This is a genomic window from Acidovorax sp. FG42, assembly GCF_057809195.1.
The window spans coordinates 1-55,345 of sequence record NZ_JBMDJM010000016.1 but is presented as its reverse complement, the minus strand read 5'-3'; the positions used below and the strand labels follow the sequence as shown (position 1 = coordinate 55,345).

At 65.8% G+C, this 55,345-nt stretch carries 50 protein-coding genes (1 of these 50 cut by a window edge); 15 read left to right on the top strand and 35 right to left on the bottom strand.

Features of this window, described 5'->3' with window-relative positions; translation table 11 throughout:
• The 3 genes in view from ACODSM_RS16575 to ACODSM_RS16565 are tightly spaced (each overlapping or abutting the next) and all read right to left on the bottom strand, a layout consistent with a single transcriptional unit that may run on beyond the window.
• Positions 1 to 64, bottom strand: partial view of a YkgJ family cysteine cluster protein gene (locus ACODSM_RS16575; RefSeq protein ID WP_309823676.1) — the 5' portion only. The gene continues 710 nt to the left of window position 1, outside the view; only the first 64 of its 774 coding nucleotides appear in the window; its start codon is at positions 62 to 64; the stop codon falls past the left edge of the window.
• Positions 61 to 1,551: a sensor histidine kinase gene (locus ACODSM_RS16570; RefSeq protein ID WP_488806172.1), complete on the bottom strand. Its 1,491-nt coding sequence runs from the start codon at positions 1,549 to 1,551 to the stop codon at positions 61 to 63. Before ACODSM_RS16570 ends, ACODSM_RS16575 begins: the two co-directional genes overlap by 4 nt.
• Positions 1,532 to 2,230, bottom strand: a complete 699-nt coding sequence (locus ACODSM_RS16565) for a response regulator transcription factor (RefSeq protein ID WP_110958940.1) — start codon at positions 2,228 to 2,230, stop codon at positions 1,532 to 1,534. Before ACODSM_RS16565 ends, ACODSM_RS16570 begins: the two co-directional genes overlap by 20 nt.
• Before the next feature lie 152 nt (positions 2,231 to 2,382).
• On the opposite strand from ACODSM_RS16565, the gene ACODSM_RS16560 reads away from it, so the two are divergent.
• Entirely contained in the window at positions 2,383 to 2,805 is a 423-nt protein-coding gene (locus ACODSM_RS16560; RefSeq protein ID WP_015013799.1) for a tripartite tricarboxylate transporter TctB family protein, read from the top strand.
• 10 nt (positions 2,806 to 2,815) lie between these two features.
• Entirely contained in the window at positions 2,816 to 4,336 is a 1,521-nt protein-coding gene (locus ACODSM_RS16555; RefSeq protein ID WP_488806169.1) for a tripartite tricarboxylate transporter permease, read from the top strand.
• 245 nt (positions 4,337 to 4,581) lie between these two features.
• Here the strand turns inward: ACODSM_RS16555 and ACODSM_RS16550 are convergent, their stop codons facing one another.
• From ACODSM_RS16550 to ACODSM_RS16540, 3 genes are all read right to left on the bottom strand, one after another.
• Positions 4,582 to 6,885 carry an ATP-dependent DNA helicase gene (locus ACODSM_RS16550; protein ID WP_488806167.1) on the bottom strand — a complete coding sequence of 768 codons (2,304 nt, stop codon included), beginning with the start codon at positions 6,883 to 6,885 and terminating at the stop codon, positions 4,582 to 4,584.
• On the bottom strand, positions 6,882 to 7,775 hold the full coding sequence (locus ACODSM_RS16545) for a hypothetical protein (RefSeq protein WP_488806165.1): 894 nt from the start codon (positions 7,773 to 7,775) through the stop codon (positions 6,882 to 6,884). Before ACODSM_RS16545 ends, ACODSM_RS16550 begins: the two co-directional genes overlap by 4 nt.
• Before the next feature lie 400 nt (positions 7,776 to 8,175).
• Entirely contained in the window at positions 8,176 to 9,108 is a 933-nt protein-coding gene (locus ACODSM_RS16540) for a LysR family transcriptional regulator (protein ID WP_488806163.1), read from the bottom strand.
• Between the two features lie 83 nt (positions 9,109 to 9,191).
• Between ACODSM_RS16540 and ACODSM_RS16535 the strand changes: the two genes are divergently transcribed.
• Both ACODSM_RS16535 and ACODSM_RS16530 read left to right on the top strand, forming a co-directional pair.
• Positions 9,192 to 9,935 (top strand): sulfite exporter TauE/SafE family protein, encoded by a 744-nt coding sequence (locus tag ACODSM_RS16535; RefSeq protein ID WP_488806161.1) that lies wholly within the window; start codon positions 9,192 to 9,194, stop codon positions 9,933 to 9,935.
• A gap of 6 nt (positions 9,936 to 9,941) precedes the next feature.
• Positions 9,942 to 10,115: a hypothetical protein gene (locus ACODSM_RS16530; RefSeq protein WP_488806159.1), complete on the top strand. Its 174-nt coding sequence runs from the start codon at positions 9,942 to 9,944 to the stop codon at positions 10,113 to 10,115.
• A gap of 228 nt (positions 10,116 to 10,343) precedes the next feature.
• On the opposite strand, the gene dgoD is transcribed toward ACODSM_RS16530, so the two are convergent.
• The 13 genes from dgoD to ACODSM_RS16465 all read right to left on the bottom strand — a co-directional run bounded on the left by dgoD (position 10,344) and on the right by ACODSM_RS16465 (position 26,459).
• Complete coding sequence (gene dgoD, locus ACODSM_RS16525) at positions 10,344 to 11,492, bottom strand: galactonate dehydratase (RefSeq protein ID WP_488806157.1); 1,149 nt, start codon at positions 11,490 to 11,492, stop codon at positions 10,344 to 10,346.
• Between the two features lie 57 nt (positions 11,493 to 11,549).
• Positions 11,550 to 12,209 (bottom strand): 2-dehydro-3-deoxy-6-phosphogalactonate aldolase, encoded by a 660-nt coding sequence (locus ACODSM_RS16520; protein WP_295944551.1) that lies wholly within the window; start codon positions 12,207 to 12,209, stop codon positions 11,550 to 11,552.
• Positions 12,210 to 12,238: 29 nt separating this feature from the next.
• The gene (locus ACODSM_RS16515) at positions 12,239 to 13,255 is read right to left on the bottom strand and encodes a 2-dehydro-3-deoxygalactonokinase (RefSeq protein WP_488806155.1); all 1,017 of its coding nucleotides are present in this window, start codon (positions 13,253 to 13,255) and stop codon (positions 12,239 to 12,241) included.
• Positions 13,256 to 13,266: 11 nt separating this feature from the next.
• On the bottom strand, positions 13,267 to 14,205 hold the full coding sequence (locus tag ACODSM_RS16510; RefSeq protein WP_488806153.1) for a dihydrodipicolinate synthase family protein: 939 nt from the start codon (positions 14,203 to 14,205) through the stop codon (positions 13,267 to 13,269).
• A gap of 114 nt (positions 14,206 to 14,319) precedes the next feature.
• Positions 14,320 to 16,053 (bottom strand): IlvD/Edd family dehydratase, encoded by a 1,734-nt coding sequence (locus ACODSM_RS16505; RefSeq protein WP_487262695.1) that lies wholly within the window; start codon positions 16,051 to 16,053, stop codon positions 14,320 to 14,322.
• A gap of 34 nt (positions 16,054 to 16,087) precedes the next feature.
• Complete coding sequence (gene yjfF, locus ACODSM_RS16500; RefSeq protein WP_488806150.1) at positions 16,088 to 17,125, bottom strand: galactofuranose ABC transporter, permease protein YjfF; 1,038 nt, start codon at positions 17,123 to 17,125, stop codon at positions 16,088 to 16,090.
• Complete coding sequence (locus ACODSM_RS16495; protein ID WP_488806148.1) at positions 17,122 to 18,168, bottom strand: ABC transporter permease; 1,047 nt, start codon at positions 18,166 to 18,168, stop codon at positions 17,122 to 17,124. Before ACODSM_RS16495 ends, yjfF begins: the two co-directional genes overlap by 4 nt.
• Positions 18,161 to 19,711, bottom strand: coding sequence for a sugar ABC transporter ATP-binding protein (locus tag ACODSM_RS16490; RefSeq protein WP_488806146.1), 1,551 nt, complete (start codon positions 19,709 to 19,711; stop codon positions 18,161 to 18,163). Before ACODSM_RS16490 ends, ACODSM_RS16495 begins: the two co-directional genes overlap by 8 nt.
• Positions 19,711 to 20,940 (bottom strand): multiple monosaccharide ABC transporter permease, encoded by a 1,230-nt coding sequence (gene mmsB, locus ACODSM_RS16485; protein ID WP_488806145.1) that lies wholly within the window; start codon positions 20,938 to 20,940, stop codon positions 19,711 to 19,713. Before mmsB ends, ACODSM_RS16490 begins: the two co-directional genes overlap by 1 nt.
• Positions 20,941 to 20,999: 59 nt before the next feature.
• Positions 21,000 to 22,595: a multiple monosaccharide ABC transporter ATP-binding protein gene (gene mmsA, locus ACODSM_RS16480; RefSeq protein WP_488806143.1), complete on the bottom strand. Its 1,596-nt coding sequence runs from the start codon at positions 22,593 to 22,595 to the stop codon at positions 21,000 to 21,002.
• 110 nt (positions 22,596 to 22,705) lie between these two features.
• Positions 22,706 to 23,776, bottom strand: a complete 1,071-nt coding sequence (gene chvE, locus ACODSM_RS16475) for a multiple monosaccharide ABC transporter substrate-binding protein (RefSeq protein ID WP_015013817.1) — start codon at positions 23,774 to 23,776, stop codon at positions 22,706 to 22,708.
• A gap of 187 nt (positions 23,777 to 23,963) precedes the next feature.
• Positions 23,964 to 24,929, bottom strand: a complete 966-nt coding sequence (locus ACODSM_RS16470) for an ABC transporter substrate-binding protein (RefSeq protein WP_488806141.1) — start codon at positions 24,927 to 24,929, stop codon at positions 23,964 to 23,966.
• A 78-nt stretch (positions 24,930 to 25,007) separates the two neighbouring features.
• Entirely contained in the window at positions 25,008 to 26,459 is a 1,452-nt protein-coding gene (locus ACODSM_RS16465; RefSeq protein WP_488806139.1) for an aldehyde dehydrogenase family protein, read from the bottom strand.
• Positions 26,460 to 26,594: 135 nt separating this feature from the next.
• Here ACODSM_RS16465 and ACODSM_RS16460 point away from each other — a divergent pair, with 135 nt between their 5' ends.
• Positions 26,595 to 27,557 carry a LysR substrate-binding domain-containing protein gene (locus ACODSM_RS16460; protein WP_488806137.1) on the top strand — a complete coding sequence of 321 codons (963 nt, stop codon included), beginning with the start codon at positions 26,595 to 26,597 and terminating at the stop codon, positions 27,555 to 27,557.
• Between the two features lie 913 nt (positions 27,558 to 28,470).
• Here ACODSM_RS16460 and ACODSM_RS16455 read toward each other — a convergent pair.
• Positions 28,471 to 29,292 carry an SDR family NAD(P)-dependent oxidoreductase gene (locus ACODSM_RS16455; RefSeq protein ID WP_309823715.1) on the bottom strand — a complete coding sequence of 274 codons (822 nt, stop codon included), beginning with the start codon at positions 29,290 to 29,292 and terminating at the stop codon, positions 28,471 to 28,473.
• 124 nt (positions 29,293 to 29,416) lie between these two features.
• Here ACODSM_RS16455 and ACODSM_RS16450 point away from each other — a divergent pair, with 124 nt between their 5' ends.
• Positions 29,417 to 30,370, top strand: a complete 954-nt coding sequence (locus ACODSM_RS16450; protein ID WP_488806135.1) for an SMP-30/gluconolactonase/LRE family protein — start codon at positions 29,417 to 29,419, stop codon at positions 30,368 to 30,370.
• A gap of 78 nt (positions 30,371 to 30,448) precedes the next feature.
• Positions 30,449 to 31,384, top strand: a complete 936-nt coding sequence (locus tag ACODSM_RS16445; protein WP_488806133.1) for an aldose 1-epimerase — start codon at positions 30,449 to 30,451, stop codon at positions 31,382 to 31,384.
• A 22-nt stretch (positions 31,385 to 31,406) separates the two neighbouring features.
• On the opposite strand, the gene ACODSM_RS16440 is transcribed toward ACODSM_RS16445, so the two are convergent.
• The 4 genes from ACODSM_RS16440 to ACODSM_RS16425 form a co-directional block, all read right to left on the bottom strand.
• Positions 31,407 to 31,802, bottom strand: a complete 396-nt coding sequence (locus tag ACODSM_RS16440) for a VOC family protein (RefSeq protein WP_488806131.1) — start codon at positions 31,800 to 31,802, stop codon at positions 31,407 to 31,409.
• 37 nt (positions 31,803 to 31,839) lie between these two features.
• The gene (locus ACODSM_RS16435) at positions 31,840 to 32,571 is read right to left on the bottom strand and encodes a DUF1801 domain-containing protein (RefSeq protein ID WP_488806263.1); all 732 of its coding nucleotides are present in this window, start codon (positions 32,569 to 32,571) and stop codon (positions 31,840 to 31,842) included.
• A gap of 271 nt (positions 32,572 to 32,842) precedes the next feature.
• Positions 32,843 to 34,477 carry an FAD-dependent monooxygenase gene (locus ACODSM_RS16430; RefSeq protein WP_488806129.1) on the bottom strand — a complete coding sequence of 545 codons (1,635 nt, stop codon included), beginning with the start codon at positions 34,475 to 34,477 and terminating at the stop codon, positions 32,843 to 32,845.
• A 102-nt stretch (positions 34,478 to 34,579) separates the two neighbouring features.
• Positions 34,580 to 35,596 carry a tripartite tricarboxylate transporter substrate binding protein gene (locus ACODSM_RS16425; RefSeq protein WP_488806127.1) on the bottom strand — a complete coding sequence of 339 codons (1,017 nt, stop codon included), beginning with the start codon at positions 35,594 to 35,596 and terminating at the stop codon, positions 34,580 to 34,582.
• An 83-nt stretch (positions 35,597 to 35,679) separates the two neighbouring features.
• Here ACODSM_RS16425 and ACODSM_RS16420 point away from each other — a divergent pair, with 83 nt between their 5' ends.
• Positions 35,680 to 36,609, top strand: coding sequence for a LysR family transcriptional regulator (locus tag ACODSM_RS16420; RefSeq protein WP_168162364.1), 930 nt, complete (start codon positions 35,680 to 35,682; stop codon positions 36,607 to 36,609).
• A gap of 173 nt (positions 36,610 to 36,782) precedes the next feature.
• Here ACODSM_RS16420 and ACODSM_RS16415 read toward each other — a convergent pair whose 3' ends face one another.
• Both ACODSM_RS16415 and ACODSM_RS16410 read right to left on the bottom strand, forming a co-directional pair.
• On the bottom strand, positions 36,783 to 37,631 hold the full coding sequence (locus ACODSM_RS16415; protein ID WP_488806124.1) for a nucleotidyl transferase AbiEii/AbiGii toxin family protein: 849 nt from the start codon (positions 37,629 to 37,631) through the stop codon (positions 36,783 to 36,785).
• Positions 37,628 to 38,209, bottom strand: a complete 582-nt coding sequence (locus tag ACODSM_RS16410; protein WP_488806122.1) for a type IV toxin-antitoxin system AbiEi family antitoxin domain-containing protein — start codon at positions 38,207 to 38,209, stop codon at positions 37,628 to 37,630. The genes ACODSM_RS16415 and ACODSM_RS16410 overlap by 4 nt, the downstream gene beginning before the upstream one ends.
• 172 nt (positions 38,210 to 38,381) lie before the next feature.
• On the opposite strand from ACODSM_RS16410, the gene yjjJ reads away from it, so the two are divergent.
• The gene (gene yjjJ, locus ACODSM_RS16405; RefSeq protein ID WP_488806120.1) at positions 38,382 to 39,740 is read left to right on the top strand and encodes a type II toxin-antitoxin system HipA family toxin YjjJ; all 1,359 of its coding nucleotides are present in this window, start codon (positions 38,382 to 38,384) and stop codon (positions 39,738 to 39,740) included.
• Positions 39,741 to 40,196: 456 nt separating this feature from the next.
• On the opposite strand, the gene ACODSM_RS16400 is transcribed toward yjjJ, so the two are convergent.
• Entirely contained in the window at positions 40,197 to 41,021 is an 825-nt protein-coding gene (locus ACODSM_RS16400) for an HNH endonuclease (RefSeq protein ID WP_488806118.1), read from the bottom strand.
• Positions 41,022 to 41,132: 111 nt separating this feature from the next.
• Positions 41,133 to 42,077 (bottom strand): LysR family transcriptional regulator, encoded by a 945-nt coding sequence (locus ACODSM_RS16395; RefSeq protein WP_488806117.1) that lies wholly within the window; start codon positions 42,075 to 42,077, stop codon positions 41,133 to 41,135.
• A gap of 97 nt (positions 42,078 to 42,174) precedes the next feature.
• On the opposite strand from ACODSM_RS16395, the gene ACODSM_RS16390 reads away from it, so the two are divergent.
• Positions 42,175 to 43,425 carry an MFS transporter gene (locus tag ACODSM_RS16390; protein ID WP_488806115.1) on the top strand — a complete coding sequence of 417 codons (1,251 nt, stop codon included), beginning with the start codon at positions 42,175 to 42,177 and terminating at the stop codon, positions 43,423 to 43,425.
• 497 nt (positions 43,426 to 43,922) lie between these two features.
• On the opposite strand, the gene ACODSM_RS16385 is transcribed toward ACODSM_RS16390, so the two are convergent.
• A complete protein-coding gene (locus tag ACODSM_RS16385) occupies positions 43,923 to 44,519 on the bottom strand; it encodes a putative pterin-binding protein (RefSeq protein ID WP_488806262.1) in 597 nt (198 codons plus the stop codon).
• 186 nt (positions 44,520 to 44,705) lie between these two features.
• On the opposite strand from ACODSM_RS16385, the gene ACODSM_RS16380 reads away from it, so the two are divergent.
• The 3 genes from ACODSM_RS16380 to ACODSM_RS16370 all read left to right on the top strand — a co-directional run bounded on the left by ACODSM_RS16380 (position 44,706) and on the right by ACODSM_RS16370 (position 47,797).
• Positions 44,706 to 45,914, top strand: a complete 1,209-nt coding sequence (locus ACODSM_RS16380) for an MFS transporter (RefSeq protein ID WP_488806113.1) — start codon at positions 44,706 to 44,708, stop codon at positions 45,912 to 45,914.
• A gap of 155 nt (positions 45,915 to 46,069) precedes the next feature.
• Positions 46,070 to 47,116: a methionine ABC transporter ATP-binding protein gene (locus ACODSM_RS16375; protein WP_488806111.1), complete on the top strand. Its 1,047-nt coding sequence runs from the start codon at positions 46,070 to 46,072 to the stop codon at positions 47,114 to 47,116.
• Between the two features lie 15 nt (positions 47,117 to 47,131).
• Positions 47,132 to 47,797 carry a methionine ABC transporter permease gene (locus tag ACODSM_RS16370; RefSeq protein WP_056067588.1) on the top strand — a complete coding sequence of 222 codons (666 nt, stop codon included), beginning with the start codon at positions 47,132 to 47,134 and terminating at the stop codon, positions 47,795 to 47,797.
• Positions 47,798 to 47,955: 158 nt separating this feature from the next.
• Here the strand turns inward: ACODSM_RS16370 and ACODSM_RS16365 are convergent, their stop codons facing one another.
• From ACODSM_RS16365 to ACODSM_RS16350, 4 genes are all read right to left on the bottom strand, one after another.
• Positions 47,956 to 48,732: a GNAT family N-acetyltransferase gene (locus ACODSM_RS16365; RefSeq protein ID WP_488806108.1), complete on the bottom strand. Its 777-nt coding sequence runs from the start codon at positions 48,730 to 48,732 to the stop codon at positions 47,956 to 47,958.
• 86 nt (positions 48,733 to 48,818) lie between these two features.
• On the bottom strand, positions 48,819 to 49,853 hold the full coding sequence (locus tag ACODSM_RS16360; RefSeq protein ID WP_488806107.1) for a Bug family tripartite tricarboxylate transporter substrate binding protein: 1,035 nt from the start codon (positions 49,851 to 49,853) through the stop codon (positions 48,819 to 48,821).
• 61 nt (positions 49,854 to 49,914) lie between these two features.
• Positions 49,915 to 51,219 (bottom strand): glycerate kinase type-2 family protein, encoded by a 1,305-nt coding sequence (locus ACODSM_RS16355; RefSeq protein ID WP_488806105.1) that lies wholly within the window; start codon positions 51,217 to 51,219, stop codon positions 49,915 to 49,917.
• 41 nt (positions 51,220 to 51,260) lie between these two features.
• Entirely contained in the window at positions 51,261 to 52,349 is a 1,089-nt protein-coding gene (locus ACODSM_RS16350; protein WP_488806103.1) for a tartrate dehydrogenase, read from the bottom strand.
• Between the two features lie 167 nt (positions 52,350 to 52,516).
• Between ACODSM_RS16350 and ACODSM_RS16345 the strand changes: the two genes are divergently transcribed.
• The gene (locus ACODSM_RS16345) at positions 52,517 to 53,491 is read left to right on the top strand and encodes a LysR family transcriptional regulator (protein ID WP_488806101.1); all 975 of its coding nucleotides are present in this window, start codon (positions 52,517 to 52,519) and stop codon (positions 53,489 to 53,491) included.
• Between the two features lie 128 nt (positions 53,492 to 53,619).
• Entirely contained in the window at positions 53,620 to 54,207 is a 588-nt protein-coding gene (locus ACODSM_RS16340; RefSeq protein WP_488806099.1) for an Lcl C-terminal domain-containing protein, read from the top strand.
• A 325-nt stretch (positions 54,208 to 54,532) separates the two neighbouring features.
• On the opposite strand, the gene ACODSM_RS16335 is transcribed toward ACODSM_RS16340, so the two are convergent.
• Positions 54,533 to 54,934: a carboxymuconolactone decarboxylase family protein gene (locus ACODSM_RS16335; RefSeq protein ID WP_488806097.1), complete on the bottom strand. Its 402-nt coding sequence runs from the start codon at positions 54,932 to 54,934 to the stop codon at positions 54,533 to 54,535.
• Entirely contained in the window at positions 54,861 to 55,334 is a 474-nt protein-coding gene (locus tag ACODSM_RS16330) for a MerR family transcriptional regulator (protein WP_488806261.1), read from the bottom strand. Before ACODSM_RS16330 ends, ACODSM_RS16335 begins: the two co-directional genes overlap by 74 nt.
• Positions 55,335 to 55,345: the final 11 nt, after the last annotated feature.

Sequence of the window (55,345 nt, the reverse complement as noted above, 5' to 3'; positions counted from 1 at the left end):
CGATGGACTGCAGGAAGGCCGCTTGCTCTGCCTCGGTCAGTGCTGGGTCGGGCGGGCTCGTCATGGGAATGTGGGGGGCGTGCTGGATGGGGCCGACGCGCTGGGCGCCAGCGGCAGCCACACACTGGCCGCCAGGCCTGACCCGTCCGCCGTGTCGCTGGCGGACGCCAGCTCCAGCCGTCCTTCCATCAACTGCACATACCGCGCCACGATGGCCAGGCCCAGCCCCGCGCCCTGGCCCAGGCGCTGGCCTTGGTCGCCCTGCGCCCAGCGCTGTTGCAGCTGCTGCGCCAGCGCTGCGTCCACGCCGGGGCCGTTGTCGGTCACGCGCAGCACGCCAAAGCCTGGCTCGGTGTGAAGCGCCACGGTGATGCGGGGCGGCGTGCCGCGCCCGTAGCGCAGTGCGTTGTCCAGCAGGTTGTTCAGGATGCCTTCCACCAGCGCGATGTTGCCCCGCACCACCACGGCCTGGTCCAGGCCCTCGGCGCCCAGGTCTACCCCTAGTGCATCGGCGCGGGGCAGGTAGCGCAGCAGCACGTCGCGCACCAGGGTGTGCAAGGCCAAGGGCTGCAAGGTCAGTGCAATGCCGCCCTCGGCCGCACGGGCCAGGGCGAGCAACTGGTCCACGGTGCGGCTGGCGCGCTGTTCGGCTTGTGCGATGCCTTCGATTTCGCTGCGCCAGACGGCAGGGTCGTTGTGGGCCAGCGCGTGGGCGGCCTGGGCGCGGATGCCAGCGAGCGGGGTGCGCAGCTCATGCGCCACATTGCCCGCAAACTCGCGCTGCGCATGCAAGCTTTGCTGCACGCGTGCCAGCAAGCCGTCCAGGGCCACGCCCAGGCGTTGCACGTCGCTGTTGCTGGCCTGCTGCGTCAGAGTGGGCGGCAGGGGTTGCAGGTCGGCGGCGTCGCGCTGGTCCATGGCGTCTTGCAGCGCCCCCAGCGGGTGCAGGTCGCGCTCTATGCCGCGCAGCAGCCATGACCCCAACACCACCAGCAGCCACAGCTGGGCGAGGCCCGAGTACACCAGCAACCGGCGCAGCAGCTGCGTGCGCTCGGCCGTGGTCTGCGCGATGACGACGGTGAACGACGGCGGCCCCGCAATCTGCAAGGTGGCGCGCCGCATCTCGCGCCCGTCTTGCGAGAGGTGCGAAAACGCGTGGCTGCTGCCCGCCGCCACCACGCCCGGCGCCAGGTGCGAGTCGCCAGCGATGAAACCGCCGTCGGCGGCATACACCGCAAACCACACGGTTTCGCTCTGGTCAAAACGCAGCAGGCCCACCTCGCGCGGGGTGAGGTCGAGTTGCAGCGGGGTGCCTGGTGGGTCAGCCGCCTGGCCGCCGCGCACATGGGCCGCCAGCGCGTGGGCGTCGTCCAGCAAGGCGCGGTCAAACGCCTCGGCCACAAAGTGGTTGCCCACGCCCAGCACCACGGTGCTGCCCAGCCCCCAGATCAGCACCAGCGACAGCAGCACGCGCCGGCCTATGCGCTGGCGCAGGTCGGGCGGCTGCGGGTGCAGCGGTGCGGTGCCGGGTTCAGGGCTGGCCAACGTCATCCTCTAGCACGTAGCCCAGTCCGCGCAGCGTGCGGATGGCCGCGCCGCTGCCGGCAATCTTGCGCCGCAGGCGGGAGAATGACGCCTCCAGTGCGTTCTCTCCCACCACCTCGCTGCCGTCCGACAGGCGCGAGGACAGGTCGCCCTTGCTCAGCACGCGGCCGGGTGGGGTCATCAGTTCCCACAGCAGGTCGAATTCGCGCGCGGGCAGCTCCAGCGGCTGCCCGGCCACGCTGACGCGGCGCGCCTGGCGGTCCAGCACCAGTTGGCCCACGGTGACGATGTCGGCGGTACCACTGGCGCGCCGCAGCAGGGCGCGCAGGCGGGCTTCCACCTCTTTGAGCTCGTAGGGTTTGCCCAGGTAGTCGTCGGCGCCAGCGTCCAGCCCGGCGATGCGCTCCTCGGTGCTGTCGCGGGCACTGAGCACCAGCACCGGGGTGCGGTCGCCGCGCGCACGGGCGGCGCGCAGGGCCGTCAGGCCGCTGCCCAGGCCGCTGCGTGCGTGGGCAGCGTGGGGCAGGTTCAGGTCCAGCAGCACGGCGTCGAAAGCCTGTACGGCCCACCAGTGCTGGGCTTCTTCGACGGTATGGGCCAGCTCGACGCGGTGGCCCGCGTTTTCGAGGCCCTGGGCCATGGTGCGGCTGAGCACCGGGTCGTCTTCCACCAGGAGGAGGCGCATGGAGGTCGGGGTTCTACGTGAAATTACGCATGGCCAAGATCAGCCTGCGATCAGGTTCGATGGGGATAGTCTGCCCGTCAGCATACCCCAGCCCTGCGCGCCGTTTGCACCGCCGGATGGGGTCGTCAAGCCCATCAGGAGACAACCTTTTCATGATCAACCGCAATCTACTCAGAGGCTTTGCCCTCATGGCTCTGGCGCTGGGCTTCGGCCTGCCGTCCCTGAGCTATTCGCTGGGGACGCTTGGCCGCGCCGGGCCGGGCATGTTCCCGTTCATCGTCAGCTGCATGCTGTTTGTGATCGGGGTCATCACCGTGGTGCGCGCGCGCCTGGTGGCGCCGGTGCCCATGGACTTTCAGGTGCGCAACATCGCCATCATTCTGGGCAGCCTGTGCGGCTTTGCAGCACTGTCGCACTTTGTGAACATGATCGCGGGCATCGTGTTTCTGGTGTTCTGCTCGGGCTTTGCGGGTACGTCGTACTCGTGGAAGCGCAACCTGAAGATCGCTGCGGTGCTGGTCGCCATCGCGTTTGCATTCCAAAAGCTGCTGGGCGTGAGCCTGCCGCTGTACTGAGGTCACCGCCATGGAAGTCTTGAACAACCTCGCGTTTGGCTTCAGCCACGCACTGACGTTGCAGAACCTGATGTTCTGCGCCCTGGGCTGCACCGTGGGCACCCTGGTGGGCCTGCTGCCGGGCCTGGGCCCGTTGGCCACCATCAGTTTGCTGCTGCCACTGACTTACTCTATCGACACCACCGGCGCACTCATCATGCTGGCCGGTATCTACTACGGTGCCCAATACGGTGACAGCGTGAGCGCCATCACCATGAAGATCCCGCATGCCAGCAGTATCGTGGCGTGTATCGACGGGTATGCGATGACGCTGAAAGGGAAAACGGGGCTGGCCCTGTTCACCGCAGGGTTCTCCAGCTTCATCGGGGGCACGGTAGCCATCGTGGTACTGGCGTTCTTGGCGCCCAGCCTGGGCGAGGTGGCCTTCTTGTTTGGCCCTGCCGACTACTGCGCGCTGATGCTGGTGGGCTTTGTGTGCGTGAGCTTTGTGACCACGGGCAGCCTGCTCAATGGCCTGGCCATGTGCATGGTGGGTGTGCTGCTGGGCTCTATCGGCACCGACGTGAACAGTGGCCTGGCCCGCTTCACGTGGGACGCTCCCTTCCTGGCCGACGGCGTGGGCATTGTGAGCATTGCGCTGGGCTGCTTCGGCATTGCCGAAATCGCCAAGAACCTCGACTCGCGCGACGAGCGCTCGCCCTTCAACGGCAAGATCAAGCTCATGCCCACCTGGCCTGAGTTCAAGCGCATCATCCCCAGCGCGCTGCGTGGCAGCGTGGTGGGCTCTATCCTGGGCATCTTGCCCGGTGGCGGCCCCGTGATTGCCCAGTTTGCCGCCTATGCGCTGGACAAGAAGGTCAGCAAGTATCGCGATGAAATCGGCACCGGCTGCATCGAAGGCGTGGCTGGCCAGGCTGCTGCGGACGAAGCGGCTGCACGCACCAGCTTCATCCCGCTGATGAGCATCGGTATCCCCGAGAACGCCGTGATGGCACTGATGATGGCCGCGTTCATCATCAAGGGCATCCAGCCCGGCCCCAACATGATTGCCGGCCACCCCGAACTGTTCTGGGGCCTGGTAGCCAGCATGTGGATTGGCAACTGCTTCCTGTTGGTGCTGAACGTGCCTCTGGTGCGCTACTGGCTGTCAGTGTTCAAGATTCCGTACAACGTGTTGTTCCCGGCGATTCTGTTCTTCTGCTGCATCGGCACCTACAGCATCAACAACAACCTGGACGACGTGTTCATCACCGTGGCGTTTGGTGCGCTGGGCTATCTGTTCATGCGGCTGGAGATGGACCCTTCACCGCTGATGCTGGGCTTCATCCTGGGCCCCATGCTGGAGGAGAACTTCCGCCGCTCCATGCTGCTGTCGCGCGGCAGCTTTGAAGTGTTCATCAACCGCCCCATCAGCGGCACGCTGATCAGCCTGATCGCTGCGTTCATCCTGTGGCAGACGGTGTCGTTCTTCCGCCAGCGTGGCAAGGCCAAGGAACTGGCGGTGGCGGTGGCGGAGCCTGTTGCCTCCTGACGATTGACTCTCTGTGTGCCGCCATGGCGGCCTTTGCAAGGCCGGTCCCCACTGGGTGACCGGCCTTTTTTTTGCTCAGAGGCTGAGAGTTTTTTGCCAGTGCCCGAAAGGTGCGCCATAACACCGCTGATCGAGGCGCAAAGCACAGCCATGGCTCGGGCTATGGCGCGCATTGGCAACGACGAGCAGTGGGGTTATGGCGTGCAAGGCGGGCATAGGCAAAAGACTCTCAGCCTCTCAGGCTTTCAGTCCACCCGCCACCATGTGGGCAGCAGCGCACGCACCTGGGCCTGCGCAAACCGGTCATCCATCAGGTGCACTACGCCTTCATCGCTGGGCGTGCGGATCACGCGGCCCGCGGCCTGCACTACCTTTTGCAGGCCGGGGTACAGGTAGGTGTAGTCGTAGCCCGCGCCAAACAACGCCTGCATGCGCTCGCGGATCTGCTCGTTGACGGGGTTGAGCTGCGGCAGGCCCAGCGTGGCCAGAAAGGCGCCAATGAGGCGCTTGCCCGGCAGGTCGATGCCCTCGGCAAACGCACCGCCCAGCACGGCAAAGGCAATGCACTGGCTGCTGTCGGTGAAGCGGCCCAGAAATTCGCGCTGCTCGCCTTCCAGCATGCGGCGCGACTGGCACCAGTGCGGCACATCGGGGTGCTGCTGCGCAAACAGCGTGGCCGCCTGCTGCAGATAGTCATAGCTGCTGAAAAACGCCAGGTAGTTGCCGGGCCGTGCACGGAACTGCTGCGCCATCAGCGCCGCAATCGGTGCCAGCGATGCCGCGCGGTGCGGGTAGCGCGTGGAGATGGAGCGCGCCACCTGCACCTGCAGCTGTTGCGCGGCAAAGGGCGATTCCACATCCACCCACACATGATCGTCGGGCAGGCCCAGCAGATCGGCGTAGTAGCGCGCGGGCTGCAGCGTGGCCGAGAACAAGGTGCTGGTGTGTGCCGCAACGAGGCGCGGTTGCAGAAAGGGGGCGGGTACCACGTTGCGGATGCAGACCACGGAATCGCCGGATTTGGAGGCTCGCTGATGGTGGGCGGCGGAAGCTTGGGTGATGTCCACCATCGAATGCGCATCCAGCAAGTCGGCAATGCGCTGCAGGTGCAGGGCGTCGAAGTAGAACGTTTGCAGCGCACCGTCCGGCTCGGTGGGGTTGTCGGTGAAGTGTTCGGTGAGCGTGGTGGTGCACTGCTGCAGCGCGGCCAGCAGCTTGTCGGGGAAAGTTTCGAGCACCGTGTACGTGGCCGGGTGCGCCTTGTCTAGCGCCACCCAGGCGCGGCGCACCTTGTCCAATGCCTTCTTCACCGGCGGGTGCTGCGCAGCGGTGGGGCTGCTGCGGGCCTGGGCCAGGGCGGCGGGGTGCAGCTCGGCGGTGAACATCTTGCGTCCGCGCTCCACCAGGTTGTGGGCTTCGTCCACCAGCAGCGCCGTGCGCCACTGGTTGGCCTGGGCCAGGCCGTGCAGCAGCCCGCCCAGGTCAAAGTAGTAGTTGTAGTCGCCCACCACCACATCGGCCCAGCGGGCCAGCTCCTGGCTCAGGTAGTAGGGGCAGACATCGTGCTGCAGGGCCACCTCACGCACGCGGGCTTGTTGCAAAGCGGGGGCGGTTTTTCCTTCGATATTGGTGGCCACCGCAGCGGCGCGTGCGGCAGGCAGCCGGTCGTAAAAGCCCCGGGCGAGCGGGCAGGATTCGCCGTGGCAGGCCTTGTCGGGGTGCTCACAGGCCTTGTCGCGCGCCACCAGCTCCAGCACGCGCAGCGGCAGCGCGGGAGCGCTGTTGGACAGGCGCGCCAGCGCATCCAGCGCCATCTGCCTTCCCGAGGTTTTGGCGGCCAGAAAGAACACCTTGTCGATGTGCTGCGCAGGCGCAGCCTTGAGCAGCGGAAACAGCGTGCCCATGGTCTTGCCAATGCCCGTGGGCGCCTGGGCCAGCAGGCAGCGGCCGGCCACGGCCGCCTTGTACACGGCCTCGGCCAGCGGGCGCTGGCCGGTGCGAAAGTCGCCAAAGGGAAACGCCAAGGTGGTCAGTGCCGCGTCGCGTGCGGCACGGTGGGCCACCTGCTGTTCGGCCCAGGCAATGAAGCGCTGGCATTGGGCCTCGAAGTGCTGGCGCAGGTCAGCCGCGCTGCAGCGTTCGGTGAACACCGTCTCCTGCTGCGTGCCCACGTCCAGATACACCAGGGCCACGTCGATGTACGCCAGCTGCTCCTGCTCGCACAGCAGCCAGCCATACACCTTGGCCTGCGCCAAGTGCAGATGGCGGTGCGATGCGGGTTGGCGGTCCAGCCGCCCTTTGAAGGTCTTGACCTCGTCGATGCGCTGCTGCTCGGGGTCGTAGCCATCGGCCCGGCCGCGCACGCGCAGGCTTTGGTAACTGCCGCTCAGTGCCACCTCTGCGCGGTAGCCTGCACCCCGGCGCGACGCTGCCACCGCATGACCCGCCATGCCCTCCAGCGCGGTGGGTGCGGGCGTAAAGCGCAGGTCCAGGTCGCCTTGCTTGGCGGTGAACTCGCACAACTCGCGCACCGCCACGGTGTAGGTCATGGCGGGGTGGTCGAGGTGTCGGTGGCGGGAGGAGCAGGCTCTCCCAAATGGGTCTGAGCCATGTCGTCATCGCTGCGCAGCGGCGTGGCTTTGCACAGCGCCATCCACACAGAAAAGGGCAGGGTGCAGCGGTTGTGCCGCGCGGGGCGCAGGAGCTCAAAGCGCCCGTCCTCCACGCTGCCGTGCAATACCCAGATGCCGAAGTGCTCGGGGATCTCTTCGGGCTCGGCTATGCCCGCCGGGAACACGTAGTAGCACTCCTCGCACAACCCCTGATAGGCCTGCCGCTTGGCATCGTGCCGCAGGTCCGACAGCAAGTCGGACCGGCTGGCCTTCACCTCATGCACCATGGGCTGCAGGTAGGCGGGCACAGAGGTGTTGCGCACCGAGAAAAGATCAGGCCGGGCCATGCGCCACACGTTGGCGGCGGCGCGGGCAGCGGGGGCGTGGTCATCCTCGGCCCACAGCGGCGCCACGGCGGGCGCGGTGTTGGTGGGTGCATCGGCCGTGGCCGCAGGCAGCAGCACATCCCCCATCGGCACGGTGTCGATCACCGCGCGCAGTGACAGTTCGGTCCATACGATGCGCCCCGAAGCCAGCAACTGCGCTGCAAACTTCTGCCCCAGCCGGTCGTGCAGGCTCAGCGCCCGCACGCCACGCTGGCGGGCCTGCGCCAGGGTGCGGATGCCTTCGTCGGTGAGGCGCAGGGTTTCGCAACCATCGGCCGCAATGTGCAGACTGATGAGGCCCGCAGCCAGCAGGTCAATCTCCAGCCCATCCTTGCACGGCCAGCCTGCCGAGCGCCAGATCTGCATCAGGCGGGTGCGGTGAAAGCGGGTGATCGGGGTGGAGGGCGGGGAGTCCGAAGTGGGGGAGGGCAGCGCCGTCATGGCAGGGTGGGTGGGCTGGCGTCACACTGATTTTAATCACAGTGTCTGGGAGGGACTGTTTTTTGGACAAGGGTAGAACAGGGTTGCAGAGGAGTTGGGGGTGTGATCGGCACCTGGCGCAATATGGGTGGGGCTAACAGCTATTGAAATGTGAGCATCCCCACGGTGACATTCCGAGGGAGAAGCAATGAGTCACCAGGGGCCTGAATGAGGACGCTCCTGCCCGCCATTGGGCTAACAACCGGAAGTTGTTGTCGCGTGGCCGTCTATGCCGCAGGAAAATTGAAAGCGGTTGCGTGAGGCTGCAGCGCAGGGTTTGCAGCCGGTCAGTGTTCTGACGCTGATAGCAGGCTACCGGGCAACAGCAATCCTTATCCCATACCCTGCCAACGTCCTCTGCTCACCGGTTCCCAACCTGCGGTCGCGCCGTCAGCAGCGCATTGGCCAGCGCGCTCACGCTGGGCAGTTCACTGCCTGCCGGTGTCATGCAAACGAGCAGCTTTCTCCGAGACCAAGCATCAGATAGCCCTAGGATCTGGGTGCCGGACTTGGCAAAGCGCGCAGCCGCGCTCTCGGACATGACCGCCACTCCCACGCCTTCGGCTACCAATTGCGCGACAGCGTCAAATCCGCCCAGACGCACCCGATGGCGCGGGACCCGGCCACTGCGACTGGCCTGGGCTGCCAGAAAGCGGCTGAGTCCACTCTCCCGGGCCAAACCCACAAAGGGATGCTCTAGCAATTCGCCATACGCCACGGAACGGCGGCGGCCCAAAGACCAGCGCTTTGGCAAGAGTGCCACCAGACGGTCATCGACCCATGGCTGCGCAAGCAGCCCAGAGGTGTCCACGTAATCGGCGACGATGCCCAGATCGGCAGTGCCACGGCGCAATGCCTCTACGACCGCCTCGCTCGAAAGCTCTTGCACGTCCACATCAAGATCAGGGGTCTTCACCAAGAATTGGCCAATCGTGCGCGGAAGGCTCTCGGACATGGCGGCTGTGTTGCACAGCAGCCGAACGGTCCCGCGCAATCCATGACCAAAGCTCGCCATCTCTACATGCAGCGATTCGAGCTCAGCCAGCACGCGGTTGGCATGGCGCAGCAGAGCGCGTCCCGCATCGGTGGGTATTGCGCCCGACTTGGACCGCTCCAACAACTGCGAACCGGTTGCGTCTTCAAGACCCTTGAGGCGAGCGCTGGCCGCAGCCAACGACAGATTCACGGACGAAGCAGCGGCAGTGATGGTTCCATGCTCCATCACGGCGGCAAAGAGGTGCAGGTCAAACGGATCAACGCGGTAATCCGTGGTGCGGCGCTTAGGGGTACTCATGACCGCCATCCTACGGAATACGCGAAGGATCTGTTCACTGCTATCCGATGGACAGCACTTGGGCCATGCGGACACCATAGGGCATGGACATATTGCAGCTCTTGATGGTGGTCGTTGTTTTCGTTCTGGCCGGTGGTGTGAAGGGCGTCACCGGCATGGGGCTGCCTACAGTGGCCGTGAGTTTGCTCGGGCTGTGGATGCCCCCGGTGCAAGCGGCCGCACTGTTGGTCATACCCTCGCTGGCAACCAATATCGCGCAATGCCGTGGCCCTCACCTACGCTCACTGGTATCCCGGCTGTGGCCCGGTTGGCTGGCAATCGCGATCGTGACTGTGAGTGCGCCCGGTCTGGGGGACGCCGTTTCCGCACAAACGACCAAGGGCTGGCTGGGCGGGATTCTCATGGCCTATGGCATCTGGGGCTTGTGGCGACCTCAGCTGCCCGATCTTTCACTCACCAGCAAATGGCTCAGCCTGCCGACAGGCGCGGCCACTGGGTTCGTGACGGCACTCACGGCCGTCTTCGTATTGCCCTGGGTTCCCTACTTGCAGACGCTGCGGCTGGGCAAGGACGAGATGGTGCAAGCGCTGGGCCTTTCATTCACCGTGGCCACTCTGTCGCTCGCCATGAAAGTGCAGATGTCCGCCTCTTTGGGGTTGATCTCGTCGTCTGTTGCTATTGCAGTCGGTGGAGCATTGATCGGCGCATTGAGCGGGCTCAAGCTTGGTGAGCTGCTACGTCGCCGCCTTGTCGGTCCCGTCTTCCAGAAGGCGCTTTTTATGGTGTTCCTCGGATTGGGTGCAGCCAACCTGATCCAGGCACACTGACACAGCATGAGCGGACAAAAGGAGTTGCTTGAGGCCGCTGCCTTGTTAGAGCGGGCTTACCGGCTGGCACATGTGTTGCAAGGCGAAGGTTTGCTTGAAATCGGAAGCAGACAGTTTGTTGCAGATGAGCTTGTCGAGGTGCTTGATGAAGCTCGTGTGGCGCTTTTTTGCAGCCTGTGATTTGCCCAAGCCGCTCTGATTTTCTCAGAGCAGGAGTGAGTCATCCACGTACCAGCAAGCGTTCGAAAGATGAAACCGCGCGTCTGCTCCTGGCCTGTTGATCTGGCGCAGTCCATTCATGAGCCCCGTTCGGGCCGGGGTTGCCGTAGCCCTGGGCAAGCTGAGGTACAGCGCCATCGATACTCTGAAACAAACCGCGCCGCATCAATAACAAGGCGCTCAACCCCCTCACCACTCTGCAAAGCTCCCATCCCGGTGCCGCCACACCGGGTTCCTCCACCGGTGCCCCTGCTGCGCCCGCTCGCGCACATAGTCTTCGTTCACCTCAATCCCTAGCCCGGGCCCGGTGGGGATGGCCACCATGCCATCCTGGTACGCAAACACCTCGGGGTTGGACACATAGTCCATCAAGTCGTTGGTCTGGTTGTAGTGGATGCCCAGGCTCTGCTCCTGGATGAAGGCGTTGTAGCAAACCGCGTCCAGTTGCAGGTTGGCGGCCAGGGCAATGGGGCCCAGCGGGCAGTGCAGGGCCAGGGCCACGTCGTAGGCCTCGGCCATGCTGGCGATCTTGCGGGTTTCGGTGATGCCGCCTGCGTGCGAGGGGTCGGGCTGGATGATGTCGGCATAGCCGCCTTGCAGTACGCGCTTGAAGTCCCAGCGCGAGTACAGGCGCTCGCCCAGGGCGATGGGGGTGGACGAGATGCGCGCAATCTCCTTCAGTGCTTCTTCGTGTTCGCTCAGCACAGGCTCTTCGATGAACATGAGCTTGTAGGGCTCCAGCTCCTTGACCAGCACCTTGGCCATGGGCCGATGCACGCGGCCGTGGAAGTCCACGCCGATGCCCACATTGGGGCCCACGGCCTCGCGCACGGCGGCCACGTTTTGCAGGCAGCGCTCCACCTTGTCGTAGCTGTCCACGTACTGCACCTCTTCGGTGCCGTTCATCTTCACGGCCGTGAAGCCGCGCGCTACGGCGGCTTGCGCGGCGGCAGCGGTCTCGCTGGGTCGGTCGCCGCCGATCCAGCTGTAGACCTTGATGTGGCTGCGCACATTGCCACCCAATAGCTGGGACACGGGCACGCCCAGCGCCTTGCCCTTGATGTCCCACAGCGCCTGGTCGATGCCCGCCAGTGCGCTCATGTGCACGCCGCCACCCCGGTAGAAGCCGCCCCGGTACAGCACGGTCCAATGGTCTTCGATGTGGCGCGGGTCTTTGCCGACGAGGTAGTCGGCCAACTCATCGACCGCAGCAGCCACGGTGTGGGCGCGGCCCTCCAGCACAGGCTCACCCCAGCCGGTGATGCCTTCGTCGGTTTCTATTTTGAGAAAGCACCAGCGTGGCGGGACGATGAACGTGGTGAGTCGGATGATCTTCATGGGGGCAGTGCAATGCGTTGCGAAGCGCGGAGTTGTTGGAGACGAGTGGGGGAGAGTTCAGGCGGTGGCGGGCGAGTTGCCAAACGACGCCTGCCATGCCCGTGCAAACGCAGCAGCCTTGTGCGCCACTTCGGGAGCCTGGTCACCCGGCCGGTACAGGGCCGAGCCCAGGCCAAAGCCGCTGGCACCAGCGGCGGCATACGGCGCGATGCTCTCCGGCACGATGCCGCCCACGGGCACCAGCGCCATGGGCGGCGTGATGACGGCGCGCCAGGCCTTGAGCACGTGGGGCGGCAGCGCTTCGGCCGGGAAGAGCTTGAGCATGTTGGCCCCGGCCGCCAGCGCGGCATAGGCCTCGGTCAGCGTGGCCACGCCGGGCGCGCAGGCCATGCCAGCGGCGCGCGCGGCGCGGATCACGTCGGGGTCGCTGTGGGGCATGACGATGATCTGCCCACCGGCTGCGGCCACATCGGCCACGGCATCGATGGAGAGCACCGTACCTGCACCCACGAGGCAGTCGGCGGGCAGCGCATCGCGCAGCGCGCGGATGCTGGCCAGCGGCTCGGGCGAGTTGAGTGGCACTTCGATGATGCGAAACCCTGCGTCGTACAGCGCATGGCCGATGGCCACCACCTCGTGCGGCTGCACACCGCGCAGGATGGCGATGAGCCCGCAGCGCTGCAGGATGTGGAACAGGGATTTGTCGATGGGGTTCATGCAGCCAGGCTCCCGGCGGTGAAGGGGTGTTAGGAGGAGGGCGCGGGCGCAACGACCAGCCCTGCCGCCAGCGCGATCTGCCACAGCCCGGTGGCCGTGGCCTGCGTGGCGATGGTGGGTGCGGCAAAGCCGTAGGTCTGCAGCGCGACGGCGTAGCGGCGGCACAGGTCGGGCTCGCCGCACAGCACCAGCGTTGGTGGTGTTGTTGGGGTTTGATCCTGTGCGCGGCTCAGGCTGGCGACCTCGTGCCCGATCAGCAGGCCCGAGAGGTAGTCCGCTTGCGCGGTAGGCGCCAGCGCGCCGGTCAGCCCCAGCGTGCGGGTGCTGAAGATGTGCGAGAGCAGTCCCAGCGCGGCATCGCTGCCCCGCGCCACCTCCAGCCCGCGCGCAAAGGCATCGTCGTCGGGGGCCGGTGCAGCCTGCATGGTCTTGCCCAGAATGGTGTGGCCGCGCAGCGCGGCAAACACCTCGCCGGTCATGAAGGTGTGGAACTGCTCGATGCGGCCCCGGCGTGCCAGCACCCATTTGCTGTGGGTGCCGGGCAGGCCGATGAGCACGAGCCCATCCGGAGGCAGTGCAAGGCCTGCCAGCACCCCCAGCACCTGGGTTTCTTCGCCGCGCATCACGTTGGGCAGTGCGCCCTGCTGCAACAAGCCCGGCACGATGTGCAGCGGCGGGCCGTCGCGCCGCGCCACCAGCGTCAGGCCCCGCGCCAGTGCATCGAGCGAGGTGGGCGTCGGCAGGTACTTGGCCTCGCGCCAGCCCTGCGCGCTGCCCACCATGCCGCAGGCCAGCAGAGGCAGGCCGGGTGTGGCGGCCAGCCAGTCGCCGCAGGTGTCTTGCAGTGCGCGTTCAAACGCGGCGCCGGGCTCGCCGTCTGCCACGCTCGCGGTGGCGGGGGGCAGGTTCATGATGCCCCAGGGGCGGTGCCGCGTTTCCAGCACCTCGCCATGCGCGCCCATGCGGAAGGCGCGCAATGCGCTGGTGCCCCAGTCCAGGGCGATCAGGCCCGCCTCGGCGGGCACCAGAAAACGTGCAGGCACCATGGGTGTCCTGCTTAACGCGCCCAGCGCAGAACGAGCGGGTCCAGCCGCCGCGCGATATCGATCAGGCCGCGCCGCACCTCGGGGTACATGGTCGGGAAGGGGTGGCGGCCTGCCTCGCAGGTGATCACGCCGCCTTCCTTCATCAGTGCCTTGGCCGTGAGGATGCCGCCCTGGCGGTTTTCGTGGTTGATGAGCGGCAGCCAGCGCTGGTACAGCGCAAACGCCTGGTCCATGTCACCCTGGCGGTGCGCCTCAATGATGGGGCGAATGCCGTCGGGGAACGCGCCGCCCGTCATCGCGCCCGTGGCGCCCGCATCCAGGTCGGCCAGCAGGGTGATGGCCTCTTCGCCGTCCCACGGGCCTTCGATGGCGTCGCCGCCCAGGCGGATCAGCTCGCGCAGCTTGCTGGCGGCACCGGGCACTTCGATCTTGAAGTAGGCCAGGTTTTCAATCTCTTGCGCCATGCGGGCCAGGAAGGGGGCCGACAGCACGGTGCCGCTGGCGGGCGCGTCCTGCACCATGATCGGGATGCGGATCGCATCGGACACACGGGCATAGAACTCGTAGATCTGCGCCTCGGGCACGCGGAAGGTGGCACCGTGGTAGGGCGGCATGACCATCACCATGGCCGCGCCCATGTCCTGCGCGGCGCGGCTGCGCTCGGCGCACACGCGGGTGCCGTAGTGGGTGGTGGTGACGATCACCGGCACACGGCCTGCCACATGCTCCAGCGATGTGCGGGTGAGGACTTCGCGCTCGGCGTCCGATAGCGAGAACTGCTCAGAGAAGTTGGCCAGGATGCAGACGCCGTCTACACCGGCGTCGATCATGAAGTCGAGGCAGTGCTTCTGGCTGTCGAGGTCGAGCGTGCCGTCTTCGTGGAACGTGGTGGGCACCACGGGGAAGATGCCGCGGTAGCGAGGGTTCTGGAGGGAATGGGTGGCTGGCATGGCGGGTGCGGGTAAGAATTTGAGTGAAATATGTCTCTAGCGCTAATCGAATAAGCGCTGGTAGCTATTGAATCTGTAGCATTTGACTGCGGCGAGCGCCTCAGTTGGGGCACATCAATGCGAGTGGCGGGGCACAGCAGCCCCCCGGCAGCCGACCAAGAAGTCAAAGTCGCAACCATCGTCCGCCTGCAGTACGTGGTCCACATACAGCCGCTGGTAGCCGCCGCGTCCGCCGTTGTCCGCGCCAGCCAATGCGGCCAGGCGTGCTGCCAGTTCCTCGTCGCTGATGTCCAGATGCAGGCGGCCGTTCTCGCAGTCCAGCTCAATGAAGTCGCCATCGCGCACAGCAGCCAGCGGGCCACCGGCTGCCGCCTCGGGCGCCACGTGCAGCACCACGGTGCCGTAGGCGGTGCCGCTCATGCGGGCGTCGGAGATGCGCACCATGTCCTTCACGCCCTGGCGCAGCAGCTTCGGGGGCAGGCCCATGTTGCCCACCTCGGCCATGCCGGGGTAGCCCTTGGGGCCGCAGTTCTTGAGCACCATCACGCAGCTGGCGTCGATGTCCAGGTTTTCATCGACGATGCGTTCCTTGTAGTGCTCCAGGTTCTCGAACACCACGGCGCGGCCCCGGTGCTTGAGCAGCTCGGGCGAGGCGGCGGAGGGTTTCAGCACCGCGCCACGCGGCGCCAAGTTGCCGCGCAGGATGCAGATGCCGCCGTCGGCAATCAGCGGGTTGTTGATCGGGCGGATCACCTCGTCGTTGTACTGCGGGGCTTCGCGCACGTTGTCCCACAGGCTCTTGCCGTTGACGGTGAGTGCGTTGGGGTGGGGCAGCAGGCCGTTCTCGCCCAGGCGGCGCAGCACGGCGGGCAGGCCGCCCGCGTAGTAGAACTCTTCCATCAGGAAGCGGCCCGAGGGCTGCAGGTCCACCAGCGTGGGCGTGCCACGGCCAATGCGCGTCCAGTCCTCCAGGTCCAGCTGCACACCGATGCGGCCCGCGATGGCCTTCAGGTGGATGACCGCGTTGGTGGAGCCACCGATGGCGGCGTTGGTGCGGATGGCGTTCTCGAAGGCTTCGCGCGTGAGGATCTTGGAGAGCGTGAGCCCTTCGTGTGCCATTTCAACGATCCGTTTGCCCGACATGTGGGCCAGCACATACCGGCGCGAGTCCACCGCCGGTATGGCTGCGTTGTGCGGCAGCGAAGTGCCCAGCGATTCGGCCATGCAGGCCATGGTGCTGGCCGTGCCCATGGTGTTGCAGGTGCCGGCAGAGCGGGACATGCCGGCCTCGGCCGCGAAGAACTGGTGCTCGTTGATCTCGCCGGCTTTGAGTGACTCGTGCAGGCGCCACACGGCCGTACCCGAGCCGATGTCCTTGCCGTCGAGCTTGCCGTTGAGCATGGGCCCGCCCGTGACCACGATGGCGGGCACATCGCAGCTGGCCGCGCCCATCAGCAGGGCCGGTGTGGTCTTGTCGCAGCCCACCAGCAGCACCACCGCGTCGATGGGGTTGCCGCGAATGGCCTCTTCCACATCCATGCTGGCCAGGTTGCGCGTGAGCATGGCCGTGGGGCGCAGGTTGGATTCGCCGTTGGAGAACACCGGGAATTCGACGGGGAAGCCACCCGCCTCGTAGATGCCGCGCTTCACATGCTCGGCGATCTTGCGAAAGTGTGCGTTGCACGGGGTCAGCTCGGACCAGGTGTTGCAGATGCCGATCACGGGGCGGCCGTCAAACGCGTGGTCGGGGATGCCCTGGTTCTTCATCCAGCTGCGGTACATGAAGCCGTTTTTGTCGGCCGTGCCGAACCATTCGGCGGAGCGGAGTTTGCGCTTGGGGGTGGTCATGGTGGGGTGCGAGAGAAAGAGGAGAAATGAAGGGTCAACGGGCCTTGCCCGAGCGGCGCGAAAGCAGCCGCTGCAGCAGACAGAAAGCGAACAGCAGCACACCAACGACGATGCGTGTCCACCAGGAGCTGAGCGTGCCGTCGAAGGAAATCAGGGTCTGGATGATTCCGAGCATGAGCACGCCAAACAGCGTGCCCGCCACATAGCCCACGCCACCCGTGAGCAGCGTGCCGCCAATGACCACGGCGGCAATTGCGTCCAGTTCCATGCCCACGGCATGCAAGCCGTAGCCCGACAGCATGTAGAACGTGAACACCACGCCCGCCAGCGCCGAGCAAAAGCCCGACAGCGTGTACACGCCAATGAGCGTGCGGCGCACCGGCAGGCCCATGAGCACGGCCGAGTGCTCGCTGCCGCCCACCGCATACACGCTGCGGCCAAACGGCGTGCAGTGCGCCAAAAACAGGGCCACCAGCAGCACGGCGATGGCAATGAGCGCGCCCAGCGATAGGGACGCGCCTTCCCACAGCGGCAAGCGCCACTGGGCCAGCTCGGAGTAGCCCTCGTGGGTGATGCTGATGGAATCGATGCTGATCAGGTAGCACAGCCCCCGCGCCAGGAACATGCCTGCCAGCGTGACGATGAAGGGCTGCAGCTTGAAGCGTTCGATGAGGAAGCCCATGAACGCGCCAAATGCTGTGCCCATCAGCAGCACCAGCGGGATGGCGACCATGGGGTTCCAGCCCCGGTGTTCCACCAGCGCGGCCAGCACCATGGTGGTCAGCGCCACCACCGAGCCTACCGAGAGGTCGATGCCGCCCGACAGGATCACGAACGTCATGCCCACCGCCACGATGATGAGGAAGGCGTTGTCGATCAGCAGGTTGAGGAAAACCTGGGCCGAGAAGAACCCAGTGTACAGCACCGAACCCAGCGTGGCCATGGCCACGAACAGCGAGATGGTGGCTGCCAGCGGCAGGTACTTGGGGTTGAACCGCGCGCGCGCGGCGGTGGCCTGTGGGGCAGGGTGGCTCATGGTGCTGAAGCCTGCAGTCTTGGGCACGGCGCTCATTGCAAAGCTCCCGCGCCGGGGCGGCGTGCCAGCGCGCCGACTTGCGCCCGGAACTCGGGCGACTGCAGCAGCATCACGATGAACACCACCACAGCTTTGACCACCAGGTTGATCTCGGGCGGCACGCCCAGCGAGTAGATGGCGTAGGTCAGCGTCTGGATGATGAGCGCACCAATCACGCTGCCCACCAGGCTGAAGCGCCCGCCGGTGAGAGCCGTGCCACCCAGCGTGACAGCCAGGATGGCGTCCAGCTCCAGCAACTGCCCCGCGTTGTTGCCATCCGCACTCTTCACGTTGGAGCTGATGAGCAGCCCCGCAATGCCCGCGCACACGCCGCAAAACACATAGGCCGCCACGATAAGCCGTCCCGCCTGCACACCCGCCACGCGCGCTGCCGTGGGGTTGATGCCCACAGCCTGGATGAACAGGCCCAGCGCCGTGCGCGTGATAGCCAGGTACAGCACTGCAAAGACCACAGCCACCACAAACAGCGAGAACGGCAGCCCTGCCAGGTACCCGCCGCCCATGAAGAAGTAGGGCGTGTAGTAAATGGTGATGATCTGCCCGTCGGTGATGAGCTGGGCAATGCCCCGGCCCGCCACCATGAGAATCAGCGTGGCAATGATGGGCTGCATGCCCACCTTGGCGACCAGCACGCCGTTCCACAGCCCACACAGCAGCGCCACGCCAATGGCGCCCAGGATGGCGACTGGGAGCGGAAACCGGCTTTCGGTGCCTGATACCGAGCCGCCGATCAGCCACGCTGCCACGGCCGCTGCAATGGCCACCGTCGCACCCACCGAAATATCGATGCCGCGCGTCGCAATCACCAGCGTCATGCCCAGCGACACCAGCACTAGTGGCGCGGCGCGGTTCAGGATGTCGATGAGGCTGCCGTACAGGTGTCCGTCGCGCCATTCAATGTGTAGGAAGCTGCTGTTGAACACCGTGTTCACGATGAGCAGCAGTGCCAGCGTGATCAGGGGCCAGGCCAGACGGTGGCGCAGCAGGGCCACCAGAAGGGAGGGGGAACGTTCAGACATGTTCGGCAGCAATCAGGTCGTAGACGGCGTCTTCGCTGCTGCCTGCAGGCAGCTCGCCCACCTTGCGGCGGTCGCGGAGCACCACGATGCGGTGCGCCACGCGCACCACCTCGCTCATTTCGGAAGAGATGAACAGCACCGCCATGCCCGCCTGGGCCAGGCGCAGGATCTGGTCCATGATTTCCTGCTTGGCGGCCACGTCGATGCCGCGCGTGGGTTCGTCCAGGATCAGCAGGCGCGGCTCGATGGCCATCCAGCGCGCGAGGATCGCCTTTTGCTGGTTGCCGCCCGAGAGCAAGCCGATGGGCTTGTCCACACTCTCGGTCTTGATGCCCAGCAGCTTCACATAGCGCTCGGCCAGGGCTGTTTGTTCAGCGCGCGAGAGGAACTTGCTCACACCCATGCGCGCCTGCAGCGCCAGCGCAATGTTCTCCCGCACCGACAGCTCGGCCACGATGCCGTCAGTCTTGCGCTCTTCGGGGCACAGGGCCAGGCCATGGCGGATCGCGTCCATGGGGTTGGCGAACTTCACCACCTGTCCGTCGATGCGCAGCGCGCCCCGGTCGGGCTGCTCCAGGCCAAACAGCAGGCGCGCCAGCTCGGTGCGGCCCGAGCCCAGCAGCCCCGCCAGGCCCACCACCTCGCCCGCACGGATCTGCAGGTCCAGCGGCTGCAGTTGCGTGTCCTGCCCCAGGCCCTCGGTTTGCAGCAGCGTGGCTTGACGGCTGTCCACGGAGGGCGCTGGTGCGGGTTGCTCCGACGCTGCGGCCAGGTCGCGGCCCAGCATGGCTGCGATCAGTGCCTGTGGGCCCAGGTCCTGCGCGCGCCACTCGCCCACCCAGCTGCCGTTGCGCAATACGGTGATGCGGTCGGAAACGGCATACACCTGGTTCAGGAAATGCGTCACAAAGACGATGGACAGCCCCTCGCTGCGCAGGCGCCGAAGCACCTCGAAGAGCTTTTGCACTTCGTCGTCGTCCAGGCTGGAGGTGGGCTCATCCAGGATCAGCACGCGCGATTCGATGCTGAGTGCGCGCGCAATCGCCACCAGCTGTTGCACGGCCACGGGGTAGTCCGACAGCAGGCGCGTCACGTCGATCTGTAGGCCGATGCGCGCCACCAGATCGCGGGCGCGCTGGTGCAGCGTGGCCCAGTCGATGCGAAAGCCCTGCGCGATGCCGCAGCGCGGGTAGCGGCCCGCAAAGATGTTCTCGGCCACCGAGAGGTTGGGGCAAAGGTTGACCTCCTGGTACACGGTGCTAATGCCCAGGCGCTGCGCCGCCAGCGGCGAGTCCGGCCACACCGCTTCTCCGCCCAGCCGCATCTGCCCGCCGCTGGCCTCCAGCACGCCCGTCAGCACCTTGATCAGCGTGGACTTGCCCGCACCGTTTTGCCCCATCAGCGCATGGATCTCGCCGGGGTAGAGGTTGAGCCGCACATCGCGCAGCACGGGGATGCCCGCAAACTGCTTGTGAATTCCCGAGAGCTGCAGCACAGGCGCGGCAGCAGGGGCGTGAGCGGTGGACGCGTCCATGGGGGTCATCACGCTTTGTTCTTGTTGTAAACGTCCACGAGCACGGCGGCCAGCAGCACGACGCCCTTGATGACCTGCTGGTAGTCGATGCCGATGCCCAGGATGGACATGCCGTTGTTCATCACGCCCATCACAAAGGCGCCGATGACCGCGCCCATCACCTTGCCCACGCCGCCCGATGCCGATGCGCCGCCGATGAAGCAGGCCGCAATCACGTCCAGCTCAAAACCCAGGCCCGCCTTGGGCGTGGCGGTGTTGAGCCGCGCCGCAAAAACCAGCCCGGCCAGGGCGGCCAGCACGCCCATGTTGATGAAGGCGTACAGCGTAAGCCGCTCGGTCTTGATGCCCGAGAGCTTGGCCGCCTTCTCGTTGCCGCCCATGGCATAGATGCGGCGGCCGATGGTCGTGCGGCTGGTGACAAAGTCGAACAGCACGATCAGCAGCGCCATCACGATGAGTACGTTGGGCAGGCCCTTGTATGAGGCCAGGAGGTAGCTGAAGTACACCAGCAGCCCGCCAAAAACGATGGTGCGGGCGATGAACAGACCCGCAGGCTCTGTCTGCACGCCGTGGCGCAGCCGGTTGGCGCGCTGGCGCAGGCCACCCACGGCCAGGGCTGCGGCCACTGCGGCGCCCAGCAGCAGCGAGGTCAGGCGCAGCCCCTCCACACTGAACAGGTCGGGGATAAAACCCGAGCTGAGCATCTGGAACGCCGATGGGAACGGCCCCACCGACTGACCAGCCAGCAGCGCCAGCGCCAGGCCCTTGAACACCAGCATGCCCGCCAACGTGACGATGAACGAGGGGATGCGCGAGAAGGCCACAAACCCGCCTTGAATGGCGCCGATGAGGCCGCCGCACAGCAGGCACACCAGCGTGGCGGGCACAAAGTGCCAGTTGTATTCGACCATCAGCACCGCTGCCAGTGCGCCGATGAAGCCACACACCGACCCCACCGACAGGTCGATGTGCCCGGCCACGATGACCAGCAGCATGCCCAGCGCCATGATGACGATATAGCTGTTCTGCAGCACCAGGTTGGTCAGGTTCAAGGGCTGCATCAGCGTGCCCTCGGTCATGTACTGGAAAAAGGCCATGATGGCCACCAGCGTGATCAACATGCCGTATTCGCGCAGGTTGTGCTGCAGGTGCTGCAACAGCGATTTGTCGTGCCGCGCCGCTGCTGTCGGGCTGCCGTCGGCCAGCGTGCTGGCGGGGGGATGGGTGGTCTGGCTCATTTCGGTCATCAGTTCAATGCGTTGTGCGGTTCATCAGGCGCTGAAGAGGGGCGCTGCAGCTACGCGCGGCCGCCGTGCAAGGGCCGCCCCGCCGCACGGGCGGCGTCCCCCTTGGGGGGGATGGCGCGAAGCGCCTCAGGGGGGGCACTCACGATGGCTCGCATGATCTTTTCTTGCGAGGCATCTGAAGTTGGCATCTCGGCCACAAAGCGGCCTTCGTTCATCACATAGATGCGGTCCGTGATGCCCAGCAGCTCGGGCATTTCGGAGGAGATCACGATCACGCATTTGCCCTCCGCCGCCAGCTGGGCAATCAGCGTGTAGATCTCATACTTGGCGCCGACGTCGATGCCGCGCGTGGGCTCGTCGAGGATGAGCACTTCGGGGCTGGTGAACAGCCATTTGCTCAGCACGACTTTTTGCTGGTTGCCGCCCGAGAGGTTCAGCGTCTTCTGGTCCACGCCCGAGCAGCGGATGCGCAGCTTCTCGCGGTAATCCTGTGCCACGCGGTGTTCTTGACCGCTGTCGATCACGCTGGCGAACGACACGCCCGGCAGGTTGGCCAGCGAGGTGTTGAACTGGATGTCTTCGTTCAGCACCAGGCCATTGCCCTTGCGGTCTTCGGTCACATAGGCCAGGCCGTGGCGCACGGCCTTTTCCACTGTGCTCACATCGATGGGTTGGCCGTGCAGCCGCACTTCGCCGCTGATGCGCTGGCCCCACGAGCGGCCGAAGATGCTCATGGCCAGCTCGGTGCGGCCTGCGCCCATCAGGCCCGCAATGCCCACTATCTCGCCGCGCCGCACATTCAGGTCGATGCCTTTGAGGTGCTCGCGGTCGCTGCGCTGCGGGTGGTGGGCGCGCCAGTTGCGCACCTCAAAAACAATGTCGCCCACTTGCGGCTGGCGCTGGGGGTAACGGTCGCTCATCTCGCGGCCCACCATGGCCTGGATCACGCGGTCTTCGCTCACCGGGCCCTCGCGGCAGTCCAGCATCTGTACGGTGCTGCCATCGCGCAGCACGGTGATCGCATCGGCCACGCGCGAGATTTCATTGAGCTTGTGCGAGATCAGGATGCAGGTGATGCCCTGGGCCTTGAGCTCCAGCAGCAGGTCCAGCAGCGCCTGGCTGTCGTTCTCGTTCAGGCTGGCGGTGGGCTCGTCCAGGATCAACAGGCGCACCTTGCGCGACAGCGCCTTGGCAATCTCCACCAGCTGCTGCTTGCCCACCCCCAGTTGGCCCACGGGCGTGTCGGGCGATTCGCGCAGGCCCACCTTGTGCAGCAGCGCCTGGGCGCGGCTGTGGGCGGCCATCCAGTCGATGACGCCGTGGCGCGCGGTTTCGTTGCCCAGGAAGATGTTCTCGGCAATCGACAGCAGCGGCACCAGCGCCAGCTCTTGGTGAATGATGATGATGCCCAGGTGCTCGCTGTCGCGGATACCTGCAAACTCGCGCTCTTGCCCGTCGAACAGGATCTGGCCGCTGTAGCTGCCGTGTGGGTACACACCCGACAGCACCTTCATCAGCGTGGATTTGCCCGCCCCGTTTTCGCCGACGATGGCATGGATCTCCCCGGCCTGCACCTGCAGGTTGACCTGGTTCAGCGCCACCACGCCGGGGAAGGTTTTGCGGATGTTCCGCATTTCAAGAAGCATGGTCTCTCAGTCTGTTGGCGGGGCCTCTTGCCCCGTCCTGGTTGCAGGCCGCCTGCGCTGCCCCAGAGGCATTCGCAGGCGGCGGCTTTAGATGCAGAAGCCGCTCGTGCTCACTTGATTTGCGATTCCTTGTAGTACCCGCTACCCACCAGCACTGCATTCCAGTTGGAAGAATCCACTGCCACCGGCTTGAGCAGGTACGAGGGCACCACCTTCACGCCGTTGTTGTAGGTCTTGGTGTCGTTGATTTCGGGCTGCTTGCCCGTCAGCACGGCGTCCACCATGTTGGCGGCGACCTTGGCCAGCTCGCGGGTGTCCTTGAACACGGTGGAGGACTGCTCGCCCTTGAGGATGGACTTGATGGAGGGCACCTCAGCGTCCTGGCCGCTAACCACGGGGCAGGGCTGCTGCGCGGTGCAGTAGCCCACGCCCTTGAGGGACGACAGGATGCCGATGGAGATGCCGTCATAGGGCGAGAGCACCGCGTGCACCTTGTCCTTGCCGTAGTAGGCCGACAGCAGGTTGTCCATGCGCGCCTGGGCCACCGAGCCGTCCCAGCGCAGCGTGCCCACCTTGTTCATGCCGGTCTGCTTGCTGCGCACCACCAGCTTGCCGCTGTCGATGTACGGTTGCAGCACGCTCATGGCACCGTCGTAGAAGAAGAAGGCGTTGTTGTCGTCGGGTGAGCCGCCGAACAGTTCGATATTGAAAGGTCCCTTGCCTTGCTTGAGGCCCAGCTTGTCCACGATGGAGGTGGCCTGCAGCACACCCACCTGGAAGTTGTCGAACGTGGCGTAGTAGTCCACGTTCTTCGAGCCCTTGATGAGACGGTCGTACGCAATGACCTTCACGCCCTTGTCGGCCGCGTTTTGCAGCGCCTTGGACAGCGTGGTGCCGTCAATCGACGCGATCACCAGCACCTTGGCGCCCTTGGTGATCATGTTCTCGATCTGCGCGAGCTGGTTGGGGATGTCGTCTTCGGCGTACTGCAGGTCGGTCTTGTAGCCCCGGTCCTTGAGCACCTTGACCATGTTGTCGCCATCGGCAATCCAGCGCGCCGAGGACTTGGTGGGCATCGAGATGCCGATGGTGCCCTTGTCCTGGGCCGATGCCACGGATGTGGCGCCAATCGCCGCCAGTGCCACGGTGGCCAACACGGCCTTGAAAATTGCACGCTTCATTTGAGTCTGTCTCCTGATGTTGTTTTGATTTGATTGCCGCTTGGATGCGTCACGGCCTTACGAAACTGTCGCGGCCCAGTGCCAGAGCCACCGCCCAAGGGCCGCCCCGCCGGGCCGGTGGCGTCCCCCTTCCCGCATCGCGCAGCGATGCGAGAGAAAGGGGGAAGGCGCGCAGCGCCTCAGGGGGTTAATACTTCCTGTTCGGCATTTCCTTGGCCGCCACTTCCATCGGGAAGATGCCTTCCTCGGTCACGATGCGCTTGGGCACGGCCTTGCCAGCTTTGATGTCCTTCACGGCGCTCATCAGCTGCGGGCCGAGCAGGGGGCTGCACTCCACGCTCACGTTGAGCTTGCCGGCGATCATGGCTTCGAAGGCGCCCTTCACCGCGTCGATGGAGATGATCACGATGTCCTTGGCGGGCTTCATGCCGGCCTCTTCGATGGCCTGGATGGCGCCGATCGCCATGTCGTCGTTGTGCGCGTACAGCACATTGATCTTCTTGCCCTCGGCCTTCAGGAAGGCTTCCATCACTTCCTTGCCCTTGGCACGGGTGAAGTCGCCGGTCTGGCTGCGGATGATCTTGAACTTGGAGTCGGCCTTGATGATTTCTTCAAAGCCCTTCTTGCGGTCGATGGCAGGGGCGGAGCCCACGGTGCCTTGCAGCTCGACGATGTTGACCTCGCCCTTCTGGTCCTTCATCTTCTCCACCAGCCAGCGGCCGGCCTTGCGGCCTTCTTCCACAAAGTCCGAGCCCATGAAGGTCACGTACAGCGTTGTGTCCTTGGTGTTCACTGCACGGTCGGTCAGCACCACGGGGATCTTGGCGGCCTTGGCTTCGCGCAGCACGGGCTCCCAGCCGGACTCCACCACGGGCGAGAACGCAATCACGTCCACCTTCTGTGCGATGAACGAGCGGATGGCCTTGATCTGGTTCTCCTGCTTTTGCTGCGCGTCCGAGAACTTCAGTTCAATGCCCGCCTCCTTGGCGGCGGACTTGATGGACTCAGTATTGGCGGTGCGCCATTCGCTCTCGGCCCCCACCTGGCTGAAGCCCAGCACGAGGGGCTTTTGCGCCCAGGCGGTGCCGGGCAGCAAGGCGGCCACGGGCACGCTGGCCAAGGCGGCAGCAACGGTGCGGCGGTTCATTTTCATCATCTTGTCTCCTGTCTGTAATGGTTGGTTGACGATGGTTGCGGGATGGAAAGAAGGAACGAACGAAAAGGGCAGGGCTCAAGCCAGCATGTAGCCCGTCTTGACGGTGGTGTAGAACTCAGCGGCGTAGCGCCCCTGCTCGCGGGCGCCGTAGCTCGATTCCTTGCGGCCGCCAAACGGCACATGGAAGTCCACGCCCGCCGTGGGCAGGTTCACCATGGTCATGCCCACGGCAGCGTGGCGCTTGAAGTGCATGGCGCGCTTGAGCGACGTGGTGCAGATGCCCGCACACAGGCCAAAGGGCGTGTCGTTGGCCAAGGCCAGTGCGTGCTCGTAGTCGTCAGCCCGCAGCACGCAGGCCACGGGGCCAAAGATTTCCTCGCGCGCCACGCGGTGTTCGGGGCGGGCCAGGAAGAGGGCGGGGCTCATGTAATGGCCTGGGGTGGGGCGCTCCAGGCGCTCGCCACCCCAGACATGCTCCGCCCCCTCATTGCGCGCAATGTCGATGTAGCCCAGGTTCTGCGCCAGCTGGTTGTCGTCCACCACCGGGCCCATCTCGGTGCCGCGCTCCAGCGCATGGCCCACCTTCAGGCTGACCAGCCGGTTGCGCAGGCGCGCCACAAAGGCGTCGTGCACCTCGGCCTCGACGATGAGACGGCTCGATGCCGTGCAGCGCTGGCCGGTGGAGAAATACGAGCCCTGCAGCGCGCAGTCCACCGCCTGGTCCAGGTCGGCGTCGGCCAGCACGATGAGCGGGTTCTTGCCGCCCATCTCCAGCTGCACCTTGGCGCGCCGTGCTGAGGCCGCGCGCAGGATGCGGTCGCCCGTGGCGACTGACCCGGTAAAGCTCAGCGCGTTGACCAGCGGGTGGTCTACCAGCGTCTGGCCCACCTCGCGGCCGCTGCCCATGACGAGGTTGAAGGCACCGGCGGGCAGGCCGCTGCGGCTGATGATTTCGGCCAGCGCCCAGCCACAGGCGGGCACCAGCTCGGCGGGCTTGAACACCACGGTGTTTCCGTAGGCCAGGGCCGGGGCGATCTTCCAGGCCGGGATGGCGAACGGGAAGTTCCACGGCGCGATGATGCCCACCACGCCCACGGGCTCACGGGTTACGTCCACCTGCACGCCCTGGCGCACAGAGGCCAGCAGCTCGCCCTGGATGCGCAGCGCCTCGCCCGCAAAAAACTTGAAGATCTGCCCGCTGCGCGCCACCTCGGCCACGCCTTCAGGCAGGGTCTTGCCTTCTTCGCGCGCCAGCAGTGCGCCCAGCTCGTCCTTGCGCGCCAGCAGTTCGCTGCCGATCATGTCCAGCACGTCGGCGCGGCGTTGGGGGGTGCTTTGGCTCCAGGTGGGCAGGGCATCGGCCGCAGCGCGCACGGCCAGCTCGGTCTGGTTGCGGTCGGCGCGGGCGTATTCGGCCACCACCTCGCGGGTGTCCGACGGGTTGGTGCTGATGCCGGTGGTGGTGCCGATTTCCCACCGGCCGTTGATCAGGTGCCGGGGGCTGAGCTGGAGGTCGCCGAGCTTCATGGAGAGAGGCCTTTGTTGCAGTTGCGGCGAAGTCTATGGAAGGTTTAGATATCAATCCAATCGTTTTTTAGACAAAATACATATCGTTCTTTGCATTCTGGAAAACCCCCCTTTTTTTCCCGTCCTTCGCTATCCATGAGCACCTACAACCACTGGTTCATTCGCGCCCGCCTCAAGACGCGCCAGCTTCTGCTGCTGGTGGCTCTGGCCGAAGAGGGCAACATCCACCGCGCCGCCCAGGTGCTCAGCATGACCCAGCCGGCCGCCTCCAAGCTGCTCAAGGACCTGGAGGATGTGCTGGAGGTGTCGCTGTTTGACCGCCTGCCGCGTGGCATGCGCCCCACCTGGTACGGCGAAACGATGATTCGCCACGCCCGCATGGCCCTGGCCAACCTGAACCAGGCGCATGACGAGATTGGTGCGCTCAAGCGTGGGCACTATGGCCAAGTGGGCATCGGCGCCATCACCTCACCCGGCCTGAGCCTCCTGCCCGCCGCCGTGGCGCTGGTCAAACAGGAGCATCCCAGCCTGCGCATTTCGCTCGACATCGAGACCAGCCCGGTGCTGCTGGAGCGGCTGGAGCAGGGCAAGCTCGACATCGTGGTGGGCCGCCTTTATGAAGAGCACGACAAGGAGAACCTGCGCTATGAGTCGCTGACCGAGGAGCTGGTCTGCGCCATCACCCGCCCGGGCCACCCGCTGTCGAGCATGACGGGGCTGACGCTGCGCGATGTGGTCTCGGCCAGCTGGATCGTGCCGCCTGCGGGCAGCGTGCTGCGGCACCGGTTTGACCTGATGTTCCAGCAGGACGGGCTGGCGCCGCCGCTGCACACGGTGGAGACATCGGCGCTGTTGTTCATCACGCGCATGCTGCAGCAGAGCGACATGATTGCGGTGGTGGCGGAGGATGTGGCGCGCTATTACGCGGCGCATGGGATCGTGACGGTGTTGCCGCTGGCGATGCCGTGCCATATGGATGCGTTCGGAATCATCACGCGGTCGGACCGGCTGCTGTCGCCGGCGGCGAAGGTGATGATGAAGGCGTTGAAGCAGACGAGTCTGGTGCAGTATGGGCGGCGGTTGGAGGTGGGGGATTGATGGTTTTGGGTGTTATTGGCTGGATGCGCTAGTGGGATATGTGCTGGTAGCTATTGATTTTGTAGTGTTTGTTTTCGTGTGCTGAATGTGCCGCATGCCTTTGCTGAGGACGGAGGCCGGGAGTCGCCCCGGCGGGCGAGGTACTTTTCTTTGCTTCGCCAAAGAAAAGTACCCAAAAGAAAGGCGACCCCCAGTCTGCGACCCCTTCGCGGTGCGAAGGGGCGAACCTGCGTCGTGTCGGTTGCGGGGTGCGCCGTGGAACTCGCTTTGCGCTGCGCGCGCCGCTCGGACATCCACGGCGAGTCAGTTCACGAGGCATGGGCGCTGCGACGCCCATGCTCACCCCACAACCGCCCCGCCGCAGGCACAGCCAGCAGGGGTGGGGAGCCAAACATCCAAACAGCCGGACATCCATTCGGGCCATCGCTGCGCTCGGCCCAGTTTGCGCAGCGCGTGGCGCTTGCGCCCGCGGGACGGGGCCGAGCGCAGCGCAGCGAAGCAATGGCCCGTGTGGATGTCCGTTTTTGGGTTCCCTTCTGCGCGTGCCGAGAAGCGCAGGGCAGGGGGTGCGTGCGTGTGCCGAAGGACACACGCACTTCGTGCACTGACTTGCCGCAGTTGTTTGAACGGAGCGCGTAGCGCGCAGTGAGTTCTGCGGCGCACCCTCTGTGCGAGCATCGCAGGTTGCCCGTAGCGCAGCGAAGGGACGCGCGCAGTAGGGTCGCCCTTTCTTTGGTGACTTTCTTTCGGCGACGCGAAAGAAAGTTACTCGCACGCCGGGCGACTCCCGGCCTCCGTCCTCAACCCGAGCACGCCGCCAGACCGGCACCCACACTCACACTCACAAACTACAAAAACAATAGCTGCCAGCGCTTAATGGATAAGCGCCAGAGCCCAAAAAGACTTCAAAAAATCAAACCCACCCCGCATCCACCTTGAACTCCTGCGCCGTACACATCGCCGCATCATCCGACGCCAAAAACAACACCATCCGCGCAATGTCATGCGGCCGCAGCTTGTCCGGCAGGCACTGGTTGCGCGCCAGCTCTTTCTCGCCCTCGGCGTCCAGCCACAGCTTGATCTGCCGCTCCGTCATCACCCAACCCGGCGACACCGTGTTGATGCGGATGCGGTCCTGCCCCAGCGTCTTGGCCAACCCGCGCGTGAGGCCGTTCACCGACGACTTGGCGATGGCATAGCAAGGGTAGCCCGTGCCCTTGCCCTGCCAGCCGGTGGAGCCCAGGTTGATGACAGAGCCCGCACCCAGCCTGCGCATGCCGGGCACCACGGCCTGGATGGCGAAGAAGGCGGGGCGCTCGTTGATGGCCATGCGCTCGTCGTAGTACTCGGGGGTTACGGACTCCAGCGTGTGCCGGTCATCGCTGGCCACGTTGTTCACCAGCACTGCAAAGTCGTTGCCCAGCTCGGCTGCCGCTTCGGCCACACAGGCTTGCAGGGCGTTCACATCTCGCACATCGCACACACGCCACCAGGGGCGGGGCAGGCCTGCGTCGGCAATGTGCTGGGCCAGGGCTTCGCTCGCGTTGCGCGCCACGTCCACAAACGCCACGCGGGCGCCTTGCTCGGCAAACGCCGCCACGATGGCTGCGCCAATGCCGCTGCCGCCGCCGGTCACAAACACGGCGCGGCCTTGCAGGCTGGGGAATTTCGCCAGGCCCTGGGGGGCACCCGTGGCGTCGGTCGAGGAAGAGGAGGGGGTAAAAAGCTGTGTCATATCAATATTGCAATCAATCAATGGCAAAAAAATTAATTTCAAGCATCAATTGGCGTTGATAAGATGCCGCTCGTCAAGTGCCTGGCGGCAGGCCGATGCAAAAAAACGACCGGAGACAACCAACGTGCGCCCTTCGCTGGATACCCCCATCCCACCGTCCAGCGGCGCGTCCGCCTCTGCGCCAACAACCACCGGCGCCGTGCGCTGCGTGATGACACTGGGCAACGCGCTGGGTGAAGGCGTGCTGTGGTCGGTGCGCGAGCAGGCGGTGTACTGGGTGGACATCCTCCAGCGCGAGCTGCATCGCTGGGACCCGGCCACCAGCGCCCACCAGCGCTGGACGTTTGATGAAGAGATTTCTGCCATTGCCGAACGCGCCAACGCCCCGGGCTTCATCGTCACCCTGCGCCGGGGTTTTGCACTGTTCGACCCCGCTGCCGACATCGCCCCGCGCTACCTGCACCAGCCCGAGCCAGAGCGCACCGGCAACCGATTCAACGACGGCAAGTGTGACGCCCAGGGGCGCTTTTGGGGCGGCAGCATGGACTTTGCGTGCGAGGCCCCCACGGGCGCGCTCTACAGCTACGCCGCCAGTGGCGACTGCGTGCGGCACGACGATGGTTTTGCCGTGACCAACGGCCCCACCTGGGCCCCTACCGCGCAGGGCCCGGCCATGTTTTTCAACGACACGGTGCAGGGCGCCACCTACCGCTACCACTGCGACCCAGCCACCGGCACCGTGAGCGACAAAACGCTGTGGAAGCGCTGGCCCGCGGCTGACGGCGTGCCCGACGGCATGACCACCGATGCGCAGGGCCGCCTGTGGGTGGCGCACTGGGGCGGTGGCTGCGTCACCTGCCACGACGCCGACACGGCGGGCGAGCTGGCCCGCATCCCGCTGCCCGTAAGCCAGGTCACCAACTGCGCCTTTGGCGGTGCGGACCTGCGCACGCTGTACATCACCTCGGCCCGCACCGGTCTCACGCCCGAGCTGCTCGCGACCGAGCCGCTGGCCGGGGCACTGTTTGCCGTGGACATCAGCACGCCCGGCCTGCCCGCGCATCTGTTTGGCGGCTGACGCCGACCCCATGCGCAGCGGCGGGGCCGTGGCTCCGCCACCTCCTTTTTCCTCCATCCCGCAGAAAGCACACCGCCCATGACCGAGGCCTCTTCATCCCACCCCATCGTCTGGCTGCACCACGCGGGGCAGCACCTGGGCCTGGTGCCCACGCTGGGCGGCAGCGTGGCGGCCTGGCAGATCGACGACCCGCAAGAGGCTGATGCACGCATCGACCTGTGGCGGCCATGGGATGGCGCCACGCCCGATTTGTACCAGCTCGCATCCTTTGCCATGGTGCCCTGGTCCAACCGCATCAGTGGCGGCGGGTTTGAGCACGCGGGGCAGTTCCACTCCATGCGCCCCAACCGCATGGGCGAGCCGTACCCCATCCATGGCGACGGCTGGCTGCAGCCCTGGCAGATCACCCAGCCCGCACCCGACACGCTGCAGATGCAGCTGCGCTCCGATCAATTTGACGGCAACCCCTACGAGTACGAATGCGTGCAAACCTTCCGCCTGGTGGACGGCGGCCTGGACCAGTCGGTGCAGGTGCGGCACCTGGGCGCGCAGCCGCTGCCCTACGGCCTGGGCCTGCACCCCTGGTTTCCGCGCACGCCCCGCACGCGCATCACGGCGCCGGTGCAGGGCGTGTGGCTGTGTGGAGACGATCCCCTGCCCACGGAGCATACGCAGCACTTCCCGCCGGGCTGGGACTTGAACACCGGCGCACCCGCCAACGGCGGCCTGATCGACAACGCCTACACCGGCTGGGGCGGCACGGCGCAGATTGACTGGCCCGAGCGCGGCCTGCGCCTGACGGCCCACATGCCCGACTTTGAAAAGGATGGCGGCACGGCCCAGCACTACTGCCTGGTGTACCGCCCGCCGCAGGGCCCGGCGTTCTGCTTTGAGCCCATTACCCAGCCCATCGACGCCTTTCACCAGCCGGGCCAGCCCGGCCTGCGCACACTGGCGCAGGGCGAGGTGCTGGTGATGAATGTGCAGTGGCGCTACCAGCCGCTGACTGGTTGAGGGTGGGGCTTAGAACAGGTTCTTACAGCTGCGCTGCGTGGCACGCCACGCACAGCTTGTTGCCGTCCGGGTCCCGAAAATACGCGCCGTAGTAATGGGCGTGGTACTCGGGCCGCGGGCCCGGGCGGCCCTCGCACACGGCGCCCAGGCTCAGCGCCAGGGCGTGTGCAGCATCCACCTGGTCGCGCGTGGCGGCCGCAAAGGCCACCATGGTGCCGTTTCCGGGTTGCGGCACCTCGCCATTGAAGGGGTGGGCAATCACAAACAGCGGGCGGGGGCCGGGGTTGGATTCCCAACCTGCCCAGGGCCGGCTGGGCTCGCAAAACCGCTCCTTCACGCCCAGTACGCTCAACACGGGCCGGTAAAACGCCAGCGCGCGCTCAAAGTCTGAAATGCCCACAAACACGTGCGACAGCATGATGGGGTGATCCTTCTGTTGGTCTGATTGCTGGGGCCTATGCGGCCGACCCTGTGTGCCCCGGTGCCCGGCCCTTGCGGGCCTTGCTGCTGCCCAGCGCATTGAGCTCTACCGCCGCACGGATGAACGCGCGGAACGCATCGACAGGCAGCGTGTCGCCTTCGTTGATATCAATGGCACGGCGTGCATTGCCCTCCAGGCTGGCATTGAAAAGGCGCGCCGGGTCGGGCAGGGCGGCGCCTTTGAGAAACGTGAGCTTTACCGCTGTCTTTTGGAGCCTGTTGACGGCCTCGCAGGGGGCGCGCAGCGGTCTTTGCGGGATGGGGTGCAAGGCGCGGTGCGCAGCCAATAGCTCGGCTATTGGCAAGCGCCGCAACGCCGCAGACCACCCGCAAAGACCACTGCCCGAAGGGTTGGAGCGAAATCGGGCGATTGGACGCCCCGGCTGCTTGCATGGGCATGAGCCCATGCGGCGCATCCGAAGCATCCATTCATCCCGATTGCGCTCCAACGCGATCCCCTGCGAGGCCGTCAACAGGCTCCAGCTCTCGCCCGTGCACAAGATCCCACCCAGCGACCACACCGGCGTGCCGCGCCACTTCCACTCTTCCACCACACCGGGCGCGGCCTCGTGGATCAGCTGGCGCACCTGCGCCAGCACCTGCCCACGCCAGCCGCCCAGGTCGGCAATGCGCTGGTCGATCAGTGCCGATGCGGCGGGCCCAGTGGTTGCCGCGTCTGGGGCGGTGGTGTTGGGCGCACGGCCCATGGCAGTGGGTGGGGATTTTTTGGCAGCAGCCACGGGGTGGTCCTTGGTGGATTGGGCGCAAAAGGCGAGGGGTGACGCCCCGCCATTGTTGCCACTCCGCGCACCTTGGCAACCCCGCTACAACGGGTTGTTACCTTCTGGCCTGCCTCTGTTCATTCAGGCAAGCGCGTCGGTGGCTGCAGGACCTGCGCCCCCTTTGCGCCCCTCCGCGCGCCCTTGCGCGGCGTTGCACCGCGCCTCCGCACGATTCGCTTCAGCCGCGCGCTGCGGTCTACCCCGCCACCCGCGTCAGCACTTCGCGCGCCTGCTCCGCAGTCACTGACGGGCCGCCAGCCTGCGCCGTCCAGGCCACAAACTGGTCGGGCCGCACCAGCACCAGCGGTGCGCCATAGCGCGCGGGCTCGGTGCCTTCGCCCCCGTCACCACAGTCCACCAGCCGCAGCGGCAGGCCCGCCGCCGCCTCGCGAAAGGCCTGCACCGATGGCGCGTGGGCGCCGTCGCCGCCCACCACCAGCAGCGAAAAGCCCGGGCCCAGTTCCTCAAACACGTTGCGCCCGCTGGGCAGCGTGGCGGGTGCCAGGTGGTGGCCCGGCCGCGCCGTGAATTGGTGCGAGCCCTTGGCGCTGGTGGTGCGGCCCTCGCTGCCCCACACAATGGCCGAGCCCTCGTAGTGCGGCTCAAACGCATGCACTTCGCCCACGGCCCCTTGGGCGCGTGCTTGCCACGCGGCTTCAAACGCGGCCTGGTCGCGCGCCGGGTCATAGGCGTCCAAGAATTCCTTGTCGGTCTCGATGGACCGCGCAATGAAGTCGTTGATGGTGGACGCAAACACCGGGCGCCGCTCGGCGTCGTACGAGTCCAGCAGCCGCTCGCCGCCCCAGCCCTGCAGCACGGCGGCCAGCTTCCAGCCCAGGTTGCGCGCGTCTTCCAGGCCCGAGTTCACGCCATAGCCGCCGTAGGGCGGGTGGCTGTGCGCGGCATCGCCCGCGATGAACACGCGGCCTTTGCGGTAGCTGTCGGCCAGCATGAAGCGCAGGTCCCAAAAGCCGATGTGCTCAAACTCCACCTCAAACTCCGCGCCCACCGCCTCGTGCAGGTAGGCCGCAAAGTCAAAGTTGTCTTTGGTGGTGCCCGGCGGCACCGGGGCGTGAAAGAACCAAGTGCTGCCCAGATCCACCCGGCCCAGAAACTTCCAGTAGCCCTTCAGCTCGGGCTGCAGCACGTTGTAATAAGACTTGCCGGGGTAGCGCTCCAGCAGCTGGTGCAGGCCTTTGGACTTGAACACCAGCAATACCATCATGCGGTCGTGGTCGGTGCGGGAGTGGGTGATGCCCGCCTGCTCGCGCACCACCGACCGGGCGCCGTCCGATCCCACCACATAGGCGCCGCGCAGCACGCGCTGGGCCTTGCCATCGCCACGCTGCTGGATGGTGACGGACACGCCCGCGTCATCCTGCGCCACGGTGCTAGTCTCCCAGCCATAGAGCGTCTGCACCGATGGCAGCTGCGCCACGCGCTGGCGCAGCACGGCCTCGGTGGCGTACTGCGGCAGCCGCTCGTTGGCCGTGAAGTAGTAGGGCTTGACCAGGTCGCGCTGCAGCCAGTCGTAGCTGTAGGGCCCCAGCAGCGTGCCGTGTGCGGTCAGCCCGCCAATGCCGTATTCGACCGGGATGGTGCGCGCCGCACGCAGCTGCTTTTCTGCACCCCAGAAGTGAAAGTGCTCCATGGTGCGCTGCGTAAGGTTTTGCCCCTTGGGGATGGGCTGGGGCTGCACATAGCGCTCCACCACGATCACGCTCACGCCGCGCTGGCCCAGCTCAATTGCTAGGCCCATGCCGACGGGGCCGCCGCCCACGATGATCACTTCGGCGTCTTGCTGCGGCGCCACGGTTGCTTGCTGGTTCATGTTGTTGGTGTTGTTCGGTACGGGTCGGTTTGGCACTGGCCGCGATGCAGTGTTGTGCAGTGCGGCGCGCTACTGGCCACCGCTGGGTGCGGGTGGTCGTGGTTACTCGGCGGTGATGCCCTGGGCCTTGATCAGGTCGGCCCAGCGCTTGGCATCGGCCGTCACCAGCTTCTGGAAGGCGTCGGGCGAGCTGTGGGCGGGCGTCATGCCTTGGGTCTCGAACGACTTGGCCACGGCAGGCGATGCCAGCACGTCGCGCAGCTCGGCGTTCAGCCGGTCCACCATCGCGCGGGGCGTGCCGGCGGGGGCAAACACGCCGTACCACATGTCCACGTTCAGGTCGCCCAGCTTCAGCGTGCCCAGCGACGGCACCTCGGGCAGCAGCGGGTGGGGCGTGTCCGAGCTGATGGCCAGCGCCTTCAGCTTGCCCGCCTTCACATGCTGCAAGGCCACGTGGATGGGCAAAAACATCGCGTCGATCTGCCCGCCCAGCAGGTCCGTCACGGCCGGGGCGGTGCCCCTGTAGCTGATGTGGGTGAGCGAAATCTTGGCCCGGTTTTTCAGCAACTCCATCGCCAGGTGGTGCGGCGTGCCCGCACCGGGCGAGCCGTAGTTGAGCGAGCCGGGCTTGGCCCGGGCGCGGTCCATCAGGTCCTTGAGCGATTCGATCCTGGACCCGGCCGACGCCACCAGCAGCAGCTGCCCCCAGCTCGTCTGGCTCACAGGCGCTAAGTCCGTTAGCGGGTTAAACCCCTGCTTGGGGTACAGCGCCATGTTCATCACCAGCGTGTTCACGCTGACCAGCAGCGTGGTGCCATCGGGCGTGGCGCGCACCACCTCTTGTGTGCCGATGATCCCGGACGCCCCCGCCTTGTTCTCCACAAAAAACGGGCGCTTGAGCCGGTCAGACAATGGCTGCGCAATCTGCCGCGCAATCAGGTCAATGCCCGTGCCGGGCGTGAACGGCACCACCAGCCGCACCGGTGCATCAGTACCCGTCTGCGCCCAGGCCCTGGGCGTGGCGGCGGCAGCCGTGGTAGCCAGCGCGCCCAGCACCAGGCTGCGGCGTTGGGGGGAGGGCGGGTGCGCGTTGGCACGCAGGGTGGGCAGCTGGGGCATGGGGCTTGTCTCTCTAGTCGTTGGAAGGGCGTTGCAGGACAATTACAACGACACTCTTGACATTGATCAAACGGAAAATTCTGATGAATTCTTCATCAAAGCTGATGAATGTCAGCACCCGCCAGCTCCACGCTTTTCTGGAGGTCACGCGCCTGCAGAGCTTTGCCAAGGCGGCCGAGCAGGTGCACCTGTCGCCCTCGGGCATGAGCATGCTCGTCAAGGAGCTGGAGGATCAGGTGGGCGCCCGCCTGTTTGACCGCACCACGCGGTCCATCACGCTGACCGACGCCGGGCGCCGCCTGCAGCCCGTGGCCGAGCGCGTGGTGGGCGAGCTGCGCGCCCTGGGCGCCGTGCTGGACGGCAACGAGGCCGCGGTGCGCTCGCGCCTGCTGGTGGCGGCCACGCCCATGATCTCGGCCAGCCTGCTGCCCGAGGTGATTCGCGGTTTTGCGCAAAGCCACCCCGGTGTGCAGGTGCAGCTCAGCGACGTAGAGGTAGGCACCGTGCGCCAGCGCGTGCTCGACGGCGAGGCCGACATCGGCTTTGGCTTCTTCGTCAAGCCCGCCGTGGGGCTGTCGCGCCAGCCCTTGTGCAAGTTCCGCCTCATGCGCATCAGCCCGCCGGATGCGGCGCACACCAGCGGCCAGCTGTCAGACAGCCAGCCCTGGAGCCGTCTCAAAGACGTGCCCCTGGTCAGCCTGCCATCGGGCAACCCCATCCAGGTGGTCATCGAAAAGCAGCTCTCGCGCCTGGGCCTGGCCCACCAGGAGCGCCCTCGCATGAACCTGATCGGCACCCTCATCGGCATGGTGCGCGCAGGCCGTGGCAGCGCCATCGTGCCCTCGTTCGCACTGGAAGAATGCCTGCGCCAGGGCCTGGGCGTCGCCATGCTGCGCGAGCCGGTGGTGCACCTGGACCTGTACCTGGCCTACCGCCGGGGCACGCAGCAAAAACCGGCCGCGATGGCGTTTGCCGACGCGTTGCGGGAGGCGGCGGTGCGGTTGCCGGCTTGAGGGCGTGGAGTGTCTCTGGATGATGCTGGGACCTGTGGGGCTGCGATTCAATGCGAAATGTGCCTCAAGCGCTAGCGCAACATGCCGTAGCAGCTATTGAAATGAGAGCGGATATGGCTTGGCCCACTGTTGTCGCGCGCCATCCGTCCCTTCCATTTCGTCGGCCTGTCGCTTCACAGCGCCAACAGCTTCTGCAACTCGCTGCGCAGCACCTCCACCACCTCTGCCAGGTCCAAGGCTTGCAGGCGGTTCTTTTTCAGAAAGGCGGCCCACTGTTTCTGCTTGGCCGCATCCTGTGCAAATGCGTCGCTCAGGCCTGAGGGAATAGCATGGGGCAGGGCCAAGTGCCGCCGATGAAACGTGGCCGCCACTGCACGGTGCAGTTCTTGCCGGTCCAACACGCCTTCGGTCAGCAGCACCCACAGGTCAAAGTAGTCCTTCATGCGCGTGTTGGCCATGCCCAGCAGGCACACCGCATGAAACTTCTCTGCCACCACCGTGTACTTGGGATAAGCGCGCAACTGGGGCGCAGGCAAGTCTGGCAGCAGCACCGGGTAGTGCACCGCCTCGGGCGCCGGGGTCACCGCGTCGCCAAAGCCAATGTCCACCTGAAGCGCAATGCGTGCGCCATCCAGTGTGGCCAGCAGGTCCACCCGCACGCCGCCATACCCCGCCTCTTTGCGAATGGTGGTGCCCTTGACCGAGGCCGGGTCAAACGCCAAACCATCATCCACCTCGATCTGGTATATCTCGCAGAACGCCAGCACGGCAGATTCAACGTCGTCCGGGCCAAAACCCAGCAGGTCCGCATCGCGCGTGGGCCGGTGAGGCTGGTCAAACCACAGCGAGAACAGCAGGGCGCCTTTGAGCAGATATCGGTTAGCGTGTGGCGAGATCGACAGCCGGTACAGCAGCCGCTCTAACCCATAGCGAGTCAGCGTCAGGTTGAAGTCCTGCTGCTGAGCATCGGCGTGCTGCTTGAGCCGCGCGCGGACGGAGGCCGCCACATTGCGCTGGCTCATGCCGTCACGCTTTCCAGATAAGGCCGCATCACATTGGCCACGCGGTTGATCGTGGCGTAGTGCCACAGCGCATCCATGGGCAGCTTGCCTTGCTGCCAGCCATCGCGCAGCGCCTCCAGCGCCACGTCCAGCCCAATCTTGTTGCGGTATTTGAAGCAGTCCGCCACCGTCTTGGCGGCGTTGAACACCGGTACCTGCACGCCGTCAATGTCCACCAGTTCGATGCCTTCCGTCAGCGCCGCGCCAGACATGCGCACCACACGCAGCGCCGGTTGCCCCGGGCGTGGGGTGGGCGTGTTCGGTGGTATCGCCATCCACACCTCAAACGGTGCCTGCGTGCCAATGCCATGCACGCGCAGGGCAGAGAGCAAACACACTACGCCCTTGGGCACACGCAGCGCGACCTCGGCCAGCGAGCGGTGTTCGCTGACCGCCCGGCCCGGCAGGCTGTACATGCCGCGTGCCACGCGGTCGAGCTTGCCTGCGGCGACCAGCCGGGTGAGCAGTACCGTGGGCAGCCCATGCGCACCCAGGTCGCGCGCGCGGAGCAGGGGTTGGCGTTGGGCAAGCTCAAGCACCGTGTTTTCTTGGGAGGTGAGGGGGGCTGATGACACGCCGCAAGTTTGTTGTATTGGATAGTTTTTTGTCAATAAATAACTAAAAAACGCAACAAATTAGGCTTTGATCCAGGTTCTTTAATCTATTCTTTTATCTATTCAATTTTCCATTCAACCGGCGTATCCTTAAGGCATGCCCTCCGCCGCCCAGACCTACGCCAACGCCATCCGCCCCCTGCTGCGCCCCGGCCCCGCCAAGGCGCAGGCGCTGGCCCAGGCGCTGCAGGTCAGCCAGCCCACCGTCTCCCGGGCACTCAGCGCGCTGGGTAACGAGGTGATGCCTTTTGGCGCTGCAAGATCTATTCAATACACGCTCCGCGATCCCCAGCGCGCCGATCTGGAGGCCACCGTGTACCGCGTCACCCCCCGGGGCGCGCTGGAAACCCTGGGCACCCTGGTGCCGGTGTGCCCGCAGGGCTTTGTGATGGTCGAGGTGGGCGGGGCCCGGCTGCACAGCGACGGCCTGCCGTGGGGGATTTTTGACATGCGCCCGCAGGGCTACCTGGGGCGGGCGTACTGCCAGCGGCACGGCCAGCGCCTGGGCCTGCCCGAGCGGCTGGGCGACTGGAGCGACACCCACGCGCTGCGCGCCATCCTGGACCAGGGCGACGACATGCCCGGCAACCTGCTCATCGGCCCCACCGCACGCGACCAATTCGTCAACGCGCCCGACCCCGTGCCGATTGCAGCCGCGCAAAAACTGACCACCTACGCCCAGCTGGCCGACCTGGCCGCGCGCGGCGAAGTGGCGGGCTCGTCAGCCGCCGGGGAGCAGCCTAAGTTCACCGCCTACGCAGAGCAAGCCGATGGCACTGCCGCGCATGTGATGGTCAAGTTCACCGCAGAACTCGACACCCCCGTCAGCGCCCGCTGGCGCGACCTGCTGCTGGCCGAACACATTGCCCTGCAGGTGCTGCGCGACCATGGCGTGGCGGCCGCGCAGTCAATGACCTGGACGCACGGCACCCAACGATTTCTGGAGGTGCAGCGGTTTGACCGGCTGGGGGCGCGCGGACGAAGGGCGCTGCACTCCTTCGCCGCGCTGGACGCCGAGTTTGTCGGCAGCGGCGGCAACTGGCCGGTGATCGCCAGGGCGTTGCTGAAGGAGGGCGTCATCACCCCCCAGGCCTTTGACACAGCCTGCCTGCTGTGGGCGTTTGGCACCCTGATCGGCAACACTGACATGCACAGCGGCAATCTGTCGTGCTTGTCAGAGGGGCGTAGGCCTTACGAGCTGGCGCCTGCGTATGACATGACGCCCATGGCGTTTGCACCCACGGCTGGGGGAGGTTTGCTGGATCGGACACTGGAACTGACGGTGGGGGAGCAGGTCAGCGCGGCGGCTTGGAAAGAGGCGCTTGTGATGGCGCAGGTGTTTATGCACCGGTTGGAGGGCGAGGAAGGATTCAGCTCGGGTTTTGACGTGTGCAAGGCTGAGTTGCTGCGCTATTTGACGGTGGCTGCGGAGCGTATTGGGCGGCTTGCGCTTTAGGGTGTATATCGGCGGCGCACGCAGCAGAAGCAGGCGGCGATGGCGTTTGCGACGGCGTTGAGGGCGGCTAAATCCGTGAGTGCTGGAGCGTGCGTTGGAAGCGGATTCAATGCGAAACATGCCTATAGCGCATGATCTATGTGCGGTAATAGCTATGAAATTGAGCGCGCGTGCGGTGACGCTCTTTCTCTTTGATTTTTGAAATGAATGGATGAGGATCAGTCACTATAGAACCGTTGCAGGCGGGGGGATTATAAATTACTCATTTTGATTAATAGATACGGATTTTTGTGGCAATTCATCTTTGAAATCAACTTCTGATACAGGTTCGTAATCCGAGGTCGGAGGTGTTTTTAAAAATTCTGGTATCACGAGGTCTTCATTTTCTGGGGTGCTGATGTTTGCGCCGCATGTTCCGCATAATATTTTTCGCTGATGTGACATGATTGAAAAATTTTAGGCAGAAAGTCTCAACGACATCTCATTAAATACGATGCGATGAGCATTTAGGTATTTCTGCATCTTTTTCGTGATTTTATCTTTCCGCAGTTGCATCTCTCTATGCAGTCCAAAGGCTTCGATCGTGGCGTTATCTAATCTTCGGTTAATGAGTATCAAACCGTTGTCGTCGAAGCTAATGAGGTGCTTATCAAACAGTGCGTCGAGTGGTGCAGATAGTAGCAATCCATTGTTCGGATCAGTTTTCTGCTGAGCAGTTGAAGGTTTCCAAGGAAGGATGTGCGAAGCAACCAATAACCCGTTCATTTTGTGATCATGCACTGCGCAGCGGTTCTCCCAGTGAGCGCGAACAGCATCAGCAAAAAGATGATGGTTCACTCGTGTCCAAACCAGTCGTTGGATGTCAGATCCTGGTTGGATTTCTGAAGAAGATCCGCTCGGAAGGCTCGTGCCTTGAATGTTTTCCACGTAGTCCCGCGAGCCACCACCCCTACCTTTCTTACCGTAGAAGTCTTTGTCCCTCACAACAGCAGCGTCATGGACGCCGATATGAATGAACTTATCCACATAGAAGCGATAACGAGGTGGCGTAGTAGTTGTGGTGTTGAGAATATTTCCAGCGTGAATGTCTCTAATATTATTTTCACGTTCGACAGAAAGAATTAGCAGTGTGCAGCCCGGTCTTCTAATCGCTGGCCATTCCTCTGTGTAGTTGTGAGAGATATTTTTTAAGTTCTTCTCGTTTGCACGCATTCGCTGGACGGCAGCGATTTTGTGATGATTGAATGATGGGTGATCGAAGACTTGTTGAACAGATTGCATGTTGACGCTAAGGCTATGAGCATTCCATGTTTAGATCAAGAATAATCGTACACTCAATCTCTGCGATCAGCTGCTTTTGGCTACTCGTAGCCACTAGCTGCAAATCTCATCTCACCCCACCGCCCGCATCCCCACCAACCCCGGCATCGCCCCCCGCATCGCCTCCAAAAACAAGCGCAGCCGCGCCGGACAAAACCGCGCATACGGGTACACCAAGTACACCGGCAGCGGCGCCGCGTGCCAGTTGGGCACCAGGTGCAGCAGCTTCCCCTGCCTCACATCGTTGTCCACGATCCACGCCGATGAAATGCACGCCCCCAGCTCGGCCAGGGCGGCGCTGCGCAGGGCGTACAGGCTGTCGGTGGCTAAACGCGGGGTGATGCCGAAGGTGTGGGCTTCGCCGCCGGGCTCTTGCGTCAGCGTGACCTCGCGGCGGTAGAAGGTGCTCAGGGCCAGCCAGGGCAGGGGTTGCAGGTCTTGCGCATGCTGGGGCGTGGGGCGCCCGGCCATCAGGGCAGGGGCGGCCAGCACGATGCGGGGCACCTCGGCCAGGCGCACCGCCACCACGCTGGGGTCGTCCACTGCGCCGACCTGGATGGCGCAGTCGATGCCTTCGGCGATGAAGTTGGGGCGGCGGTCGTGCAGCATCCATTCCACGTCCACCTCGGGGTAGCGGCGCAGGTAGGCCATCAGCGGGGCGATGAACTGGTCTTGCCCAAAGGCGTGTGGCGCCAGCACGCGCAGGGTGCCGCGCGGGGTGTCGGCGGTGCCGCGCAGGTCGTCTTCCATGGCGCGCCAGTCTTCCAGCAGGGCCTTGGCGTGGGCAAAGCAGCGGTCGCCGTCTTCGGTGAGCTTCATCACATGGGTGGATCGCTGCAGCAGCTTGATGCCCAGGCTGCGCTCCAGCGCCTGCAGGCGGCGGCTGACGGTGGGCTGGCTGGTGCCCAGTTGCTGGGCGGCGGCAGACAGGCTGCCGGCCTCGACGATGCGGACAAAGGTCTGCATTAGCTCGATGCGGTCGGCGCCGGGTTGCAAGGCTGGCTGGGTGCTGGTCATACGCAAAGCGTATAACGAATCTGCAATTCAGCCCACTACCCAGTGCAGCGACGGGCTAGAACAATCGCACCATTCCTTTTTAACCAATGGTGTTGTGATGTCTTCCATTCAAAACGTGCATGCAAGTGGTGCAGCGGGGCGGGCCCCGGTGGCACCGCCTGCAGAGGGGGCGGTGAGTGCGCCGCTCTTGTTACTGCTGGCGACCACGGCGGGGCTGAGCGTGGCGTCGCTGTATTACAGCCAGCCCATGCTGGGCGTGCTGGGGCCCGACATGCAGGCCGACAGCCGCGTGGTGGGGCTGGTGCCCACGCTCACGCAGCTGGGGTATGCGCTGGGCATCTTGCTGCTGGCGCCGCTGGGCGACCGGTTTGACCGGCGCCGCATCATCGTCATCAAGTCCATCGCGTTGATGCTGGCGCTGCTGCTGAGCGGCCTGGCACCCGGCATGGGCGCGTTGCTGGCAGCCAGCCTGGCCGTAGGCCTGGCAGCCACGGTGGCGCAAGACGTGGTGCCCGCCGCCGCCACGCTGGCCCCGGCCGAGCAGCGCGGGCGCATGGTGGGCACGGTGATGACGGGGCTGCTGCTGGGCATTTTGCTGTCGCGCGTGGTCAGCGGCTTTGTGGCGCAGCAGTGGGGCTGGCGCACGGTGTATGTGGCGGCGGCGGTGGCCATTGCGCTGCTGACGGTGGCCGTGTGGCGCGGGCTGCCGCGCTTTGCGCCCACCACGCAGATGGGCTATGGCGCGCTGATCGGCTCGATGGTGGCGCTGTGGCGCCAGCACGCGGCGCTGCGCCGTGCGGCCTGGGCGCAGGGGCTGCTGGCCGTGGGCTTCAGCGCGTTCTGGTCCACGCTGGCGGTGATGTTGCACAGCCAGTTCAACCTGGGCACTGCGGCGGCGGGTGCGTTTGGTCTGGCCGGGGCGGCGGGCGCATTGGCAGCCCCGCTGGCCGGGCGTCTGGCCGACAAGCGTGGGCCCGAGGTGGTGACGCGCTATGGCGCAGGCCTTGCCGCTGCGTCGTTTGCGGTGATGGCGCTGGCACCGCTGTTGCCTGCGCAGGCCCAGCTGGGCTTGATTGTGGCCAGTGCCATCGGCTTTGACTTTGGCGTGCAGGCCACGCTGGTAGCGCACCAGACCATCGTCTACGGCATCGACCCTGCGGCGCGCAGCCGGCTCAATGCGCTGCTGTTCACCGGCATGTTTATAGGCATGTCGGCCGGGGCGGCGCTGGGCAGCCTGGCGCTGGCGCAGTGGGGTTGGTTGGGGGTAGTGGGCTTGGCCACGGCGGGCTCGCTGGCGGCGCTGGCCGTGCGCATGGGGCGGCGCTGGGGGCGATTTAGATCGAAATAGGGCGGTAGCGCTAGTGGATCATGCGCTGGCAGCTATACAAAAGAGAGCAAAATCCGCGCAAGGCGAGGGTTACGCTTTTTGCAGCAAGCGGTCCATCCAAACCAGGCAAGCCAGACCCAAGGGGCCAGATAGCGCCACATACCCCAGCGAGGCGATCAGTTTGGCCCACCGCGAGTAGCGTGGCAGGTTAGCGATGACATACAGCCCGGGGATGAAGATGAACAGAGCCAGTATGGCGGCTACTGCCGGGGGAGGGGCCTCAAGCCAGATCATCACCAAAGGCGGCACCCACAAAGGGGCCAGCAGCGACGCCCAGCGAAATGAAGCGCTTTCCAGAACGTAGGGAGGCAGACCCCAGCCCGCTTCCCTGGGGCTGAGGTCATCTCGCGACGCGGAAGGGTTACCGCCTGCCCACCGGCCGCATCTGAGGCACCTAGATGTACCTGGCGGGACGCTGGCGCGGCAGTTGATGCAGGTGAGGAATGACACGCGTCCGCTCAGGCCTTTTTCACCTCAATGTGGTACAGCCCCCAGGGGCACAGGCCAAAGCGCTCCTTCACGGGCTTGTCCTTGAAGGCGGGCAGCACGTCCGCGTCGTACACGGCCCACTGGGGGCCCAAGCCGCCCAGGGCCATGGGCTGGCCGTCGACGTGGGTGGCGACGATCATGCGGTAGGCCTGGGCGTCGGCCATGCTGATGTTGACGTTGTAGCCGTCCACCGCGCGCAGGCCTAGTTGCACGGGGCTGCCAGCGGCCACACCGGCGGCAGCCAGCACGGTGGTGAGCAGGGGGCCTTTGAGCGTGTGGGGCTTGCTGTCGTATTCGAGCGTGGGCTTGATGGTGATGGCGGGCATGCGCGCTAGGGCGGCGGCGTCCAGCGCGTAAGCCTTGTCAAACTGGATGCCGTGTTTGCCCATCATCTGGTCGATGGTGGCATCCAGCGCGCCGCGGTTGGACTGGGTGATGGCACCGCTGATGGTCAGCAGTGTGGGGCCGCTGGGGCCCTTGGCCTGTGTGGCGGCGTGGCTGCTGCCGGTGGCCGTCCACAGGCCTGCCAGGCCCATGCCGGCGGCGACGAAGTTGCGCTTGTTCATGCTCATGGGAGGGTGCTCCTTGGTGGAAATCAGGGGCGGATGGTAAGTGCTGGAGCCGCGCTTGCCACGCAATAAATCGCAACAGGCTCGCAACAGGCGGTGTGCAGCGTGCCCAACCTTCTGCCGCCAGGGTGCTTGCCTTGTGGCGACAGCGGCCCGACGCCAGCCGCACCACAATCGGGTCATATGACCTCTTCTTCGACGATGCTGCGGGTGATCAGCCTGGCAGCCTTTTGCAGCATGGCCTCCATGCGTGTGTGCGACCCGATGCTGGTGTCTCTGGCGCGCGAGTTTTCTGTCACCACGGGCGATGCTTCGGCCGTCATTGCGGCGTTTGCCGTGTCTTATGGCGTGCTGCAGTTGTTTTATGGCCCGCTGGGCGACCGGCTGGGCAAGGTGCGCGTGGTGATTGGCGCCACGTTTGCCTGTGCGCTCTTCAGCGGCGTGACGGCGCTGGCGCCCACGCTGCCGGTGCTGGTGGCGGCGCGTGCGGCCATGGGGGCGTCAGCGGCGGGCATCATTCCGCTGTCGATGGCGTGGATTGGCGACAACGTGCCGTACGAGCAGCGGCAGGAGACCCTGGCGCAGCTGATGGTGGCCACGGTGTCGGGGATGATGGCCGGGCAGTGGTTTGGCGGCTTTTCGGTGGAGGCGCTGGGCTGGCGGGCGGCGTTTGTGGTGCTGTCGCTGCTGTTTTTGACGGCTGCCAGCCTGCTGTGGCGGCAGTCCCGCGCCATGGCGGCCAGCACGCCAGCCCCCGCCCCTGGCAGTGCGGTGCCGCCCGCGTTTTCGCTGTCGGCTTACCTGGCCAACACGGCCGCGCTGCTGCGCATGCCCCGGGTGCGCTGGGTGTTGACCGTGGTGGCGGTGGAGGGCGCGCTGGCCTTTGGCACGCTGGCCTTTGTGCCTGCGCGCATGGTGGACGGGTTTGGGCTGTCGGCCTCGGCGGCCGGCGGGGTGATGGTGCTGTATGGCGTGGGCGGGCTCATCTACAGCCTGCTGGCGCGCCGCTGGCTGGCGCTGCTGGGCGAGCGGGGCCTGGCGCTGGTGGGCGCATCGCTGATCGCCGCCGGGCTGTTGCTGCTGGCCTGGGGGCCGGTGGCGGCCTGGGGGGTGCTGGGCTGCTTCTTTGCCGGGGTGGGCTTTTACATGCTGCACAACACGCTGCAAGTGCAGGCCACGCAGATGGCGCCCGAGGCCCGGGGCACGGCCGTCACGCTGTTTGCGTGCCTGCTGTTCCTGGGGCAATCGCTGGGCGTGCTGTTGGTGGCGGCCAGTGTGGACCGGGGCTGGATCGCGCCCGTGTTCTCGGTGGCGGCACTGGGGGTGCTGGTGCTGGGCACGCTGGTGTCGCGCAAGGTGAATGGCCGGGTGGCGGTGCCTGCGGGGGCGTAGGCCAGATTTGGCCGCACCGCGCTAATAACTTTGATGTCTTATTACTTTATTTTTTGATAGTTGGATTCTTTATGTTGCAATAGTACATTCCCTTATCTTTGTGTCTTTTAGGGCCGAACCCGCGCCGCCCGGCGTGTGGCGGCCCTTTGTGTTTCATGATCGAACTACGGGGTATCACCCAAACCTACCAGGGCTCACAAGGCCCGGTCGAGGCGCTCAAGGGCATCGACCTCACCATCCAGCCGGGCGAAGTGTTCGGCATCATCGGCAAGAGCGGCGCGGGCAAAAGCTCGCTGGTGCGGGTGATCAACCTGCTCAACCGCCCCACCACGGGCCAGGTCATCGTGGGCGGGCAGGACCTGACCCAGCTGAACGACGCGCAGCTGCGCGAGGCGCGCCGCGAGATCGGCATGGTGTTCCAGCACTTCAACCTGCTGTCGTCACGCACCGTGTTCGACAACGCCGCATTGCCGCTGGAGCTGGCGGGCATGGACAAGGCCGCCATCCGCGAGCGCGTGAACCCGCTGCTGGAGCTGGTGGGCCTGTCGGCCCTGGCCGACCGCTACCCGGCGCAGATCAGCGGCGGGCAAAAGCAGCGTGTGGGCATTGCGCGTGCGCTGGCCAGCCGCCCCAAGGTGCTGCTGAGCGACGAAGCCACCTCGGCGCTGGACCCGGAGACCACGCGCTCCATCCTCGACCTGCTGCGCCAGGTCAACCGCGAGCTGGGCCTCACGGTGGTGCTCATCACGCACCAGATGCAGGTCATCAAGCAGGTGGCCGACCGCGTGGCCGTGATCGAGGCCGGCCGTATCGTGGAGCAGGGCCGGGTGCTGGACGTGTTCACCCGCCCGCAGCAGGCCATCACCAAAAGCCTGATCGACGAGATCCTGCCGCAGGAACTTCCTGCCAGCGTGCTGGACCATGTGCGCAAGCTCGCAGGCCAATTGAGCGTGGGGCGGACTGGGCAACTGCTGCGCCTGTCGTACGCCGGGGACAGCGCCTACCAGCCCATCCTGTCGCAGCTGATCCGCCAGTTTGGCGTGGACATGAGCATCCTGCACGGGCAGGTGGACGAGATCCAGGACGAAACCTTTGGCTCGCTGGCCGTGTACGCCAGTGGCGAGGCCGACAGCGTGCGCGGCGCCGTGGCGCACCTGCGCGCGGGCGGGGTCGAAGTGGAAGAAGTGGCCGTGGCCGGTTAAGAGGGAGCACACATCATGTTCAACAACTTCACGCCAGCCATGCTGGATCTGTTTGCCTCGTCGCTGTGGGAGACGCTCATCATGGTCGGCATCTCCGGCCTGGTGGGCGGCTTGCTGGGGGTGCCGCTGGGCGTGTTCCTGCGCCTGACCGATGACGGCGGTGTGCTGGAGAACGGCCCCGTCAACAAGCTGGTGGGCTGGCTGGTCAACGCCGTGCGGTCCACGCCTTTCATCATCCTGCTGGTGGCCATCATCCCGTTCACGCGGCTCATCACCGGCTCGTCCATCGGCACGGCCGCAGCCGTGGTGCCACTGACCATTGCCGCTGCCCCGTTTGTGGCCCGCCTGGTCGAGGCCGCGCTGCGCGAGGTGGACCACGGCCTGGTCGAAGCCGCGCAAGCCATGGGAGCCACCACCAGCCAGATCGTGTGGAAGGTGCTGCTGCCCGAGGCGCTGCCCGGCATCGTTGCGGGCCTGACCATCACGTTCGTGAGCCTCACCGGCTACTCGGCCATGGCCGGTGCCATTGGCGGCGGCGGTCTGGGCGACCTGGGCATCCGCTACGGCTACCAGCGCTTTCTGCCCGAGATCATGCTGGCCGTGGTGCTGGTGCTGATTTTCTTTGTGCAGGCCGTGCAAAGCCTGGGCGACTGGGCGGTGCGCAAGCTGAGCCACCGTTGAGCGGTGAATGGTTTGCTATGGAATCAATAGCTTCTGGCGCATGATCCACTAGCGCTTGTGGCCTGTTTGGCTTCAAACCCACGCGTGGAGGCACTGCGTGGGCCTCTGCGTTGGTCCTGGCTCTCTCGCATCCTGTAGCAGAGGTGCAGAAGCCAATCTCAGCCCGGCACCCGGTAGTGGTAGCCGTAGGCCGTCTTGAACCCCATCGATTCATACAGCCGCAGCGCAGGCGTGTTCTGCGCCCGCACCTGCAGGTAGGCGCTGGTCGCCCCGGCCTCCATGCCCCAGTGCAGCAGCGCCTGCACCAGCGCGCGCCCGCGCCCGCTGCCCCGGTGTTCGGGCGCCACGGCCAGGTCGTACAGGCCCACGGCGCCGCGCTCCAGCACCGCCAGGCCAAAACCCACGGCATGGCCCTGGGCGTTGTGTTGCAGCGCATAGCCCACTGGGTGGGCGATGGTGTCGAGAATGTTGCGGTGCAGGTTGCGGTGGTGCGGCGCCACGCCGTTGGCCGCCGCAAAACCTTCCAGCCACACGGGCGATGGCGAGGTGCTGACGACGGTGCTGCCATCGGGCCGGGGCACAGAGCCCAGCGCCAGCGGCCGGTGCAAGACCAGCGAGGGGTCGAAGTGCCGGTAGCCCGCGTCCGCCAGCTCCTGGTCGGCTTCGGCCGGGGCCAGCGGTGAGATGCGGAACACCGCAGGCAGCCCATGGCGCGCATAGAGCGCAGCCGCCGCCTCGCGCACGCCGTCGAACGGTGCGCCGGGCTCCAGCGCGTTGACCGAGTTGGCGCGCTTGGTGTAGCCGCCCGACAGCCGGAACACCCAGCCCCGGTGAAACACCGTCTGGTGCGCAGGCCAGGCGTTGAAGGCGCGCTCCTCCAGCGCGCGGACGAGGGCAGCGGGTGCGGTGTTGGCAATGGGGGCGGTGTCGGTCATCGTTGGTTTATACCAACCCACCTTGACCATTCACCTCGCCAGCCACCCTGTGCGACAACTCTTTGCAACCCCTCTTTGCCACTCGGTCAGTCGGTGGTGATCTTGTTGTCTGCCACCAGCTTGGCAAAACGTGCGGTGTCGGCCGCAATCTGCTCGGCCATCTGCGCCGGGGTGTTGCCGATGGGTTCGGCGCCAATGTCCTGCATGCGCTTTTGAAAGTCCGGCGACTGGATGACCTTGACCATTTCGGTATTCAGCCGCGCCACCACATCGGCGGGCGTGCGGGCGGGGGCCAGCACACCAAACCAGGTGCCGATGTCAAAGCCCGCAAAGCCGCTTTCTTGCAGCGTGGGCACGTCGGGCAGGGTGGACGAGCGCTTGGCCGTGGTCACTGCCAGCGCCCGCAGCTTGCCCGCCTTGATGTGCGGCAGCACGGGGGTGACGGTGTCGAACGACATCGACACCTGCCCGCCCAGCAGGTCGGTGGTGAGCGGGCCGCTGCCTTTGTAGGGCACATGCAGCAGGGGCTGGCCGATGGACGTGGCGAACTGCGTGCCGATCAGGTGCTGCGCCGTGCCCGCGCCGTTGGAGCCGTAGGAGAACTTGTTGGGCGTGGCCTTGATCAGCGCCACCAGTTCCTTCACGTCCTTGGCGGGCGTGGCCGCACTCACAGCCAGCACGTTGGGCACCAGCGCCACGGTGGTGATGGGTGCAAAACTCTTTTGAAAGTCGTAGTTGAGCTTTTTGTACACGCTCGTTGCAATGGTGTGGTGCACCGCGCCCATCAGCAGCGTGTAGCCGTCGGCAGGGGCCTTGGCTACGTAGTCGGCCCCGATGGTGGCGCCCGCGCCGCCCCGGTTTTCCACGATCACGGGCTGGCCCAGGGCTGTGCCCAGTTTTTCGCCCAGCGCGCGTGCCAGCACATCGGTAGTGCCGCCCGCTGCAAAGGGCACAACGATGGTGACGGGCTTGGCCGGCCAGGCCTGCGCGTGCGCCGGTGCGCTGGGAAGGGCACAGGCAGCGCCAGCCAGGGCTGCCAGCGCCAGCAGGTGGTGCCGGCGTGTGGAGGGCGTTGTGGGCGACGTTGATGGTGGGTGGTGCGGGGTTGCAATGCGTGGCATGGTTGTCTCCGTTGGGTTGTGGTTCTTGTGGTTGCTGGGCTAGGGACGTCGGTGCATGGCGTCAGCCCGTGGCTGCGATCAGGATCGCGCGGAAGTCGTTGACGTTGGTGCCCGTGGGCCCGGTGACCACGGCGTCGCCCAGCGCGCCAAAAAAGGAGTGGGCGTCGTGTGCGTCCAGCGCGGCGGTGGCGTGTTGGCCCAGCGCGGCGGCGCGCTCCAGCGTGTCGGGCGTGGTGATGGCGCCTGCCGCGGGCTCCAGGCCATCGATACCGTCGGTATCCCCGGCCAATGCGTACACGCCGGGCAAGCCCTTGAGCGACAGGGCCAGGGACAGCAGGCATTCCACATTGCGCCCGCCGCGCCCTGGGGTTGGCATGGGTTGCCCTGGGGCCGGTGTGCGCAGGGTGACAGTGCTTTCGCCGCCACTCAGCAGCACGCGGTGCCGTGGTGACGGGGCCTTGGCGGCGTAGCGGGCGACACCGGCCAGCACGGTGCCCATGTCGCGGGCTTCGCCCTCCAGCGCGTCGCCGAGCAGCGTGGGCTCGATGCCCGCCTGGCGCGCCACCTGGGCGGCTGCCTGCAGGGCCAGGTCGGGTGTAGCAATGTCGTGGGTGGTGATGGGGCCCAGCCGGGTGTCGCCGGGCTTGATGCTTTCGCTGGCGGCAGTGTCCAGTGCGGCCAGCACGGCGGGCGGCAGCGCAATGCGGTAGCGCTGCAAGATGGCCAACGCCTGTGCGCGGGTGGTCGGGTCGGCCACGGTGGGGCCCGAGGCCACGTCCAGCGGGTCGTCGCCCGGCACATCGGACATCACCAGGTTGACCACGCGGGCAGGGCTGCAGGCCAGGGCCAGCCGCCCGCCCTTGATGGCTGAGAGGTGGCGCCGCACACAGTTCATCTCGCCAATGCTGGCGCCACTGCGCAGCAGGGCCTGGTTGAGCGCCTGCTTGTCGGCCAGCGTGACGCCCGGCAGCGGCAAGGGCAGCAGTGCCGAGCCGCCGCCCGACCACAGGCCAATCACCAGGTCTTCCGCACTGAGCCCGTCCACTGCAGCCAGCACGTGCCGGGCGGCGGCCAGGCCCGCCGCATCGGGCACGGGGTGGGCAGCCTCCAGCACGCGGATGTGCTGGCAGGCGGCAGCATGCCCGTAGCGTGTGACCACCACGCCAGACAGCGGCGTGGGCCAGTGGGCCTCCAGCACCTGCGCCATCTGCGCCGATGCCTTGCCCGCGCCGATCACCACCGTGCGGCCCCGGGGCGGGGCAGGCAGGTGCGGCGGCAGACATATCGCGGGTTGCGCGGATGCGATGGCGGCATCGAACATGCTGCGCAGCCAGTGGCGGGCCTGGGTGTCGATGTGCGTGCTCATCGGGTCGTGGGGCAGGGCGCAGTGCGTTGGGGCCACGCAGCTCAGGCGGCCTTTTGCAACTGCGTGTTGCCGATCAGCGCGCACACGGCGTCGGTCACCTGCGCCGTGGTGGCCGTGCCGCCCAGGTCGCGGGTGTGCAGGGCGGGGTTGGCGGTGACCTGTTCGATGGCCTGCATCACGGCGCGGGCGGCGTCGGCCTCGCCCAGGTGCTCCAGCAACATCACCACCGACCAAAACGTGCCGATGGGGTTGGCCAAGCCCTTGCCCATGATGTCGAACGCCGAGCCGTGGATGGGCTCGAACATGCTGGGGTAGCGGCGCTCGGGGTCGATGTTGCCGGTGGGCGCAATGCCCAGGCTGCCCGCCAGCGCGGCGGCCAGGTCGCTGAGGATGTCGGCGTGCAGGTTGGTGGCCACGATGGTGTCGAGCGTGGCGGGGCGGTTGACCATGCGGGCCGTGGCGGCGTCCACCAGCTCCTTGTCCCACTTCACGTCGGGGAACTCGGTGGCCACCTGCGCGGCAATCTCGTCCCACATCACCATGGCATGGCGCTGCGCGTTGCTCTTGGTGATGACGGTGAGCAGCTTGCGGGGGCGGGATTGGGCCAGGCGGAAGGCGTAGCGCAGGATGCGTTCCACACCCACGCGGGTCATGATGGACACATCGGTCGCCGCCTCGATGGGATGGCCCTGGTGCACGCGGCCGCCCACGCCCGAGTATTCGCCCTCGGAGTTTTCGCGCACGATGACCCAGTCCAGGTCCTTGGGTGTGCAGCGCTTCAGGGGCGCATCAATGCCCGGCAAGATGCGCGTGGGCCGCACGTTGGCGTACTGATCGAACCCCTGGCAGATCTTGAGGCGCAGGCCCCACAGCGTGATGTGGTCTGGGATGTCCGGGTCGCCGGCTGAGCCGAACAGGATGGCGTCCTTGCCGCGCAGCGCATCGAGCCCGTCGGCCGGCATCATCACACCGTGGGCGCGGTACCAGTCGCCGCCCCAGCCGAAGTTTTCGAACTGGAACTGCAGGCCCGCATGGCGTGCGGCCAGGGCTTCGAGCACGCGCTGGCCGGCGGGAATCACTTCCTTGCCGATGCCGTCTCCGGGGATGGTGGCGATTTGGTAGGTTTTCATGAAGGTCTTTGGTCTTGGTGTGTGAAAGCGTTGGGGAAGGCCTGCAGGGATGTCGGGCCGCGAAAAACGGGTGGAACAAAAACAGTGAGAGCGACTGTAGGCATCCGCTCGTTGTAAAAATGGCGCTCAAGTGAATCCATCGTTAACCTGCAGTTGATAATGCGGCGATGAGCTCCACCATCCAGCCCGCAGAACTGGGCTTCTTCTCGGCACTGGCGGCCAGCCCCAGCCTGAGCGCCGCCGGGCGCGAAATGGGTGTCTCCACAGCCGCCGTGAGCAAACACCTGGCGCAGATGGAAAAGCGCTTGGGTGTGGTGCTCATCAACCGCACCACCCGGCGCATGAGCCTCACGCCCGAGGGCGAGCTGCTGCTGGAGCACGCGCGCCGCATCCTGCGCGAGATCGATGCGCTGGACGAACTCATCGTGCAGTCCAAGGCCAGCCCCAAGGGCCTGCTGCGCGTGAATGCCACGCTGGGTTTTGGCCGCATGCACATTGCGCCCGTGATCTCGGACTTTGTGCGCCAGTACCCCGAGGTGGATGTGCAGCTGCAGCTGTCGGTGCACCCGCCACCGATCACCGACGACGCTTACGACGTGTGCGTGCGTTTTGGCGAGCCGCCCGACGGCCGCGTGATTGCCCGCCGCATGGCACCCAACCGGCGCGTGCTGTGCGCCGCACCCGCCTACCTCGAGCAGCATGGCAGGCCCCGCGTGCCGCGCGACCTGATGGAGCACCAGTGCATCGGTATCCGCCAGGGCGACGAGGCCTACGGCCTGTGGCGCCTGACCACCGGGCGTGGCAGCAAGGCGCACACCGAGTCGATCAAGATCACCGGCAACCTCACCACCAACGACGGAGAGATCGCTGTGCTGTGGGCGCTGCAGGGCCACGGCATCGTGATGCGCGCCGAGTGGGACGTGAACCGCCATCTGGCCCAGGGCCTGCTGGAGCCCGTCCTACCGCAGTACCACACGCCTGCGGCCGACATCTATGCGGTGTACCCGCAGCGGCACCAGTTTTCGACGCGGGTGCAGGCGTTTGTGGGGTTCCTGGCCGAGGCGTTGGCCGCGTCAGGCACGCTGGCAGGTGTGGGCGTGGGTGGCCGCACGGGCAAGCGGCGCGCCGTGCGTGTTTCTTGATCTGGTGGGTGGCGCAGGTGCCGTTGCCGGGTTAGGGTGTTGGCGAGGCGGGTTTTGATTCCTGTGGTCTCTCTGGTGCTCTTCAGCCTGCCTGCTTTTCCCTTGCTTTGATCGTCCCTGTTTTGTCCATGAAAACCTTGTTGCCGCTTATCCCCCCGCTGTTGGTTGCCCTGTTGGCCGGGCCCGCGCAGGCCGCCGATTCACAGGTGGTAGCCGACTGGTCCCTGTCCGCCGATGGTGCCTATGTGCTGGACCAGCGCGCCGGCCTGGCCTGGCCGCGCTGTGTGGAGGGCATGCAGTGGAACGGCAAGACTTGCACCGGCCAGCCCCTGCTGCTGGACCGCGCCGAGGCCACGGCCCTGGCCTCTGAACGCTGGAAGGCCGAGGGCGTGGGTTGGCGCATTCCGCGCGCGGCCGAGTTGCAGCGGCTGGTGGACAAGTCGCTGTCGCCCCCAGGCCTCAATCCCATCCTGTTCCCGGCGGCGCCGGGCCAGTGGCACTGGTCGTCCACTGCCAACGTGAGCGCGCCCAGCGTCAACCAGTACACCTACGGCAACATCGCCCAGGGCCGCGCAGGCGACGGCGCACGGCAGGCGGCCATGATCAACGGCTGGGCGGTGAACCTGTCCACCGGCGAGGCGCGCGGCGATGCGGCGCGGGCCAGCAAGCTGCCCGTGCGGCTGGTGCGGCCGATGCCGGTGGGTGGGGGCAAATAGCCTTTCGTCTCCGGGCGATCGCACTGGGCAGTTGCACCACGCAGGGTGGGGCGTTTAGAACCTGTTCAAGGTCTTTTTGGAGTTGCACAAGTCCCTTGCCGGGATGGGGTGCAAGGCGCGGTGTGCAGCCAATAGCCCGTGCTATTGGCAAGCGCCGCAACGCCGCAGACCGCCCGGCAAGGCACTTGCCCGAAGGGTTGGAGTGAAATCGGGCGATTGGACGCCCCGGCTGCTTATATGGGCATGAGCCCATGCGGCGCACCCGAAGCATCCACTCATCCCGATTGCACTCCAATGCAATCTCCAAAAAGACCTTGAACAGGTTCTATGCAGTCATGGGCTGCTCGTCGGCCGCTGCGAACACCTCGCGCGCGGCAGTCAGCCCGTTGAGTGCAGCGGGAAAGCCCGCGTAAACCGCCATCTGCATCAGCACCTCCACGATCTCTTCGCGGGTGACGCCCACGTTCAGCGCGGCCTGCAAATGCACCTTGAGTTGGGGTGTGGCGTTGCCCAGCGCGGTCAGCGCAGCGACGACGGCAATCTCGCGGCTGCGCAGGTCGAGTCCGGGGCGCGAGTAGATGTCGCCAAACGGAAACTCGATCAGGTAGCGCGCAAAGTCGGGGTCAGTGTCGGCCAGGCTGGCGACGACACGCTCACCCGCGTGGCCGTCGATTTCGCGCAGCTTGGCGAGGCCCTGGAGATAGCGGGGTTGGGTTTCGGGGGACATGGGAGCTTCCTTGGTGGGGGGACGACGGGGTGGGTCGAAGGGAAGCTTCCAGGCCCCGGTAGTGCGCGATCTTGGCTTGCAGGGCCTGCGCGGCTTGCTGCATGGCGGTGATCGTTGCCAGCACTTGCGCCAGGTGCTGCTCCAGCAACTGGCGCCGCTCAGGGGCGGTGCCGTTCCCTTCGCTGCGCAGCCGCGCAAAGTCCTGCATCTGCCCGATGGGCATCTGGGTCTCGCGCAGGCGCAGCAGGAATCCGATCCACTCCATGTCCGACGCCGCATAACGGCGCTGGCCGCCGGGTGCGCGGGCTACTGGCGCAATCAGCCCGGCGCGTTCGTAATAGCGCAGGGTGTGTGCCAAGAGCCTGTTTACGATCTCGCAGGGGATCGCGTTGGAGCGCAATCGGGATGAGT

What these genes read in the sequence shown, in the direction of transcription:
- ACODSM_RS16570 (WP_488806172.1), bottom strand. Translation starts at nt 1,551, where the DNA reads ATGACGTTGGCCAGCCCTGAACCCGGCACCGCACCGCTGCACCCGCAG.
- ACODSM_RS16565 (WP_110958940.1), bottom strand. Translation starts at nt 2,230, where the DNA reads ATGCGCCTCCTCCTGGTGGAAGACGACCCGGTGCTCAGCCGCACCATG.
- ACODSM_RS16560 (WP_015013799.1), top strand. Translation starts at nt 2,383, where the DNA reads ATGATCAACCGCAATCTACTCAGAGGCTTTGCCCTCATGGCTCTGGCG.
- ACODSM_RS16555 (WP_488806169.1), top strand. Translation starts at nt 2,816, where the DNA reads ATGGAAGTCTTGAACAACCTCGCGTTTGGCTTCAGCCACGCACTGACG.
- ACODSM_RS16550 (WP_488806167.1), bottom strand. Translation starts at nt 6,885, where the DNA reads ATGACCTACACCGTGGCGGTGCGCGAGTTGTGCGAGTTCACCGCCAAG.
- ACODSM_RS16545 (WP_488806165.1), bottom strand. Translation starts at nt 7,775, where the DNA reads ATGACGGCGCTGCCCTCCCCCACTTCGGACTCCCCGCCCTCCACCCCG.
- ACODSM_RS16540 (WP_488806163.1), bottom strand. Translation starts at nt 9,108, where the DNA reads ATGAGTACCCCTAAGCGCCGCACCACGGATTACCGCGTTGATCCGTTT.
- ACODSM_RS16535 (WP_488806161.1), top strand. Translation starts at nt 9,192, where the DNA reads ATGGACATATTGCAGCTCTTGATGGTGGTCGTTGTTTTCGTTCTGGCC.
- ACODSM_RS16530 (WP_488806159.1), top strand. Translation starts at nt 9,942, where the DNA reads ATGAGCGGACAAAAGGAGTTGCTTGAGGCCGCTGCCTTGTTAGAGCGG.
- dgoD (WP_488806157.1), bottom strand. Translation starts at nt 11,492, where the DNA reads ATGAAGATCATCCGACTCACCACGTTCATCGTCCCGCCACGCTGGTGC.
- ACODSM_RS16520 (WP_295944551.1), bottom strand. Translation starts at nt 12,209, where the DNA reads ATGAACCCCATCGACAAATCCCTGTTCCACATCCTGCAGCGCTGCGGG.
- ACODSM_RS16515 (WP_488806155.1), bottom strand. Translation starts at nt 13,255, where the DNA reads ATGGTGCCTGCACGTTTTCTGGTGCCCGCCGAGGCGGGCCTGATCGCC.
- ACODSM_RS16510 (WP_488806153.1), bottom strand. Translation starts at nt 14,205, where the DNA reads ATGCCAGCCACCCATTCCCTCCAGAACCCTCGCTACCGCGGCATCTTC.
- ACODSM_RS16505 (WP_487262695.1), bottom strand. Translation starts at nt 16,053, where the DNA reads ATGACCACCCCCAAGCGCAAACTCCGCTCCGCCGAATGGTTCGGCACG.
- yjfF (WP_488806150.1), bottom strand. Translation starts at nt 17,125, where the DNA reads ATGAGCGCCGTGCCCAAGACTGCAGGCTTCAGCACCATGAGCCACCCT.
- ACODSM_RS16495 (WP_488806148.1), bottom strand. Translation starts at nt 18,168, where the DNA reads ATGTCTGAACGTTCCCCCTCCCTTCTGGTGGCCCTGCTGCGCCACCGT.
- ACODSM_RS16490 (WP_488806146.1), bottom strand. Translation starts at nt 19,711, where the DNA reads ATGACCCCCATGGACGCGTCCACCGCTCACGCCCCTGCTGCCGCGCCT.
- mmsB (WP_488806145.1), bottom strand. Translation starts at nt 20,940, where the DNA reads ATGAGCCAGACCACCCATCCCCCCGCCAGCACGCTGGCCGACGGCAGC.
- mmsA (WP_488806143.1), bottom strand. Translation starts at nt 22,595, where the DNA reads ATGCTTCTTGAAATGCGGAACATCCGCAAAACCTTCCCCGGCGTGGTG.
- chvE (WP_015013817.1), bottom strand. Translation starts at nt 23,776, where the DNA reads ATGAAGCGTGCAATTTTCAAGGCCGTGTTGGCCACCGTGGCACTGGCG.
- ACODSM_RS16470 (WP_488806141.1), bottom strand. Translation starts at nt 24,929, where the DNA reads ATGAAAATGAACCGCCGCACCGTTGCTGCCGCCTTGGCCAGCGTGCCC.
- ACODSM_RS16465 (WP_488806139.1), bottom strand. Translation starts at nt 26,459, where the DNA reads ATGAAGCTCGGCGACCTCCAGCTCAGCCCCCGGCACCTGATCAACGGC.
- ACODSM_RS16460 (WP_488806137.1), top strand. Translation starts at nt 26,595, where the DNA reads ATGAGCACCTACAACCACTGGTTCATTCGCGCCCGCCTCAAGACGCGC.
- ACODSM_RS16455 (WP_309823715.1), bottom strand. Translation starts at nt 29,292, where the DNA reads ATGACACAGCTTTTTACCCCCTCCTCTTCCTCGACCGACGCCACGGGT.
- ACODSM_RS16445 (WP_488806133.1), top strand. Translation starts at nt 30,449, where the DNA reads ATGACCGAGGCCTCTTCATCCCACCCCATCGTCTGGCTGCACCACGCG.
- ACODSM_RS16440 (WP_488806131.1), bottom strand. Translation starts at nt 31,802, where the DNA reads ATGCTGTCGCACGTGTTTGTGGGCATTTCAGACTTTGAGCGCGCGCTG.
- ACODSM_RS16435 (WP_488806263.1), bottom strand. Translation starts at nt 32,571, where the DNA reads ATGGGCCGTGCGCCCAACACCACCGCCCCAGACGCGGCAACCACTGGG.
- ACODSM_RS16430 (WP_488806129.1), bottom strand. Translation starts at nt 34,477, where the DNA reads ATGAACCAGCAAGCAACCGTGGCGCCGCAGCAAGACGCCGAAGTGATC.
- ACODSM_RS16425 (WP_488806127.1), bottom strand. Translation starts at nt 35,596, where the DNA reads ATGCCCCAGCTGCCCACCCTGCGTGCCAACGCGCACCCGCCCTCCCCC.
- ACODSM_RS16420 (WP_168162364.1), top strand. Translation starts at nt 35,680, where the DNA reads ATGAATTCTTCATCAAAGCTGATGAATGTCAGCACCCGCCAGCTCCAC.
- ACODSM_RS16415 (WP_488806124.1), bottom strand. Translation starts at nt 37,631, where the DNA reads ATGAGCCAGCGCAATGTGGCGGCCTCCGTCCGCGCGCGGCTCAAGCAG.
- yjjJ (WP_488806120.1), top strand. Translation starts at nt 38,382, where the DNA reads ATGCCCTCCGCCGCCCAGACCTACGCCAACGCCATCCGCCCCCTGCTG.
- ACODSM_RS16400 (WP_488806118.1), bottom strand. Translation starts at nt 41,021, where the DNA reads ATGCAATCTGTTCAACAAGTCTTCGATCACCCATCATTCAATCATCAC.
- ACODSM_RS16395 (WP_488806117.1), bottom strand. Translation starts at nt 42,077, where the DNA reads ATGACCAGCACCCAGCCAGCCTTGCAACCCGGCGCCGACCGCATCGAG.
- ACODSM_RS16390 (WP_488806115.1), top strand. Translation starts at nt 42,175, where the DNA reads ATGTCTTCCATTCAAAACGTGCATGCAAGTGGTGCAGCGGGGCGGGCC.
- ACODSM_RS16385 (WP_488806262.1), bottom strand. Translation starts at nt 44,519, where the DNA reads ATGAACAAGCGCAACTTCGTCGCCGCCGGCATGGGCCTGGCAGGCCTG.
- ACODSM_RS16380 (WP_488806113.1), top strand. Translation starts at nt 44,706, where the DNA reads ATGACCTCTTCTTCGACGATGCTGCGGGTGATCAGCCTGGCAGCCTTT.
- ACODSM_RS16375 (WP_488806111.1), top strand. Translation starts at nt 46,070, where the DNA reads ATGATCGAACTACGGGGTATCACCCAAACCTACCAGGGCTCACAAGGC.
- ACODSM_RS16370 (WP_056067588.1), top strand. Translation starts at nt 47,132, where the DNA reads ATGTTCAACAACTTCACGCCAGCCATGCTGGATCTGTTTGCCTCGTCG.
- ACODSM_RS16365 (WP_488806108.1), bottom strand. Translation starts at nt 48,732, where the DNA reads ATGACCGACACCGCCCCCATTGCCAACACCGCACCCGCTGCCCTCGTC.
- ACODSM_RS16360 (WP_488806107.1), bottom strand. Translation starts at nt 49,853, where the DNA reads ATGCCACGCATTGCAACCCCGCACCACCCACCATCAACGTCGCCCACA.
- ACODSM_RS16355 (WP_488806105.1), bottom strand. Translation starts at nt 51,219, where the DNA reads ATGAGCACGCACATCGACACCCAGGCCCGCCACTGGCTGCGCAGCATG.
- ACODSM_RS16350 (WP_488806103.1), bottom strand. Translation starts at nt 52,349, where the DNA reads ATGAAAACCTACCAAATCGCCACCATCCCCGGAGACGGCATCGGCAAG.
- ACODSM_RS16345 (WP_488806101.1), top strand. Translation starts at nt 52,517, where the DNA reads ATGAGCTCCACCATCCAGCCCGCAGAACTGGGCTTCTTCTCGGCACTG.
- ACODSM_RS16340 (WP_488806099.1), top strand. Translation starts at nt 53,620, where the DNA reads ATGAAAACCTTGTTGCCGCTTATCCCCCCGCTGTTGGTTGCCCTGTTG.
- ACODSM_RS16335 (WP_488806097.1), bottom strand. Translation starts at nt 54,934, where the DNA reads ATGTCCCCCGAAACCCAACCCCGCTATCTCCAGGGCCTCGCCAAGCTG.